52 protein-coding genes (2 of these 52 running past the window's edge) are annotated in these 55,750 nt (G+C 66.4%); 30 read left to right on the plus strand and 22 right to left on the minus strand.

Going from position 1 to position 55,750, the window contains the following annotated elements; genetic code table 11:
- The 9 genes from PIGHUM_RS15590 to PIGHUM_RS15630 form a co-directional block, all read right to left on the minus strand.
- On the minus strand, positions 1–257 hold the beginning of the coding sequence (locus PIGHUM_RS15590; protein WP_124080492.1) for an SDR family NAD(P)-dependent oxidoreductase. It extends 511 nt beyond the left edge of the window; the window shows 257 of its 768 coding nt (coding positions 1–257); its start codon is at positions 255–257; its stop codon lies beyond the left edge, outside the window.
- 11 nt (positions 258–268) lie between these two features.
- Positions 269–1,840 carry a class I adenylate-forming enzyme family protein gene (locus tag PIGHUM_RS15595; RefSeq protein WP_124080493.1) on the minus strand — a complete coding sequence of 524 codons (1,572 nt, stop codon included), beginning with the start codon at positions 1,838–1,840 and terminating at the stop codon, positions 269–271.
- A gap of 7 nt (positions 1,841–1,847) precedes the next feature.
- Positions 1,848–2,321 (minus strand): MaoC family dehydratase, encoded by a 474-nt coding sequence (locus PIGHUM_RS15600; RefSeq protein WP_124080494.1) that lies wholly within the window; start codon positions 2,319–2,321, stop codon positions 1,848–1,850.
- A 40-nt stretch (positions 2,322–2,361) separates the two neighbouring features.
- Positions 2,362–2,853: a MaoC family dehydratase gene (locus tag PIGHUM_RS15605; RefSeq protein ID WP_124080495.1), complete on the minus strand. Its 492-nt coding sequence runs from the start codon at positions 2,851–2,853 to the stop codon at positions 2,362–2,364.
- Entirely contained in the window at positions 2,850–4,262 is a 1,413-nt protein-coding gene (locus tag PIGHUM_RS15610; RefSeq protein ID WP_124080496.1) for an aldehyde dehydrogenase family protein, read from the minus strand. The genes PIGHUM_RS15605 and PIGHUM_RS15610 overlap by 4 nt, the downstream gene beginning before the upstream one ends.
- Before the next feature lie 2 nt (positions 4,263–4,264).
- Positions 4,265–5,245: a Bug family tripartite tricarboxylate transporter substrate binding protein gene (locus PIGHUM_RS15615; protein WP_124080497.1), complete on the minus strand. Its 981-nt coding sequence runs from the start codon at positions 5,243–5,245 to the stop codon at positions 4,265–4,267.
- Between the two features lie 441 nt (positions 5,246–5,686).
- The gene (locus PIGHUM_RS15620; protein WP_124080498.1) at positions 5,687–6,784 is read right to left on the minus strand and encodes a 4-oxalomesaconate tautomerase; all 1,098 of its coding nucleotides are present in this window, start codon (positions 6,782–6,784) and stop codon (positions 5,687–5,689) included.
- Between the two features lie 27 nt (positions 6,785–6,811).
- Positions 6,812–7,777 carry a tripartite tricarboxylate transporter substrate binding protein gene (locus PIGHUM_RS15625; protein WP_124080499.1) on the minus strand — a complete coding sequence of 322 codons (966 nt, stop codon included), beginning with the start codon at positions 7,775–7,777 and terminating at the stop codon, positions 6,812–6,814.
- Between the two features lie 59 nt (positions 7,778–7,836).
- Positions 7,837–8,979 carry a 2-methylaconitate cis-trans isomerase PrpF family protein gene (locus tag PIGHUM_RS15630; protein WP_124080500.1) on the minus strand — a complete coding sequence of 381 codons (1,143 nt, stop codon included), beginning with the start codon at positions 8,977–8,979 and terminating at the stop codon, positions 7,837–7,839.
- 143 nt (positions 8,980–9,122) lie between these two features.
- Here PIGHUM_RS15630 and prpR point away from each other — a divergent pair, with 143 nt between their 5' ends.
- The gene (gene prpR / locus PIGHUM_RS15635) at positions 9,123–11,045 is read left to right on the plus strand and encodes a propionate catabolism operon regulatory protein PrpR (RefSeq protein ID WP_124080501.1); all 1,923 of its coding nucleotides are present in this window, start codon (positions 9,123–9,125) and stop codon (positions 11,043–11,045) included.
- Between the two features lie 39 nt (positions 11,046–11,084).
- Here prpR and PIGHUM_RS15640 read toward each other — a convergent pair whose 3' ends face one another.
- The 3 genes from PIGHUM_RS15640 to PIGHUM_RS15650 all read right to left on the minus strand — a co-directional run bounded on the left by PIGHUM_RS15640 (position 11,085) and on the right by PIGHUM_RS15650 (position 13,702).
- Positions 11,085–11,456, minus strand: coding sequence for an SPFH domain-containing protein (locus PIGHUM_RS15640; RefSeq protein ID WP_246013230.1), 372 nt, complete (start codon positions 11,454–11,456; stop codon positions 11,085–11,087).
- Positions 11,457–11,684: 228 nt separating this feature from the next.
- Complete coding sequence (locus PIGHUM_RS15645) at positions 11,685–12,899, minus strand: VOC family protein (protein ID WP_124080502.1); 1,215 nt, start codon at positions 12,897–12,899, stop codon at positions 11,685–11,687.
- Between the two features lie 26 nt (positions 12,900–12,925).
- A complete protein-coding gene (locus PIGHUM_RS15650) occupies positions 12,926–13,702 on the minus strand; it encodes a GntR family transcriptional regulator (RefSeq protein ID WP_124080503.1) in 777 nt (258 codons plus the stop codon).
- Positions 13,703–14,027: 325 nt separating this feature from the next.
- On the opposite strand from PIGHUM_RS15650, the gene PIGHUM_RS15655 reads away from it, so the two are divergent.
- The 6 genes from PIGHUM_RS15655 to PIGHUM_RS15680 all read left to right on the plus strand — a co-directional run bounded on the left by PIGHUM_RS15655 (position 14,028) and on the right by PIGHUM_RS15680 (position 20,357).
- The gene (locus tag PIGHUM_RS15655; protein WP_124080504.1) at positions 14,028–15,011 is read left to right on the plus strand and encodes a Bug family tripartite tricarboxylate transporter substrate binding protein; all 984 of its coding nucleotides are present in this window, start codon (positions 14,028–14,030) and stop codon (positions 15,009–15,011) included.
- A gap of 31 nt (positions 15,012–15,042) precedes the next feature.
- The gene (locus tag PIGHUM_RS15660; protein WP_124080505.1) at positions 15,043–16,701 is read left to right on the plus strand and encodes a CocE/NonD family hydrolase; all 1,659 of its coding nucleotides are present in this window, start codon (positions 15,043–15,045) and stop codon (positions 16,699–16,701) included.
- 141 nt (positions 16,702–16,842) lie between these two features.
- On the plus strand, positions 16,843–17,787 hold the full coding sequence (locus PIGHUM_RS15665; protein ID WP_124080506.1) for a fumarylacetoacetate hydrolase family protein: 945 nt from the start codon (positions 16,843–16,845) through the stop codon (positions 17,785–17,787).
- A 21-nt stretch (positions 17,788–17,808) separates the two neighbouring features.
- Positions 17,809–18,309 carry a VOC family protein gene (locus tag PIGHUM_RS15670; RefSeq protein WP_124080507.1) on the plus strand — a complete coding sequence of 167 codons (501 nt, stop codon included), beginning with the start codon at positions 17,809–17,811 and terminating at the stop codon, positions 18,307–18,309.
- Between the two features lie 12 nt (positions 18,310–18,321).
- Positions 18,322–19,368: a CDP-6-deoxy-delta-3,4-glucoseen reductase gene (locus tag PIGHUM_RS15675; RefSeq protein ID WP_124080508.1), complete on the plus strand. Its 1,047-nt coding sequence runs from the start codon at positions 18,322–18,324 to the stop codon at positions 19,366–19,368.
- 26 nt (positions 19,369–19,394) lie between these two features.
- Positions 19,395–20,357 carry a tripartite tricarboxylate transporter substrate binding protein gene (locus PIGHUM_RS15680; RefSeq protein ID WP_160142303.1) on the plus strand — a complete coding sequence of 321 codons (963 nt, stop codon included), beginning with the start codon at positions 19,395–19,397 and terminating at the stop codon, positions 20,355–20,357.
- A 53-nt stretch (positions 20,358–20,410) separates the two neighbouring features.
- Here the strand turns inward: PIGHUM_RS15680 and PIGHUM_RS15685 are convergent, their stop codons facing one another.
- Positions 20,411–21,379, minus strand: coding sequence for a Bug family tripartite tricarboxylate transporter substrate binding protein (locus PIGHUM_RS15685; RefSeq protein WP_124080510.1), 969 nt, complete (start codon positions 21,377–21,379; stop codon positions 20,411–20,413).
- Positions 21,380–21,608: 229 nt separating this feature from the next.
- Between PIGHUM_RS15685 and PIGHUM_RS15690 the strand changes: the two genes are divergently transcribed.
- Genes PIGHUM_RS15690 through PIGHUM_RS15720 form a run of 7 tightly spaced genes read left to right on the plus strand, consistent with a single transcriptional unit; the run spans position 21,609 to position 27,050 of the window.
- Complete coding sequence (locus PIGHUM_RS15690; protein WP_160142304.1) at positions 21,609–23,012, plus strand: aromatic ring-hydroxylating dioxygenase subunit alpha; 1,404 nt, start codon at positions 21,609–21,611, stop codon at positions 23,010–23,012.
- The gene (locus PIGHUM_RS15695) at positions 23,009–23,416 is read left to right on the plus strand and encodes a RidA family protein (protein WP_124080512.1); all 408 of its coding nucleotides are present in this window, start codon (positions 23,009–23,011) and stop codon (positions 23,414–23,416) included. Before PIGHUM_RS15690 ends, PIGHUM_RS15695 begins: the two co-directional genes overlap by 4 nt.
- Before the next feature lie 56 nt (positions 23,417–23,472).
- A complete protein-coding gene (locus tag PIGHUM_RS15700) occupies positions 23,473–23,802 on the plus strand; it encodes a putative quinol monooxygenase (protein ID WP_160142305.1) in 330 nt (109 codons plus the stop codon).
- Entirely contained in the window at positions 23,799–24,536 is a 738-nt protein-coding gene (locus PIGHUM_RS15705; RefSeq protein WP_124080514.1) for an RraA family protein, read from the plus strand. The genes PIGHUM_RS15700 and PIGHUM_RS15705 overlap by 4 nt, the downstream gene beginning before the upstream one ends.
- 28 nt (positions 24,537–24,564) lie before the next feature.
- Positions 24,565–25,338, plus strand: a complete 774-nt coding sequence (locus tag PIGHUM_RS15710) for a CerR family C-terminal domain-containing protein (RefSeq protein ID WP_124080515.1) — start codon at positions 24,565–24,567, stop codon at positions 25,336–25,338.
- Between the two features lie 29 nt (positions 25,339–25,367).
- Positions 25,368–26,402 carry a fumarylacetoacetate hydrolase family protein gene (locus tag PIGHUM_RS15715; protein WP_124080516.1) on the plus strand — a complete coding sequence of 345 codons (1,035 nt, stop codon included), beginning with the start codon at positions 25,368–25,370 and terminating at the stop codon, positions 26,400–26,402.
- A 21-nt stretch (positions 26,403–26,423) separates the two neighbouring features.
- The gene (locus tag PIGHUM_RS15720; protein WP_124080517.1) at positions 26,424–27,050 is read left to right on the plus strand and encodes a glutathione S-transferase family protein; all 627 of its coding nucleotides are present in this window, start codon (positions 26,424–26,426) and stop codon (positions 27,048–27,050) included.
- Between the two features lie 50 nt (positions 27,051–27,100).
- Here the strand turns inward: PIGHUM_RS15720 and PIGHUM_RS15725 are convergent, their stop codons facing one another.
- Both PIGHUM_RS15725 and PIGHUM_RS15730 read right to left on the minus strand, forming a co-directional pair.
- Positions 27,101–28,081 carry a Bug family tripartite tricarboxylate transporter substrate binding protein gene (locus PIGHUM_RS15725; RefSeq protein WP_124080518.1) on the minus strand — a complete coding sequence of 327 codons (981 nt, stop codon included), beginning with the start codon at positions 28,079–28,081 and terminating at the stop codon, positions 27,101–27,103.
- A gap of 16 nt (positions 28,082–28,097) precedes the next feature.
- The gene (locus PIGHUM_RS15730; protein WP_124080519.1) at positions 28,098–29,096 is read right to left on the minus strand and encodes a dihydrodipicolinate synthase family protein; all 999 of its coding nucleotides are present in this window, start codon (positions 29,094–29,096) and stop codon (positions 28,098–28,100) included.
- Positions 29,097–29,203: 107 nt separating this feature from the next.
- Between PIGHUM_RS15730 and PIGHUM_RS15735 the strand changes: the two genes are divergently transcribed.
- From PIGHUM_RS15735 to PIGHUM_RS15755, 5 genes are all read left to right on the plus strand, one after another.
- The gene (locus PIGHUM_RS15735) at positions 29,204–30,124 is read left to right on the plus strand and encodes a LysR family transcriptional regulator (protein ID WP_124080520.1); all 921 of its coding nucleotides are present in this window, start codon (positions 29,204–29,206) and stop codon (positions 30,122–30,124) included.
- Positions 30,125–30,231: 107 nt separating this feature from the next.
- Complete coding sequence (locus PIGHUM_RS15740) at positions 30,232–31,581, plus strand: aromatic ring-hydroxylating oxygenase subunit alpha (protein WP_124080521.1); 1,350 nt, start codon at positions 30,232–30,234, stop codon at positions 31,579–31,581.
- A gap of 1 nt (position 31,582) precedes the next feature.
- Positions 31,583–32,143, plus strand: coding sequence for a 3-phenylpropionate/cinnamic acid dioxygenase subunit beta (locus PIGHUM_RS15745; protein WP_124080522.1), 561 nt, complete (start codon positions 31,583–31,585; stop codon positions 32,141–32,143).
- A gap of 8 nt (positions 32,144–32,151) precedes the next feature.
- On the plus strand, positions 32,152–33,426 hold the full coding sequence (gene gabT / locus PIGHUM_RS15750; protein WP_124080523.1) for a 4-aminobutyrate--2-oxoglutarate transaminase: 1,275 nt from the start codon (positions 32,152–32,154) through the stop codon (positions 33,424–33,426).
- A 3-nt stretch (positions 33,427–33,429) separates the two neighbouring features.
- Entirely contained in the window at positions 33,430–35,004 is a 1,575-nt protein-coding gene (locus tag PIGHUM_RS15755; protein ID WP_124080524.1) for an acetolactate synthase large subunit, read from the plus strand.
- 20 nt (positions 35,005–35,024) lie between these two features.
- On the opposite strand, the gene PIGHUM_RS15760 is transcribed toward PIGHUM_RS15755, so the two are convergent.
- A complete protein-coding gene (locus tag PIGHUM_RS15760; RefSeq protein ID WP_124080525.1) occupies positions 35,025–35,456 on the minus strand; it encodes a Rid family hydrolase in 432 nt (143 codons plus the stop codon).
- A gap of 101 nt (positions 35,457–35,557) precedes the next feature.
- Between PIGHUM_RS15760 and PIGHUM_RS15765 the strand changes: the two genes are divergently transcribed.
- The 7 genes from PIGHUM_RS15765 to PIGHUM_RS15795 are packed head-to-tail and all read left to right on the plus strand — an operon-like array spanning position 35,558 to position 42,269.
- On the plus strand, positions 35,558–36,295 hold the full coding sequence (locus PIGHUM_RS15765; RefSeq protein WP_124080526.1) for a nitroreductase family protein: 738 nt from the start codon (positions 35,558–35,560) through the stop codon (positions 36,293–36,295).
- Positions 36,292–37,029, plus strand: coding sequence for a FadR/GntR family transcriptional regulator (locus tag PIGHUM_RS24365; RefSeq protein WP_281279086.1), 738 nt, complete (start codon positions 36,292–36,294; stop codon positions 37,027–37,029). Before PIGHUM_RS15765 ends, PIGHUM_RS24365 begins: the two co-directional genes overlap by 4 nt.
- Before the next feature lie 37 nt (positions 37,030–37,066).
- Positions 37,067–38,053, plus strand: coding sequence for a 2-hydroxyacid dehydrogenase (locus PIGHUM_RS15775; protein ID WP_124080527.1), 987 nt, complete (start codon positions 37,067–37,069; stop codon positions 38,051–38,053).
- Between the two features lie 4 nt (positions 38,054–38,057).
- A complete protein-coding gene (locus PIGHUM_RS15780; RefSeq protein WP_124080528.1) occupies positions 38,058–39,779 on the plus strand; it encodes an IlvD/Edd family dehydratase in 1,722 nt (573 codons plus the stop codon).
- Between the two features lie 10 nt (positions 39,780–39,789).
- The gene (locus PIGHUM_RS15785; protein ID WP_124080529.1) at positions 39,790–40,302 is read left to right on the plus strand and encodes a 2,4'-dihydroxyacetophenone dioxygenase family protein; all 513 of its coding nucleotides are present in this window, start codon (positions 39,790–39,792) and stop codon (positions 40,300–40,302) included.
- Positions 40,303–40,324: 22 nt separating this feature from the next.
- Positions 40,325–41,323 (plus strand): Bug family tripartite tricarboxylate transporter substrate binding protein, encoded by a 999-nt coding sequence (locus PIGHUM_RS15790; protein WP_124080530.1) that lies wholly within the window; start codon positions 40,325–40,327, stop codon positions 41,321–41,323.
- 19 nt (positions 41,324–41,342) lie between these two features.
- Positions 41,343–42,269: a LysR family transcriptional regulator gene (locus PIGHUM_RS15795; protein ID WP_124080531.1), complete on the plus strand. Its 927-nt coding sequence runs from the start codon at positions 41,343–41,345 to the stop codon at positions 42,267–42,269.
- Between the two features lie 9 nt (positions 42,270–42,278).
- On the opposite strand, the gene PIGHUM_RS15800 is transcribed toward PIGHUM_RS15795, so the two are convergent.
- Both PIGHUM_RS15800 and PIGHUM_RS15805 read right to left on the minus strand, forming a co-directional pair.
- Positions 42,279–43,703 (minus strand): aldehyde dehydrogenase family protein, encoded by a 1,425-nt coding sequence (locus PIGHUM_RS15800; RefSeq protein ID WP_425466732.1) that lies wholly within the window; start codon positions 43,701–43,703, stop codon positions 42,279–42,281.
- Between the two features lie 26 nt (positions 43,704–43,729).
- A complete protein-coding gene (locus tag PIGHUM_RS15805) occupies positions 43,730–45,226 on the minus strand; it encodes a UbiD family decarboxylase (protein ID WP_124080533.1) in 1,497 nt (498 codons plus the stop codon).
- Positions 45,227–45,906: 680 nt separating this feature from the next.
- On the opposite strand from PIGHUM_RS15805, the gene nspC reads away from it, so the two are divergent.
- Both nspC and PIGHUM_RS15815 read left to right on the plus strand, forming a co-directional pair.
- Positions 45,907–47,010 (plus strand): carboxynorspermidine decarboxylase, encoded by a 1,104-nt coding sequence (gene nspC, locus PIGHUM_RS15810; RefSeq protein ID WP_124080534.1) that lies wholly within the window; start codon positions 45,907–45,909, stop codon positions 47,008–47,010.
- Between the two features lie 35 nt (positions 47,011–47,045).
- Positions 47,046–48,311 carry a saccharopine dehydrogenase family protein gene (locus PIGHUM_RS15815; protein ID WP_124080535.1) on the plus strand — a complete coding sequence of 422 codons (1,266 nt, stop codon included), beginning with the start codon at positions 47,046–47,048 and terminating at the stop codon, positions 48,309–48,311.
- Between the two features lie 60 nt (positions 48,312–48,371).
- Here PIGHUM_RS15815 and PIGHUM_RS15820 read toward each other — a convergent pair whose 3' ends face one another.
- The 3 genes from PIGHUM_RS15820 to PIGHUM_RS15830 all read right to left on the minus strand — a co-directional run bounded on the left by PIGHUM_RS15820 (position 48,372) and on the right by PIGHUM_RS15830 (position 52,455).
- Positions 48,372–50,444: a TonB-dependent receptor family protein gene (locus PIGHUM_RS15820; RefSeq protein ID WP_187697798.1), complete on the minus strand. Its 2,073-nt coding sequence runs from the start codon at positions 50,442–50,444 to the stop codon at positions 48,372–48,374.
- A 48-nt stretch (positions 50,445–50,492) separates the two neighbouring features.
- Positions 50,493–51,953: a PepSY-associated TM helix domain-containing protein gene (locus tag PIGHUM_RS15825; RefSeq protein ID WP_124080537.1), complete on the minus strand. Its 1,461-nt coding sequence runs from the start codon at positions 51,951–51,953 to the stop codon at positions 50,493–50,495.
- A gap of 106 nt (positions 51,954–52,059) precedes the next feature.
- Positions 52,060–52,455, minus strand: a complete 396-nt coding sequence (locus PIGHUM_RS15830) for a DUF2946 domain-containing protein (RefSeq protein WP_124080538.1) — start codon at positions 52,453–52,455, stop codon at positions 52,060–52,062.
- Between the two features lie 400 nt (positions 52,456–52,855).
- Between PIGHUM_RS15830 and PIGHUM_RS15835 the strand changes: the two genes are divergently transcribed.
- The gene (locus PIGHUM_RS15835; RefSeq protein WP_160142306.1) at positions 52,856–53,884 is read left to right on the plus strand and encodes an amidohydrolase family protein; all 1,029 of its coding nucleotides are present in this window, start codon (positions 52,856–52,858) and stop codon (positions 53,882–53,884) included.
- A 45-nt stretch (positions 53,885–53,929) separates the two neighbouring features.
- Here PIGHUM_RS15835 and PIGHUM_RS15840 read toward each other — a convergent pair whose 3' ends face one another.
- Entirely contained in the window at positions 53,930–54,895 is a 966-nt protein-coding gene (locus PIGHUM_RS15840) for a VOC family protein (protein WP_124080540.1), read from the minus strand.
- 253 nt (positions 54,896–55,148) lie between these two features.
- On the opposite strand from PIGHUM_RS15840, the gene PIGHUM_RS15845 reads away from it, so the two are divergent.
- Positions 55,149–55,750: the 5' portion of an alpha/beta fold hydrolase gene (locus PIGHUM_RS15845; RefSeq protein ID WP_124080541.1), read on the plus strand. 169 nt of this gene lie beyond the right edge of the window; 602 of the gene's 771 nt are visible here — the first part of the coding sequence; the start codon lies at positions 55,149–55,151; its stop codon lies off the right edge, out of view.

A 55,750-nucleotide genomic window follows, 5' to 3' on the forward strand; every position in this document is an offset into this window, starting at 1 on the left:
ACGTCGAGCCGGCCCCAGCGCTGCTCGATGTCGGCCGCCATGGCGCGGCAGGCCTCGTCGCTGGTCACGTCGGCCTGCGCCACCAGCACGTCGGCCGCGCCCAGCGCGCGGCATTCCTCGGCCACCTCTTCCGCCGCCGCGGTATCCCGGGAGTAATTGACGACGACGCGCCAGCCCTGCCTGGCGAAGAATTTGATGGTGGCCGATCCTGCGCCGTTCCTGCCGGTCGCGCCGGTCACCAGGCAGACTTTTTCCATGCTGTCCTCTCTCATTTCCAGTAAGGCTGGCGCAGTTCGCGCTTGAGCAGCTTGCCCAGCGCCGAACGCGGCAACTCGTTCCGATACTCCACGGCGGCCAGCCGCTGGGTGCGGCCGACCTGGCCGTTGACCCATGCGCGCAGCGCCTCCGCGTCCAGCGCACGGCCCGGCTGGAGCACGACCAGCGCCAGCGGCGTCTCGCCCCATTGCTCGCTGGGAATGCCGATGACCGCCACGTCGGCAACGTCGGGATGGGCGGCCGTCACCGCCTCCAGGTCGGTCGCATAGATGTTGAACCCGCCGGAGATGATCAAGTCCTTCTTGCGGTCGAGCAGGATCAGGAAGCCATCCTCGTCGAAGCGGCCGATGTCGCCGCTGCGATGGAACGCGATGCCCGATTCGTCGCGCCAGTAGAACGCCTCGGTAGCCTGCGGCTGCTTGTAGTAGCCGGCCATCATGTAAGGCGACCAGCCCACGATCTCGCCCACTTCGCCCTGGGCCAGCACCCGCCCGTCTTCGTCGACGATGCGCATGTCGTGGTCCGGCGCCGGACGCCCGACCGTGCCGAGCTTGTCCGGAAACTCGTGGGCATCGAGCACGCAGCTGCAACCGCCCTCGGTCATGCCGTAGACCTCCCGCAGCCCGCCCGGCCATTTCTCCAGGATGAGCGACTTGAGCCGCGCGTCGAGCGGCGCGCCGGTGCACTGCTTGAGCACGAAGGAAGACAGGTCGGTGCGCGCGAAGTCTTCGTGCGCCAGCAGCCGCTGGTATTGCACGGGCACCAGCATCGTGTGGGTGACCCGGTGTTCCTGGCACAGCCGAAGATAGCCCGCCGCGTCGAACTTGCGCATCAGCACCGTCAGGCCGCCGTTCGCCGCCGTTGCCAGCATGGGCTGCAGCGTGGTGTTCGAATACAGCGGCGTCGACAACAGCATGGCGCTTTCCGGGCCGAGCCCGAAGCTGCGCCGGTTCGCCTGCCGCGACCGCATGCCGTGCAGGTGCAGGATGCCCTTGGGCTTGCCGGTGGTGCCGGAACTGTAGATCAGGTTGAAAGGCTGGTCCGGCCGGAACTCGACCGCCGGCGGAGCGCCCCCCTGCGCGAGCCAGGCGTCCCAGTCCAGCCAGCCCGGCGCGTGGAAATCGAGCGCGACCAGGCGCTGCGGGAACATCGCCGCCAGCTCCGCCTCGACGCCCTCGAGCGTCTCGCGCGCATCGGCGTCCGCAACCAGCACCTTGGCGTCCGAATCGCCCAGCATGCCCAGCAAGGTCGCCGCCGTGGCGGACGTCGCCAGCGGCACCACGCAGCCCCCGGCACGCACCGTGCCGAAGAAAGCCTGGACTGCACGCAGGCCTGGCGCCGCCAGCAAGGCGACCTTGCCGCCGGGCGCCACGCCCATCGCCGCGCAGGCCGCCGCGACGCGGTCCGCCTGGCGGGCCAGTTCCGACCAGCTCAGCGTATCGCCGCCGCACGCGAAGGCGGGCGCATCCGGCCGCTCGCCCGCGTGGCGGGCGATGATGGACGGGAAATCGACGAAAGGCTGCTGCGCCTGCCGCGCGAGGATGTCGTGAACGTTCTGGCTCATGGCGGGCTCACTCGTCATAGACCAGCATCAGGAATTCCGCGACCAGCGCCGGCCGTTCCTTGCCCTCGATCTCGATCGTGCATTCCGACACCACGCGGGTGGCGCCCTGCTGGCCGCCGCCCTCGCCGCGTTCGACTTCCTTGATGCGCTGGCGCAGCCGGATCCGGTCGCCCACCTGGACCGGATTGACGAAGCGGACCCGGTTCATGCCGTAGTTCAGCCCCCGGCCGCGATGCGTAATGGCATAGACCGACCGGACCAGATAGGGAATGAACGACAGGGTCATGAAGCCGTGCGCGATGGTCTTGCCGTCCGGCATGTCCCGCTTGGCGCGCTCCACGTCCACGTGCAGCCAATGATCGTCCCCCGACAGCCGGGCGAAATCGTCGATGCGAGACTGATCGATGGCCAGCCATTCGCTGACGCCTATTTCCTTGCCTATCCATGCCTGCAGATCGGCTGGACGGTCGAGAACCACCATGACAACTCCCTGGATCGAAAACAATCGGAGAAAAAAAACGTCAGGCCTGCGCCCGCGCCGGCACGCGGCCCAGCGAGACCAGCGACATCACGGCGTCGCCGTGCTGGTTGCGCACCGTGACGCGCGTGCGGATCATGCCCACGCCCGGCCGGCTCTTGGAGCGGACGGTCTCGATGACCTCGCGTTCCACCACCAGCGTGTCGCCGGCCTTGACGGGCTTGGTCCACCGCAGCTCGTCGACGCCCATGCCCACCATCGGCGTCTTGCCGTAGCCGCCCGCCTGCAGGAATACGCGCATGGACAGCGCGGCGATCTGCCAGCCGCTGGCGATCAGCATGCCGAATGGGCCGGCGCGCGCGGCCTCCGGATCCAGGTGCATGGGCTGCGGATCGTTGGCACGCGCGAAGGCGACGATCTCTTCCTCGGTAACCACCGTGGGCGCGCTGGTCCAGCGCTCTCCCACCTGGAAATCCTCGAAACAGCGCGCCTCCCCGCCATTCGCGGCGGGGGAATGGGTAGCGGCACTCGTCATAGGATTGCTTTCACCTCGAGATACTCCTCGAATCCGAAGATGCCGAATTCACGTCCGTTGCCGGACTGCTTGTAGCCGCCGAAAGGCAGGCTGCGGTCGAACAGCGCGCCGTTCAGGTAGACCCGCCCGGCCCGGATCCCGTTGGCCACGCGGCGGGCGCGGTCCAGGTCGGGCGATTGCACGAAGCCCGCCAGTCCGAACGGCGTGTCGTTGGCGATGGCGATGGCCTCCTCTTCATCGTCGTAGCAGAGGATCGACAGCACCGGCCCGAAGATTTCCTCGCGCGCGATGCGCATGTCGGGGGTCACGTCCCCGAACACGGTGGGGCGCACGTAGTAGCCGTGCGCCAGCCCTTCCGGCCGTCCGGTTCCACCGGCCACCAGCGTCGCGCCTTCGTCCAGGCCCGACTGGATCAGGGCCTGCACCTTGTCGTACTGCATCTGGCTCACCAGCGGGCCCATGGTCGTCGCCGGGTCCAGCGGATCGCCCAGGCGAATGGCGGCGATCGCCTCGCGCGCCGCCTCGAAGGCGATATCCCGCTGCGCGCGCGGCACGAGCATGCGCGTGGGCGACTGGCAATTCTGGCCGGCGTTGGTATTGCAGGCGAGCACGCCTGCCTTCACCGCGGCCCGGATGTCCGCGTCCGGCAGGATGATGTTGGCGGATTTTCCGCCCAGCTCCTGCGCGACCCGCTTGACCGTGTCGGCCGCGAGCTTGGCGACCCGGATGCCGGCGGCCGTCGAACCGGTGAACGACACCATGTCGATCTCCGGATGCGCGGCGATCGCCTCCCCCACCGTCGGGCCGTCCCCATTGACGAGGTTGAACACTCCGGCGGGCAGGCCGGCTTCGTGGACGATGTCGGCGAACAGCATGGAACTGAGCGGCGCGATCTCGCTGGGCTTGAGGACCACGGTGCAGCCCGTAGCCAGCGCAGGCGCGACCTTGGAAGCGACCTGGTTGAGCGGCCAGTTCCACGGCGTGATCAGGCCGCACACGCCGATGGGCTCGCGCCGCACGATGCCCACGCCCATGCGCTCCTCGAACGGGAACCCCGCCAGCACGCGCTCGGCTTCCTCGAAATGGAACAGCGCGACGGTGGCCTGGCGCTCGGTCGAAAATGTAATGGGCGCGCCCATCTCCAGCGTCATCATCCGCGCCAGTTCCGGCAGGCGCGCCCGGAAACCGGCGATGATCCGGCGCAGCCATTCAAGGCGCTGCTCCACGCTGGTGGCGGCATAGCCCGGGAAAGCCCGGCGCGCGGCGCCGGCCGCGCGGTCCACGTCCGCGCGCGACCCGAGGCTGATGCGGGCGAACGCCTCCTGGGTCGCCGGGTTGGAGACTTCCAGGGTCCTCGGCGCCGCGGGATCGACCCACGCGCCGTCGATATAGAACTGCAATCTATCCATGTTCACTCGACCGAAATGCGGGCCGCCTTGACGACTTCCTGCCACTTGGCGGCCTCGGTTGACATCAATTTCTGGAGTTCCTGGGGCGTGGCGGCCAGCGGCACCATGCCCAGCGAATTGAGCTTGGCCTTGCCTTCGGGCGAACTGGTGTACTTGTTGATCTCCTGGTTCAGCGAGGTGACGATGGACTGCGGCAGGCCGGCCGGCCCCACCATCGCGCTCCACACCGTGGCCTGCAGATCGACGCCCTGCTCGATGGCGGTGGGCACGTTCGGCAGGGCCGGGAACCGCGTCTTGGCGGTAACCGCCAGCGCCCGCAGCTTGTTGGCCTGGATATTGGGAATCAGCGAAGTCACCGGCACGAGCACCGCGTTCACGGAGCCGCTCATCGCATCCACCATCGCCAGCGAGTCGCCCTTGTACGGCACCGGCTGCAGCTTGGCTCCCGCCTGCATGCTGAGGTATTCGGTGGCCAGGTGGCCGATGGTGCCGTTGCCCGGGTTGGAGACCGTCAGGCCGTTCGCCGACGCCTTGCTCAGCGCTACGAACTCGGCCAGGGTATTGGCCTTCACTGACGGATTGACCGCGAGCACGAGCGGGATCTCGCCCACCAGCGCGATCGGCGTCAGGTCTTTCTCCGCGTCGAACGGCATGGGGTTGTACAGCGATTTGTTGTTGGCCAGCGGCCCGGACGTGCCGATGCCCACGGTGTAGCCGTCCGGCGCCGACTTGGCGACGGCGTCGACGCCGATATTGCCGCCCGCGCCGGCGCGGTTCTCGGCCACGAACTGCTGTCCGTAGTGGGAACTCAGGTGCTGGGCCACCTGCCGTCCGACCAGGTCCGAACTGCCGCCGGGGGCGAAAGGAAGAATCACGCGCACGGGCTTGTTCGGCCAATTGGCCTGAGCCTGCGCCAGGCCGGGCAGCGCCGCTGCCAGTGCGGCCGTGCAGGCCAGGATGCGAAAGCAGGACAAGGGCTTCATCGTCGTCTCCATGTATTTGTATGCCCAGAAAGCCGCGCCGGACGGCGCGGTATTTTTCTGCGCTTCGATGAATGATGGTTCGCGCTCGATCGCTCCCGCCGGCGCAGCAGCCGGCACGCACGTGGAGTTCCAGCCGAGGGGGCGGACCGTGCGCGAGGAGCATCGTTTTGTTGTTGTCTCTCCGCGGAGAAGAATGCGCGTCGCCCCGCTTTGCATCAAGGCGTGTTTTGGTACTTTTCAGTACATGAAAAGTGGGCCCATCCCCTACCCGCTTACGCGGGCCCCCTCAAGGGGGCGGCACTGGCGGACCGGACGGGAAGTCCACCCCGTGCGGCTGCGCCGCTCCCCTCAAGGGGCGGCACTGGCGGACCGGCAAAGCCGGATCCGCTGTGCCCTGGGTCTAAAACAATGCAGGGAACGGGCGTTTCCTGCTGTGGGCCCTCAGGGCCTGTGGCCGGGCCAGGCGGCCTGGGGGACGAGGACGTTGCCTTCGAACAGGCGGCGGGCGGTGCGGATGAGGGCGGCGCGGCGGATGGCGGGGTTGGCTCCCGCCAGGTCGACGTCCAGGTCGATAGCGATGGTGCCCGACGGGTGCTCGATGCTCACGACGCCTTGCGGCGGGGCGGCGGAGAGGCCGGACAGCCGCGCGGCGATGGTGCCCGGCACGGCGCATGCCGAGGCCACGCACAGCGCGCCGGTCACGGCATGGGCGCGGTGGCAGGAATACGGCACGAAATAGCGCGACGAGATGGTGCCGCCGTGTCGCGGTTCGGCCAGCAGGCCGATCTTGGGCACCACCGAGCCCGACACGTCGCCCAGCCCCATCAGTTCGCCCGCCTTGCGCCGGATCGCTTCCATGCGCGCGATCAATGCGGTGTCCGCATCCAGCTCCTCGGCGCTCTCGTGTCCGGTCTTGCCCAGTTGCGTGGCGGAGAACAGCACCATGGGCATGGCGACGTCCACGCAGCTGACCTCGATGCCGTCGATGACGTCCAGCGGGCGCCCGGTCGGCAGCAGCTTGCCGGTGACCGATCCGATCGCGCTCTGGAAGTTGAGCTTGACGGGCGCCGCCGTGCCCGGCACGCCGTCGATGGCGGCATCGCCTTCGTAAGTCACCTGCCCGTCCGGGGTCTGGACGATGGCTTCCACCTGGGCCGAGGTATTGACATTGAAAATGCGTACCACGGTCTCGCCGGCGCTCGGCGCCACCAGTCCGGCCTCGATCGCGAACGGGCCGACCGCGCCCAGGATGTTGCCGCAGTTGGGCTTCGTATCGACCATCCGCTCCTTCACCAGCACCTGCGCAAACAGGTAATCGACGTCGATCCCGGGCCGCTTCGACGGGCTGATGATCGCCACTTTGCTGGTGAAAGGCGTCGCACCGCCTATGCCATCCACCTGGTAGTCATGGGGCGAACCCATGGCTGCGAGCAGCACCTGGTCGCGCGCGGCGGGATCCTCCGGCAGATCCGACGCCAGGAAAAAGGGACCGCGCGACGTGCCGCCGCGCATCATCACGCTGGGAATCTTGATTTGCATACCTGCTCCTGTGGGAAAGCCTGCCTCTCATTCCGCGCGGATGCCGGCTTCGGCCACGACGCGTTTCCAGACGGCGAGTTCTTTCGCGATCTGCGAGGCCAGCTGTTCCGGCTTGCCCGGCGTAGGCTCTTCGCCATTGTTCTTGAGCTGCTCGATCAGTTCGGGCTGCGCCAGCGCGGCGTTCATTTCCTTGTTCAGGCGCTGCTGGATCGCGGGGGGCAGGCCCTTGGGCGCCACCAGGCCGTACCAGATCACCACCTCGTAGCCGGGCAGGCCCGCCTCGTTCACCGTGGGGATGGAGGGCTCGGCCACCAGCCGCTTGGGCAGGGTCTGGGCCAGCACCTTGAGGCGGCCGTTCTTCATGTACGGAAACGCGGCGCCGGCCGTGCTGAAGAACACGTTGGTCTGGCCCGCCACGGTGTCCGTCAGCGCGGGCGCGGTGCCGCGGTACGGCACGTGCGTCATCTCGATGCCCGCGTCCTTCAGGAAGAGCTCGGTGGCCAGATGCGAGATGCCGCCCTGGCCCGACGAGGCATAGGTCATGTCGCCCTTGCGCGACTTGGCCAGCGCGATCAGTTCGCTCAGGTTCTTCACCGGCAGCGAAGCGGGAACCGCGATCAGCAGCGGCCCTTGCGCGATCATGCCGATGGGCGTGATGTCCTTGATCGGATCGAACTTGATCGTATAGAGGCTGGGGTTGACCGCATAGCTGTTGGAGATCAGCGTCAGCGTGTAGCCGTCGGGCTCGGCGTTCACGCCCGCGTCCACTCCCAGACGGCCGCCCGCGCCGGCGCGGTTCTCGATCACGACGGGCTGGCCCAGCGCCTCGCCGATGCGGCGGCCGATGGTGCGCGCGATGGCGTCGTTGCCGCCGCCGGGGGCGAAAGGAACGATCAGCTTGATCGGTTTTTCCGGATACGCCGCCGCGGCGGGAGCGGCCAGGGCGGCTCCCAGCAGCGCTGGCGGCCAGCGTGGGCAGAAGGGGCGGAACAAAGCGGGCAGAACGGGAAAACATAAGGTCTCCTTGAAAAATAATGATTCTGGGCGGCGTGTCAGCGGCGCGGCACGTAGACCTCGCCGCGCATCAGCCGCCTGGCGGTGCGGATCACGCTGGTGCGCGCCACGTGCGGAGGCTCGCCGGCATCCACTTGCGCGCCTATGGGTATGAGGCCGGACGGATGGCCGATGCGCACGTCGCGCTCGGCATTGCCCGCACGCGCCAGTTCGAAGGCCAGCGTGCCCGGCAGCTTCACGCTGGCGGCCAGGCACATCGCTCCGGTCAACGGCGTGGCGCGGTGGAACTGGCCGGCCGACACCATGCGCGCCAGGATGTCCACCTGGTCCTCGTACAGCACCGAGCCGTCGGGCAGGACCGACTCGGCCGGGGCCGCCAGCAGGCCGACCAGCGGCAGGTTGCGCAGCCGGGTGCGGGCCTCTTCCTCGGTGGCCAGGCCCATCGCCACGGCCGCGGCGATGCGCAGCTCCTCGCATTGCTCCGCCAGGCCCGGACGCGCCTCCAGCTGCGCCACCGACTCGGTGCCGGCCAGGCCGAAATCCGCGGCGCGCGCGAACACGACCGGATTGGATACGTCCACGCACGACATCTCGACGGTTCCCAGGCCGGGAATCGCCACGCGGTCCTTGGGCGCGCCGGTGGGGAACATCCTGCCGGTCGCGGCGCCGCCCGGATCGACGAAGGACAGCCGTATCGGCGCGCCGTAGCCGGCCACGCCCTGCAGCGCGAAATCGCCGTCGACCGCCGCCATGCCCTCGCACAGCGCGAAATCCGCGACCAGGATCTTGCCGGTATTGGTGTTGTGGATGCGGATGCCGGCGCGTTCGCCCGATACCGCCACCATTCCCTCATCGACCGCGAACGGGCCGATGGCGGACGAAATATTGCCGCAATTGCCCTTGTACTGGACCAGCGGCGCATCGATGGCCACCTGTCCGAAGGTGTAGTCCACGTCCGCATCCGGGCGCGACGGCGGGCCGACGATCGCGATCTTGGAAAGCGAGGAAATCCCGCCTCCCAGGCCATCCAGTTGGCGGCGGCCGATATCGGGACTGCCCAGCGCGGCCAGGAACACGCGGTCGCGCTCCGCGGGCGTGGGCGGCAGCGCGTCGGATTTGAAAATGATGGCGCGGCTGGTGCCGCCGCGCATATATACGGCTCGATAAGTGTCTTGGGGCATCGCATCAATCTCCTGCCCGCATACACAGCAATCGCCATGCCAACTTGGCCGATGCGTGCCAAGCCCCTGATTCAGCGGGATTTTTTCGATTCCATGCTAGGATTGTTCCACGTTTCATGTTCCATAATCGAAAAGGTGAAACAATGTACGCCCACTCGGCCGATCACAGGCCGCTGATCTGGGCGGTCAGCGCCCATCGCCTGACCGAAGTCTTCCGCGCGGTCGGGCCCGAGGTGGCGCAGCGCGCCCACGTCGAGGTCATCAAGCAGGAATACGAAGAGGCCCTGGCCGAGATCGCGCGCCGCAGCGAACGGCGCGCCTGCGACGTCATCGTCGCCACCGGCGCCCACGGCGCCTACCTGCGGCAGAACCTGTCGCTGCCCGTGGCGCTGGTCAAGGTCGGCGGCTTCGACCTGATCTCCGCCATCTGCAAGGCCAGGCAGCTTTCCGGCCGGGTCGCGATGGTCTTGCACCGCGCCATCCCGCCGGTGCTGCGGCAGTTCGCCGCGCTGTTCTCGCTGCCGCTGGAACTGCGCGCCTACCAGACCGCCGAGGACGCGCGCCACTGCGTGCACGAACTCGCGCGCGCCGGCATGGACGTGATCGTCGGCCCCGGCCTGGTCGCCGACCTGGCCGACGAAGTTGGCCTCACCGGGGTGCTCATCTACTCCCACGACTCCGTGCGCACCGCCTTCGACGACGCCATCGACATCGCCGCTGCCCAGCGCCACGAGAAATCCCGCAGGACGCAGCTCGACGCGGTCCTGCAGCACCTGAACGACGGCGTGGTCGCGGTGGACATGCAAGGGCGCGTCACCACCGCCAACCCGGCCGCGGAAAAGCTCACCGGCCGCGCCCTGCGCGACGGCCTGGGCCTGCCGCTGCGCGACCTCGTCCCCGAGCTCGCGCCCGGCGACACGATCGCGCGCGGCACCAGCGAGCGCGGCACGGTGCAGGAGATCGGCGGCAAATCGCTGGTCGTGGACCGCGCGGCGCTGGTGGACGGCGACGTCCAGACCGGCGCCATCTTCACCCTGCACGGCTCCAATCAGCTGGAACTGGCCGTCGGCAAGCTGCGGGCGCACTCGCACCGGCGCTCGCGCACCGCCAAGTACCGCCTGGACGACATCGTCGCCGCGTCCTCCTCCATGCGCAGCGTCATCGCGCAATGCCGCGTGTTCGCCGAACACAGCGACGCCGCGGTGCTGATACACGGCGAAAGCGGCACCGGCAAGGAATTGCTGGCGCAAGGCATACACAATGCGAGCCGGCGCCGGCGGCACCCCTTCATCGCCATCAACTGCGGCGCCTTCAGCGAATCGCTGCTGGAAAGCGAATTGTTCGGCTACGACGAAGGCGCCTTCACCGGCGCGCGGCGCCACGGCAAGGCCGGACTGTTCGAATCCGCCCACGAAGGCACGCTGTTCCTCGATGAAATCGGCGAAATGCCGCTGCCGCTGCAAACGCGCCTGCTGCGCGCCCTGCAGGAAAAAGAAATCACGCGGGTCGGCAGCGTCGACACGCTGCCGGTAGACGTGCGCATCGTCGCCGCCACCCACCGCGACCTGGCCGCCATGGTCCGCGAAGGCACGCTGCGCGAAGACCTCTACTATCGCCTCAACATCCTGAGCGTGGACGTCCCGCCGCTGCGCGAACGCCCGCAGGACGCCGAAGCCCTGGCGCTGCGCCTGCTGCCGGCCGCGCTGCGCCGCGCGGGGCTGGACGACGATGCGGTCGCCGCGATGCTCGACACCGCCCTTCCGCTGTTCAGGCGCTGCGCCTGGCCGGGCAATGTGCGCGAACTGGAAAACGCCGTCGAACGCCTGACCATGGCCTGCCTGGCCGAAGGCCGGCGCGTCCCGGCCAGGCAGATCCAGGCCCTGCTGCCCGCCGCCCCGCGCCTCGTCCGCGGCGCGCCCTCGCGCAGCCTGCCCGACCAGCGCAACCGCGACGAACTCGCGCACATCCGGCGCGTGCTCCAGGAATGCGGCGGCAACCACCAGGAAGCCGCCCGCCGTCTGGGCATAGGCCGCACGACGCTATGGCGCAAATTAAAAGCGGCGTAGCCGATGGCCACGCCGCCTTCTATGCCCCTCCCAGAGACTTTACTTGCCGAAACGCGCCTTGGCGTCGGTCTCGCACTTGTCCTGGGCATCGCCCTTCAAGGCGTCGCACTTCTCCTTGGCCACCTTGTAGTCCGCATCGCGCTTGTCCTTCTGCGCATCGCGCTGCGCTTCGGCGGTCTTCTTTTCCGCCTTGCTATCGGCCCTCGCCGCCGTACGGTCGGCTTCGGCCTGCTTCATGCAGACATCCTTCTGGTTGCCGCTCAAGGTATCGCAGCGCTGCTTGGCCGCTTCATAGCGCTCCTTGACCTGGTCCGAGGACATCGCCTGTCCGCTCTGGGCGTGTACCGGCTGTATGGCGGCACCGAGGCAAAAAACGATACCACCCAGGGCTTGCGCGACGTTCTTCATCATGTCGATCTCCTTGTCGAAGTGAAAGTCCTTCTGGACGGGTTTCACTCAGCATGGAGCGTGCCCGGGCTCGGCAGGGGCCCGGTTCAGCCAGCATCGATGCGGGGAACGGGGCAATCGGGAAGCGGCCCGACCCTTGCCGCGGGCGCCTTGCAATAAATTCCCCAATCCGGCAGGCAGAGTAAAAAATGCAGCGCCCCCCCTGCCGGCGGCAGGCATCTATCGGCAGACTCAGTTCAACGGACCCAAAAAAACTTCGCCCTGATAGACGTCGCTCGATGCCGGCACGACCTCGGGCCAGCGAGCGGGTTCAGGCGCGGCACCACCGCGCGGCCGTGGCCGGCCGTCCCAGCCGATCTGGTCCATCCGGTAATACAGCTGGATCAGATGACCGTCGGGATCGACCGCAAAAGCCTGATAGTCGATCCCGGGGAATAGCTCGCCCGGCAAGGATCGTATGGCGACTCCTTCGGCAGCCAGGAATTCCAATGACCGCTTGAGCTGCGCATAGCTGCCGAGCTGCAATCCGAACGACATCAGAGAAGAGCCGTCCGCCAGGCCGAGCTCGGCGCGCAAGCCTGCGGGGTACAACGCGATCGAGTGATGTTCGGTGTTCGCGCGCAAAAACACGCAGCGATGCCCGGCGTAGACCACTTCTTCAGTGACCTGCAGCCCCAGCGTGTCGCGGTAGAAAGCCACTGCCTGGGCCAGGTCCTTCACGAAAAGCCGGACGGGCCCGATGCGGACGACTTTGAACGGCCGGGCCAGCAACACGCCGTCCACATCGTGTATCTCAGGCCCGCACTCTTCAGCCCGGACTCCGGCGTCGAGCGGCATGCCGGCGGCCAACGCTTCGTTGATTTCCGCATATTCCGAACGATGCGGCAGGGATGGAGGACGATCATGGCGCAATTGGTGCACCTGCACGGGCTTGGAACGCCCGCTCCAGCCGACCTGCTCGATTCCGTAGAACAGCTCGTTCACGTGCCCATCCGGGTCGGGAGGATAGAAATGCCAATTCGACCCCGGCACATCCCGTCCTGCCCGCAGCACCTTGCGGCCGGTTGCCTTGAACCAGTCGAACCCCTGCACGACCTCCCGGAGGCTGCCCACTTGCCAGGTAATCTGGTTCGTGGGGTTGTCGGGACAACTTCTGTAGTGCGGGTTGAGCACGTCGACGACACGGCGCGGGAACAACACGAAGGAATGGTGCTCGGTGCCGTGCCGCAAAAAGTAGCCATTTCCCGGCCCGTACCGGTCTCGCGTTTCCTGCGGCAGGCGCGCGCCGAAATCGATCTGGTCGGATATGCGGAAACCGAGCAGCCGGCAATAGAAGTCGACCGCCGCGGCCGGATCAAGGACGTTGATGCCGAAGTGGCCCAACCTGCGAATCCTGAACGGACGCGGAAACTGCACGCCGCCCACGTCGAAAAGATCTGCCTGCATTCAACGATCCTCCTGGCCCGGGCACGTCATTGCCCCATGTCCTGCGGCGCCAATTGCGCTCCGAACATTCCGCGCCCACGCCGCGGAGCGGGGTTGCGCGCATCCAGCTTCTTGGCGACACCATCGCCGGTGCGCATCAAGTGTCCGATCAGCATATGGCGCGCACGATCGACATCCCGCGCCAGCGCCGCCTCCATCATTGCCGCGTGCTCGCCGGGCACATCGCGGGCCCCGGTCTCGACCCGCGCCGCAAAACGCCTGTAGCGTTCGCTCTGATCGAACAAGTTCTCGCACATGGCGATGACGCGGGGATACGAGCACGCCGACAGCAAAGCCATGTGAAACGCCTTGTGCAAGACCGTCCAATCCTCGTCGCGCCCGCCTTGGCCTTCGGCGATGCGCCGCTCCTGCTGCTCCAGGCGATGATGCGCCGCCACGATGGACGACTCCCACACGGCATCCCCGCGGGCGATCGAATCCGTCAGGGCGTCCGCCTCCAGCACGGCCCTCAAATGCGTGATGTCGCGCAGGTCGGCCACATTCAGCGGAGCGGTGCGAAAGCCGCGGTTTTCTACCGACACGACCAGGCCTTCCGCGGTCAGTCGAGTAAGGGCCTCGCGCAGCGGCGTGCTGGACAGCGAAAAATCCTTCTGCAGCACTTCGATCTTGAGCCTTTCTCCAGGCGGCAGCTGTCCCAGCAGGATGCGCCTGCGCAGCGCCACATAGGCCATTTCCGACTGAGGCCTTTCCTTCTGCTCTTCGGCAGAAGGCGCGCTTGCATAGGTAATGGGTCGAGAAGTCATCGCCGCCAAAGTCCTTCGAAGTGAGATGTCTTATGCCAGGTAAGACACTTGCCGCACCCGCTCAGCCGGTACAAGCCGAGAAGCACGCCACTCATTATGCATAAAAAACGGCATTTTATGCACGATCTGAGGGTTCTTGCACCGATCACTCGCAAAGAAAACAGATTCGAGCCAATGGGCCGACCCGGCGTTTTACTCGAAAGGCCTTCTCTCACTAAGCGGGAGAAATCCCCATGGTCCTCATTATTTTATGCACAAAGTAATATTTTTATGCATAATTGAAGCACAGCGAGTGCAGCCATAAGCACCGAAAAGAGGAGACAACATGAAAAATCGACGTTCGCAGGCAACCGTTGGAGCGTTGGCGCTGGCATTTGCAGCGGCCGCGCCCGCGAGCGAGGAGTGGCCTTCCAGACCCTTACGGATCATTGTTTCGCAAAGCGCCGGGGGCCAGGGAGACCTGTTCCTGCGGGCGCTCAGCAAGCCGCTGTCGGAGCAGCTCGGCCAGCCGGTCATCATCGAGAACCGGACGGGAGGCAATGGCGTCATTGCGGCGAACGCCTGCAAGACGGCGCGCCCGGACGGCTACACGCTGTGCGCGTTCTACTCGGACCCTATCGTTTCGAATCCCGCGCTGTTCAAAGACCTTCAATACGATCCCAATACCGACTTCCGTCCCGTCATGCCGGTGTTTTTTTCGACACTGGTGCTGGGCACCAATCCCTCTCTGGGCGTGAAGACCGTAAAAGAGCTCGTGGAGTTCTCCAAGCGCAATCCCGGCACGCTCAATTACGCCGCTCCGTCCTATTCGGTGTCCATCACCTTCATGGAGCGGCTCAAGCGCGAGACCGGAGCGAGCATGACCTATATCCCCTACCGCGGGGGAGGCGAGGTCACGCTGTCCATCCTGTCCGGCACGACCCCGGTGGGAATCATCAGCCTGGCAAACCTGACCAGCTACATCAAGGACGGGAAGATCGTCCCGCTGGCGGTCGATAGCGCCAAGCGCGCGCCACTGCTGCCGAACGTTCCCACCATGGCCGAATCGGGCGTCGGCTTCGAACACAGCCGCCCGTTCCGGACGTGGTTCGGCCTGTTCGCGCCGGCCGCCACCCCGGACCTTCCCGTCGATCGCGTCCATGCGAGCGTGCGCCGGGTACTCCAGGATCCCACCTTCATCCACGACGTTCTCGTTCCCAACGGACTGGAAGACATCGATTACACGCCCGCCGCCTTTGCCGCCTACATCAAGGACGACCAGGTACGCGCAAAAGAGACCTTTGCCGCTGCCGGCGTGCAAGCCCAGTAGCGCAGACGAACGAACCACATCGGACATCGCCATGACTTCATCCCGGCCACGCGAGGCCACACTCCGCCCCACGATGACCGTCGAGATCCCCGTCCGCGATGGCGTGCGGATCGCCGCGGCCGTCTACCTGCCCGCAGGCGCGGCGCCGGCACCCGCGCTGCTGGCGGCCTCCCCCTATCGTTTCGACAACAACTCGGTCGCGCCGGCGCCCATCTTCCTGTGGCGCGAAACAGGCCCGATCGACTATTACCTGGATCATGGCTATGCATTCGTCCACATGGACGTGCGCGGCACAGGACGCTCGGGCGGCGAATATCGCTACATGTGCCTGAAGGAACAGCAGGACCTCTACGACGTCATCGAATGGATAGGCCGCCAGGACTGGTGCACGGGCAAGGTGGGGGGCATAGGCCAGTCTTACTACGCGCGCATGCAATGGTTCATGGGAATCCAGAACCCGCCTTCGCTCGCCTGCATCGCCCCCTTCGACGGCAACATCGATACCTATCGCAGCTCCGCCTACACCGGCGGCATTTTCGGGGAGTACCCCCTGCATTGGTACAACTCCGTCGCACGCGCGGTGAACCAATACCCGGCCGAGGGTCCCGAGCGGCTGCTGGATTGGGACTATACGGGCGAAGTGCGGCGCCATCGGCTGTACGACGATTTCTGGCGGGAACGGGCTGCGGCGGAGAACATCGACAAGATCGAGGTGCCGGTCTTCTCGATCGGAGTATGGTCCAAGGTCGACCTCCATCTGAACGGCAATATCGTGGGCTTCCAGCGCACGCGCTCGGCCAGGAAACTGCTGGTGCTGGGATCTTCCGACGTCGCCGCCGCGGTGGCTGACTATTCGAGCGAAGCATTCCACGACAAGTATCTGCGCCGCTTCTACGACCGCTGGCTCAAAGGAATCGATAACGGCGCGGATGCCGATGCCCCCGTGACCTACTTCGTGCCGGGCGCCAACCAGTTCCGGACGGCACAGGACTGGCCGCCGGATGGAATTCATTACCAGGAATATTTCCTGGCACCCGGCCCGACCGGCTCCGTCGCCTCGCTCAACGACGGGGCACTGAGGGAAGCGCCTGCCGGCAACGATGTGCAGCCGACCACGTTCGACTATCCGAACCCGAACTGGCGGCGCGGAACCGTCGGGTTCGACTCCCAAGGGCGTCCGGATCGCGTCCGGTACGCCCTCACCTTTACGACGGAACCGCTCGCGGACGCGCTCGAAGTCACGGGTCCGATCACGCTCGAACTGTACGCCGGCTCATCGAACACCGACACCCAATTCATCGTCAAACTGAGCGAGCAATACGCGCAAACGGAAGCCGAACGCGCAGAAGACGCACAGCCGCGTTCACGCATCGTCAGCAAAGGATGGTTGCGGGCATCGCACCGGGCGATGGACGAAGAGCGCTCTCTGGAGCACGCCCCATGGTATCTCCATACCGATCCCCAGCCCCTCACGCCGGGCAAGGTCGAGAAACTGGTTATCGCGATCATGCCGACGGCCCATCAGTTCAAGAAGGGCAGCCGCATCCGCCTGGAGATTTCCAACGGAGACTCGCCCGTGACCGACGCCCCGTTCCATCATGCCTACGCGCCTTGGCAAATGGGTACCGACACCATCCATCACGACCATGGGCACCCCTCGCGCCTGAGCCTGCCGGTGATGCGCCGCTGATCGCCCTCCCCGTCACCGTTCGCCCGCAAGAAGTCCGGCTGCGTTCGCATCGCTGCCGAAGCGGGCGACGGAACCGCATTCCGCCTGAATCCGGCGGCGCCACACGCCGCTGAAGCCCAACCATTGCCGCGCCGCCAGCCTATGCCAAACCTGTTCAAACTATGCAGCTACTCAGTCGATGAATCGGCGGACGTCCCCGGCGTCATCGTCGAGGACATCGTCTATCCCCTGGCAGACGTTCTTCGTGCATCCAATACGGACCCGGGCCCCCTGACGGCGGTCCAGGCCCTGGCGAACTGGGCGGCTGTCGGCGCCCGCATTCGCGCATGGATGAAAGACGGGATCGAGGCCGCGCCCGGACGGCCGCTGGCGCAGATGCGCCTGACTGCGCCTTTGCTGTACCCAAGAACGATCTACTGCGCCGGCGCGAACTATGCGGACCACATCATCGAGATGGCGCGCGCAAGCGGCGACGCCGTCGACGCCGACCCCCGCGCGGCGCTTGGGCAGCCCTGGCATTTCGTCCGTCCCTCGCGCAGCTGCGTTGTCGGACCGGATGCATCCATAGCCCGTCCACCAGGTTGCGCCAAGCTCGACTGGGAAGTCGAGCTGGCCGTGGTCATGGGCGCAACCGCCAGGAACGTGACCGCGGAGCAGGCGCTGGAAAGCGTGGCCGGCTACACGATCTCCATCGATCTGTCGGCGCGGGACCTGTCCCGCCGGCCGCAGATGGCGAAGGGATCCCCGTTCCATTACGACTGGCTGGCCCACAAAGGATTCGAAGGATCCTGCCCGCTGGGCCCCTGGATGGTTCCCGTCGAAGAGGTGGACGATCCGCAGCGGCTGTCGATCAAGCTGGCGGTCAATGGACGGACCATGCAGGACTCCAACACCTCTCAGATGATCTTTTCGGTGGCGGAGCAGATCGCGCATATCTCGATGTACACGACATTGCACCCGGGCGACCTCGTGCTGACGGGGACGCCGGCCGGCGTCGGCAACGCGCGCGGCAGCTTCCTTCAACCGGGCGACGAGCTCATCGCAAGCATCGAGCGCCTGGGCGCGTTGCGAGTATCCATCAAGTAACCCGACTTCTATGGAAGGACTATGAGCAAGATTCGTGAAATGGTCGAGGACGCATTCGCCGATCCCAAGACCGAGAACTCGATTGTCAAGCCGTATGCGCTCACGCATGGAACCCTGGAGTCCTACAGCTTGAAGAACTCCCGCAGGTTCTACGAAAAATTCCTCGGGCTCGAGTGCGTCCAGCACGGCCCCCGCACCATTGCCGTTCGCTGTGGCTTCAAGTTCCACATCATCGCCGTCGAAGTGGGCAATGAACTGAACCCCGTTGGCTACCTGAACCACTGGGGCGTCGATGTGGCGACACGCGAAGAGGTGGATGCCGCGCATGCGGCCGCCCTGGCGATGCAGGAGGCGTTCGGCATCCGCTCGGTCACCGACGCGGTCGACCAGCACGGCGTGTACTCGTTCTACATCCAGGACCTCGATCACAACTGGTGGGAGATTCAATACTACGAAGCGGGCTACCAGCACACCGACATGTTCGAGTTCGGCGACGTATTCGACTCGTCCAAGAGCGATTGACCGGACTGCGCCATGCGTTTGACCATTACGCTCGAACCATCCGGGCACAGCTTCCAGGCCGAGCCCGGCCAGCCGCTTCTGGCCGCCGGCCTCTCGCAGGGCATTGCATTGCCCCACAGCTGCAAGACGGGAATATGCCGCACGTGCAGGGCCCGGGTGCTGGCGGGCCAGGTGGATCCGGGCCCCGTCGCGGAAGAATATCTCTCGCCCGAGGAACGGGAGCGGGGCGTTGCGCTGCTCTGCCGGGCGACCGCCCAGTCGGATTGCATCATCGAGGTGGCCGAAGCGCCGCGCTCTTTCGACCCCGTCACCCTGCCCGCGCGGATCGCCTCGCTCTCCAGGCCGGCTCCGGACGTTGCCGTCGCCCGCTTACGGCTGCCGATGAACAAGAAGCTGATGCTGCTTCCCGGACAATTCATCGAGATCCTTCTCGGGGACGGCCAGCGCCGCAGCTACTCCGTCGCCAACGCGCCCGGACCACAGGGAACGGGCGAGATCGAGCTGCACATACGGCGAGTGCCGAACGGGTCCTTCACTACCCAGGTCTTCGAGACGCTGAAGGCCCAGGACATGGTCCGGTTCGAAGGACCGTTCGGCAGTTTCTATCTGCGCGAAAGCGACCGCCCGATCATCATGCTGGCGAGCGGGACGGGTTTCGCTCCCATCCAGGCGATTATTCAGTCGCTCCTGCAGCGCCAGGAGCAGGGCAGCGGCGATCTTCCCTCGATTCGAATCTATTGGGGGGGACGGCGCAGGGCCGACCTCTACGCCGCCGACCGCGCCGAGAACTGGGCAGGCCTCCACCCCCGCATCCAGTTCGTTCCGGTCCTGTCGGAACCGGCTGCCGATTGTTCATGGACGGGCCGGACGGGCCTCGTACACGAGGCGGTCATGGCGGACCATCCGGAACTGGCCGGCTTCGACGTCTACGCGTGCGGCGCGCCGATCATGGTCGACGCGGCGCGCCGCGACTTCACCCGGCGATGCGGCCTGCCCGAATCGCAGTTCTATGCGGACAGCTTCTTCACGACAGCAGAGAAATCGGGCATCCCGTCCTGATCGACAAACACGAGAGGAGACATTTCATGAACAAGAAAGGCATGCTCACGACCGCCGTCTTTGCCGTTGCAGCCGTATGGGGTGCGGCCCAAGCCCAGACGGCCGCCGGCGCGCGCGCACTGACGATCGTCGTTCCATATCCGGCGGGCGGAACCGCCGATTTGCTTCCCAGGCTGCTGGCCCCGAAGGTCCAGGCCATCCTGGGCGAGCCGGTCATCGTTCTCAACAAGCCTGGCGCGGCGGGCAATATAGGCGCCGACTATGTAGCCCAATCGCCCTCGGACGGAAAAACGCTGCTCGTGGTGCCGCCGCACTTCTTCGTGGCGGACATGCTCTACAAGCTCAAATTCTCTCCCCGGGAATTCGTGCCGATCAGCATCATGGCCAGCTACCCCAACGTGCTGCTGGTCGGCGCCAAACACGACGCGCTGGACCTCAAGGGGTTCATCGAGTACGCCAAGACGTCGAAGGCACCGCCAACGGCCGGCTCCCCGGGAACGGGCACCAGCCAACACCTCACCGCCGAAATGCTTCGCCTCATGGCGAACTTCGACTACAGCCATATCCCCTACAAGGGATCCAGCCAGGTATTGACCGATCTGGTCGGGGGTCAGCTGGATTTCGCGTTCGACAACCTGCTTGCGGCGCAGCCGATGATCAAGGCAGGCCGCTTGAAACTCCTTGGCGTAGGCTCTGCAACCAGGAACAAGCTGTATCCGGACGTCCCCGCGATTCAAGAACTCGTCCCGGGCTTCGAATCGATCACCTGGATGGGTATCGCCGCGGCGCCAGGCACGCCCGATGCCATCGCGGAACGCCTGAGCCGGGCCTTCCAGCAAGCAGCGCGCTCACCTGAAATAAGCCGTCAGATCGAAGACATGCAGGCGGAAGTGGTCGGCAGTTCGTCTGCGGATATGGCTGCTATCGTGCGTCAGAACATCGAGCTCTGGTCCAAGGTCATCAAGACGGCGAACGTGACGCTCGAATAGCGCAGTAGCGCCGCCCCCAGGGACGAACCCCGCAAGGCGCCGGTACGCGGCAATCAATCGATCTTCAAGTTCGCCTCTTTCGTCATGCGCTGGTACATGGCATAGATTTTTGCCGAAAGCGGACCGAACTCCGAAGCCGGAACCGGTGTCGCTTCATAGCCGGCCGCCTTGAGCGCGGAGCGCACCATGGGTGTTTCCATGGCTTTGCGGGCTTCGGTGTCGATCCGCGACACGACTGGCGCCGGCAGCCCTGCCGGGCCCAGCAGGCCGACCGAGGTATCGGGCATGACCAGCCCCTGGATGCCGCTCTCCCCGAAGGTGGGAATATCGGGATAGGATGCGCTGCGGTGCGAATCGGTTACCGCCAGCGCCTTCAGCTTGCCCGCCTGGATGAAAGGCAGCACGGTCGACAAACCCAGGATCCCCACATTGATCCGGCCGCCTACCAGATCGGTCAAGGCCTGGCTTCCTCCTTTGTAGGCAACGTGCACCAGGTTGGCCTGGGTGCGCAGGGCGATCATTTCGCCGGTCAGGTGCTGCTGCGTGCCGGTGCCGGCCGTGACGTAGTCGAGCCCTTGCGGCGTCTTTTTCGAAAGAGCGACCAACTCGGCCAGATTGCCGACGGGGAGCGATACGTGCACCACGACTACCACGGGCGCCCGCGCGGCCAATACGATAGGCGTGAAGTCCTTGACGGGATCGTAGGTGGGGCTCTTGGTAAGCAGCGGCGTCAGGTAGTGCGAACTGGTGGTGCACAGCAAGGTATAGCCGTCGGCCGGCGCGGCCGCGACGACCGACGCGCCCACCATGCCGGAAGCCCCCGCGCGGTTTTCGATCACGACCTGCTGGCCGAGCTGCTCGGACATCTGCTGCGCCAGCGGACGAGCGAAGTTATCGACGATTCCGCCAGCGCTGTAGGGAACGACCAGGCGGATCGCCTTGGCCGGGTAATCGGACTGCTGGGCGCGCGCCGCCAATGGACAGGCGGCGCCGACGGCAAGAAAAGCACGACGGCTGAACATGATGTCTCCTTTTTAGTGTCTTCTTCCCTCTGGCCAGCACACCAGGTCGCGGCCTCGTCGACCAGCCCGAATCGCAATATCCGACAAACCTTTGAACGCGTCAATCAGTCTTTCAACCATTCGAATGATTTTTTTAAACAACTGATTTACTTCCCTATTCGCCTGATCAATAATGGCCGGGAACGAACATCGCTACATGAGTCGGAAGACCAGGAAAGGAGACTGCAGCGTGACGAGTTCAGGAAAGCCGGACCGCGCGGCGCGCAAACTCGCCTTCTCGGGTTATCACAATCGGCCCGCTGAAGGAGCCGACACGTTTCTGACGGCCGTCGGCCCCGGCACGCCCTGCGGCGAATACATGCGGCGCTTCTGGCATCCGTTCATGCTTGCCTCGGAACTGGACGACCTGCCGGTCCCGGTCCGGCTTCTCGGCGAAGACCTGGTCGTCTTCCGCGACCGGTCCGGACGGCTCGGCCTTCTTCACAGGTACTGCATACACCGCGGGGTTTCCCTGGAATTCGGCATCATTGCCGAGCAAGGCATACGGTGCTGTTACCACGGCTGGCACTTCGACATCGACGGCACCGTCCTCGAAACGCCCGCCGAACCTTCGACCAGCCGCATCAGGCACGATTTCTGTCAGGGCGCCTATCGGGTGGTCGAACGGCACGGCCTGCTGTTTGCCTACATGGGGCCGCCCGGGGAAACGCCCGAGTTCCCGCTCTACGACACGTTCGCCTTCGAAGACGACAAGCTGGCGCCGTTCAAGATGAACGTTCCCTGCAACTGGCTGCAGATCACCGAGAACGCTTGCGATCCCATCCACAACGCGTTTCTGCATGCGATCGTCAGCGGGCAGCAATTCGCTCCGGCCTTCAAGGTCATGCCAGCGCTCGACTTCCTGCGCACGCCGCAGGGCTTCCTGTCGATGGCAACGCGCAAGGTGGGGGAATTCGTATTCCTGCGCGCCGGGGAAATCATCTTCCCCAACGTGGCCCAGTTCCCCACCGGCACCAATCCCGTCCGAGAAGAGTCCGTGCTCGGGCATCCCACGCTGACACGCTGGGCCGTGCCATTGGACGACTACCATTCCCTCTATATCGGCGCCGTGCATATCAATCCATACAGCCGGGCGCGCAGCGAACGGCTCGAGGACTATGGGGTCGACAAGCTGCCCTTCATCGGCCAGACCGCCGATCGGCCCTACCATGAGCGGCAGCTCGAGCCGGGCGACTACGATGCGATGGTCAGCCCGGGCCCCATCGTGAACCGCAGCAACGAGCACCTGGGCACGGCGGACCGCGGCGTGGTCCAGTTCAGGCGCATGCTGGCGGCGGCCATCAAGGCGGTCCAGGCCGGCCAGGCGCCCGAACTGCCCAGGCTCCCGGAGCATGGCAGGCCGGTAGTCACCTATGCCCACGAGACCGTTCTCCGGCTGCCGCATGGGAATGCCCTGGCAGACCAGAAGGCGGTGGCGGAGTTCGGCGCCCGCGCGGCGCAGGTTTTCATCGACCTCGACATGCGCGCTTCGGTCGAGCGGAACGCCCGCGCCGCCGATAAAATACGCAACGCGCTCGACGAGTTCTGTATGCGCGAAGCCGCTTCGCAGGCAGGCCAGGAGGCCGCAACATGACATCGGAGCCGATCCGGCACATCTGTCTCGCCGATGTCGACCACGGCAAATGGCCGGCCCCGCGCGCGAGCGCCGTGGTCGTCGCCGGCGGCCTGGCCCACGTGTCGGGCTTGCGAGCCACCGACCCGCACGATGCGCGCACACCGATCCCCGAGTTCGTCGAGGATCAGGTCGAGCGCATTTTCTCGAATCTCGACCGGCTGCTTCGGCATGCCGACCTGTCCCGGGAACGGCTGGTAGCCGCCCGCTGCTACGTCGTCGACTTCGACCGCCTGTATGCGCGCGTGGCCGGCGCATGGTCGAATTGCATCGGCCCCGGACCCGGCCCCGCGTTCACCTGCGTGGGCGTCGAACGGCTGGCGCGCGGCGCATTGGTCGAAATGGATTTCATCGTTGCCGCCTGACGGCGCGCAAGCCGCAGCGGCGCGTTCCCCATCCCTATTCAAGGATATTGCTCACCATGGCAAACGACGCAGGGCATTTCGGACTCATCGTCGAATTCGAGGTAAAGAAAGAACATCTGGACCGATTCAACGAATTGGTGGCCGAGAACGCGCGGCTATCGGCATCGAACGAACCGGGATGCCGGCAGTTCGACGTCCTGCAGGACACCTCGGATCCCTGCCGCATCGTGCTCTATGAAATCTACGACGACGCCGCGGCATTCAAAGACAGGCACATACCGGCGGAGCATACGCAGCGCTTTCTCGCCGCCGCGCGCGAGCTCGCCACGTCGCAGACCTCCCGCCGCCTGATCCGTATTGCCGCGAACGCAAAGGAAAGGCAATGAGCCTCGATGCGCGGTCCATCCGTGAACGCCTTGCGCAGTACTCGGTCAGCCTGGTCGCGGACGTACTCAAGGAACACGGCTCGGATCGCCTGGTGATGCGTGGCATCGTCCGGCGCACCCCAGCCGGCGCGGCTCCGCTGGTGGGCCAGGCGCGCACTCTGCGCTTCGTGCCGGCGCGCTGCGACTTCAAGGCTCCTGCGGGCAATCTGCGCATGCGGCTGATCGATGACGTCCGCTCCGGCGAAGTCCTCGTATTCGATGCGTCCTGCAATCCGGCATCGTCGGCATTCGGCGACATGGTGGCGGCGCGCGCGGCAACGGCCGGCGCGACGGGCATCGTGATCGATGGCGCATTGCGCGACGTCGATGCCATCGCGGCGCTCGGCTTGTCGGCCTACTCGTCGAACATCGCTCCGGCGCCGAACGCCGCGCCGTCGGTGCCGCAGGAAGCGGACGCTCCGATCCAGTGCGGCGGCGTGCTGGTCTTGCCTGGCGACTGGATCGTCGCCGACGGCGACGGCGTCATCGTCATTCCTGCTTCGCTTGCAGCCGACGTCGTCGAGAAGGGCGACGCCCTGACCCGCAAAGAGGAATTCTGCCGCGGGCTGATCGAACGCGGACATACGCTGGCCGAAGCCTTTCCCATGCCGGCGGGGCTCGCGCCCCATTTCGCCACCTACCTGGAGACGGGCAGGCTTCCCACGGCAGACGAAGTACGCGGCACTGTCCGATAATCCGGTTTCCATCGGCCCAGAATCCACAATGATGCCAGCCTCTTCGTCCTCCCCGGCCTATGAAATGCTGCCAGGCAGCTCCCTGTTCCCCCCCGCTCGCAGCGCACAGGCGCGCCACGCACTCATTGTGGCGGGCATTGCCGAATTCAGCGAACGCGGCGTCGACGGCGCCTCGGCGCGGCGCATCGCCGAGCGCGCGGGCCAGAACGTCGCCGCCATCGCCTATTACTTCGGCAACAAGGAAGGGCTGTATCGGGCCATCGCCACTTATGCGGTCGAGGTCGTCACTCGCCGCACCGGACCGCTTCTCGATGAAATCGAAGCCTATCTGGCCGGCGGAAAAAACTCGCCCGCCCGCTGCCTCGACTATCTGCTGCGCATGCTGTCGAGCACGCTTTCGGGCAACGACGAACTGGTCGCGCTGACGCAACTGATCGTGCGCGAACAGACGCATCCGACGGACGCGTTCGAGATTCTGTTCCGGGGTGCGCTGGAACGGCCCCACCGCGTAGGTACCGCGCTGGTCGCAGCGTATGCAGGCGGCAAGGCCGACGACCCGAGTTTCGTCATCCACTATCACCTGATACTCAGCTCCATGCTGGGCCTGCGCGTGGCGCGCCAGACGCTGCTGCGCCGCACGGAATGGACCGATATCGGCGACGTCGAGCGTCGGCAGATCGCAGAGATCCTGACCGAGCACGTGACCGCCACCCTTCGATCCCTCCGTTCACGGAAGACCCGGGCCGCCGCCGCGAAGCGCACCCGCACGGCTCGCAACGGCAGCCGCGCCAAGCATCCATAGCCGGCCACACTCCATCGCAGAGACGCCAGATGAAACTCGCTACCTATCTTCCCGCGTCAGGCAACGGCGCGCCCCGCATCGGCGCGGTCGACACCGCCTCGGCGTCGATACTGGACCTGCAGGCCGCTTGGCAGCGCGAACACCATGGCGAGCACCCGGCGTTTGCGTCCATGCTGGCGCTGATCGAAGCGGGAGAGGCCGGCCTTCGAGCCGCCCGGGAAACAGAGGCGCATGCCGGCATCGGCCAGCGCACTCCGCTCGGCTCGGTCCGGCTGCTGGCGCCTATCCCGCTGCCTCCGCAGATACGGGACTGCAACAACTTCGAAGAACACATGCGCAACGCGCGCCTCGGCATGACGCGAATGAAGGCTCGCATCGCCGGCCAGCCCGAACCGGCTCCAGGGAGCGTCGACCTCACCCCCCACCCGGTCAACTTCGCGCACATCGTTTTCTACATTTCCAACCGCTTCACCGTGGTGGGCCCGGACGCGGACATCGAGTGGCCGTCCTACGCCGACTATTTCGACTATGAAGGGGAGTTCGCCGCGATCATCGGCAAACCCGGCCGCGACATTCCCGCCGGCCGGGCCGACGAGCACATCTTCGGCTACACCGTCTTCAACGACTTTTCCGCGCGCGACAAACAAGCCGAGGAAATGGAAGGACGCATGGGCCCCACCAAGGGCAAGAGCTTCGACACCGGCAACGCCATGGGCCCCTGGATCGTGACCCGCGACGAAATACCGGACTGCCGCGCCATGGCCATCCAGGTGCGCGTGAACGGCGAGCGGCGCGCCGCCGCGACCACCGCGGGAATGATCCACAGCGTCGGACAGATGATCGCCTACATCTCGCAGCATGAAACCCTGCATTGCGGCGAGGTCATCGGGTCCGGCACGGTCGGCGGCTGCTGCGGCCTGGAAACAGGCCGTTTCCTGGAGGACGGCGACGTCGTCGAAATCGACATCGACCGGATCGGCGTGCTGCGCAACCGCGTCCGCCGCCAGTTGCCGGCGCCGGAGCTCAGAACGGAAGATAATCGGCAGAGAAGTTCCATCGACTGAATTCTCAATGCATCGGCTCACATGACCATCGAACTCCACACATGGGATACCCCCAACGGCCGCAAGATAAGCGTGGCCCTGGAAGAAATGGAATTGCCCTACGACGTGCTGCCCGTCGACATCCGCAACAAGCAGCAGTTCGAGGAATCCTTCCTGCGGATCAGCCCCAACAACAAGATTCCCGCCATCGTCGACCCGGACGGCCCCGACGGCAGGCCGATCAGCGTCTTCGAATCGGGAGCCATACTTTTCTACCTGGCGCGCAAGACCGGAAAATTCCTGCCGGCCGACCTACGCGGCCAGACCCTGGTCATGGAATGGCTGATGTGGCAGATGGGCGGCTTCGGTCCCATGCCGGGCCAGGTCCATCACTTCAGGGCGCTGCCCGACGAATCCGACCGCCGCTATGGGCTGCAGCGCTTCAGCGCCGAAACGCGCCGCCTCTACGGCGTGCTGGACCGCCGCCTGGCCGCGGGCGAGTACGTCGCAGGCGCGGTGTCCATCGCCGACTTCGCGATCCTGGGCTGGGCCTGGCGGCACGAACGCCACCAGGTCGACCTGGCCGACTATCCCAACGTGGCGCGCTGGTACGAGGCCATGATGGCGCGTCCCGCGGTGCAGCGGGGGTTTGCAAGAAAGCTGGACTGAAACAGGGCCGCAGCACGCGGGCACAGCGATTCCACGCGTGCTGCGGCACTTCAATCGATGCGTATCCCCAGATCCCGCACGATCTTTCCGTAACGCTGCACCTCCGAAGCCAGGAACGCCTCCAGGACATCGGGTGTCCCGGGGGCGGCCTCGAGTCCCTGCGCCGCGAACTTCTGCCTGACCTCCGGATCGTTCAGGGCCACGTTCAGCGCGGCGTTCAGACGACCGACGACCTCCGGCGGCGTGCCGGCCGGGGCCAGCATCGCCTGCGCGCTGGGGATGTCGATGCCGGCCAGTTCGGGCACGCCCGCCTCCGCCAGCGACGGCACACCCGGAACCAGGCGCGCCTCTTTCGCGGTGGTCAGCGCAAGCGCCCTGAGCCGGCCTTCGCGCAACTGCGGCACGATGCCGACGTCCGCGATGGTGAAATCGACGTCTCCAGCCATGAGCGCAACGATGGCCGGGCCCGCCCCCTTGTACGGAACGTGCGTGAAGCTGACTCCGGCCGCTCTGGATATCAGCTCGGTGGCCAGGTGCGGGGTCGCGCCGTTGCCGCTCGACCCGTAGGTCAGCTTACCGGGGTTCGCGCGCGCATTGTCTATCAGGTCTTTGAGCGTCTTGAACGGCGACTTCGCATTGACTGCGATAACGAACGGCGAGGTATTGACCAGCCCGATGGAGGCAAAGCTCCGCAAGGCGTCGTAGGACAGGTTCTTGTAGAGCGCCGCCGAACTGGCGTGCGAAATCGGCCCGGTCATATACAGCGTGTGGCCGTCGGGTGCGGACGATGCGACGAAGGCCGCGCCGATCGTCGTGCCCGCGCCCGGGCGGTTCTCGACGAATACGGTCTGCTTCAAGTCCTCCGACATCTTCGCCGCGACGACGCGGGCGCCCACGTCGGTCGAGCCGCCCGGCGGGAACGGGATGACGAGGCGCACCGCCTTCGTCGGAAAGCCCTGGGCCGCCGCCGCTGCGCCGACGGTGAACCCCAGGACCGCGACGAGGGCGTGCCCCAGTTGCGTAATCTTCATTGGGCTCTCCCCGCATTCAAGCAGCGGCGATGTCGCGCGATACCGGCAGGCCGGCGCCGCGCATCAGCTCATCGAGCTTGCGGACCTCTTCCGGACGCGGGGCGGGCATGGGCGGACGCATGCGCGGCGAGGCGATCAGCCCGCGCAGCCACGTGGCGATCTTGTAGCGGATGTGCAGGCGGCCGGGCTCCGAGTAGACGTACTCGTGCAGGCGCGCCATGCCGCCGTCCCAGACCTTGCGGGCCGCGACCAGGTCGTTGTTCCGCATGGCCTCGATGTGATCGAGCATGGGTTCGAGCGCATAGTTCCATGATCCGCTGATGGTGCCGTCGAAGTTTCCGACCGAGAGGAATTCGTGGAAATAGTGCGCGCTCGAGCACAGCAAGGCGACGTCCGGATGCCGTTCGCGCATGGCGCGCGACAGGATGCGGTGGCCCGGATAGTTGTAGGTCATCTTCCAGCCGACGATGTTGGGCACCTCGCGGCAGATCTTCAGCGTCGGCTCCAGCGGAAGGCCAATGCCCCACGGCTGCGACACGTTGGTGACAGGATGGGTGAAGATGGGAAGATCGGCGACGCGGTCCTGCTCCTTGATCTGATCGAGCCACACCTCCGGGTAGCGCGTCGCGTCCCAGGCGATGCTGATATCCATCGAGCCGGCCGGGGGCACGACGAAAATGCCGTCTACGCCCATGGCCTTGGCATCGCGGACGACATCCAGCGTTTCCTCGGTCGTCCAGGCATAGGTGCCGGCCAGGATCGGCAATTTGCCGCCGGCCTCTTCCATGACGATTTCCAGGACGCGCCGCTTCTCCTCGCGCGTCAGGTAGAACACTTCGCCGGCCTCGGGATTGGCGATCAATCCGCCCACCTCGGCGTAGCGGTGGTTCACGTAGTGGCGAACCAGCGCGCGCAGCCCAGGCTCGTCGATCTTCAGGTCGTCCTTCAGCGGCAGGACGAGTGCGGTGTACAGGCGGCGCGCGACGTCGCCCCCGGCGTTCTTGACCAGCTTCATGTCGTCTCCTTACAGTGGACCCGGCGATCCTGCCGGTGCAGACAATTCTAGGAACCCGCATTTAATATGTGAAATATATATTTCAAATTCATTTATTTCATTCACTTATGAATCTATCACTGCGCCATTTCAAGGCATTCCTCGCCTTGGCCGATACCCACAGCTTCACGCGCGCAGCCCAGGCGCTGCATATAAGCCAACCCGGTTTGAGCCTGATGATGCAGGAGATGGAGAACCAGCTCTCATGCAAGCTGCTGGAGCGCACCACGCGCTCGGTCGACCTCACGCCCGCCGGCCGGCGCCTGCTCATCTCGGCGCGCCGCATCGTCGACGAGATGGATGGCGTGACGCCCGTGCTGAGCCAGCTGTCGGTCGAACAGCGGCGCACCCTTCACATTGCGTCGACCCAGATTTTCTGCGCCAACGTCATGTCGCACGTCTACGTGCGGCTGCGCCGGAACCATCCGGCCATAGACCTGCGCATCGTCGACGTGCACAGGCCCGAAGTCGAACGGCTGGTGCGCAGCGGCGAGGTCGATTGCGGCCTGGGCATCTTCTCGCGGCGCTTGCCCGACATGTCCCGCAAGCCGCTCTTCCAGTTCGGCTTCCGCTACGTGGAGGCCCGCGACGCGCCCGTGCTGCTGGGCATGCGGAATCCCCCTGCGCGGCTCGCCTGGAGCGATTTGCCGGACGTGCCCTTCGTCGAACTGAACGCGACCTCCGAACTGCAACAGTTCATCAACCAGCACAAGAGCCGGGCGGGCCGTGCCAGCGCCGCAGTCGGCATACGGTTCAACAATCTGGAATCCCTGGTCGGCATGGTGGCGGCCGGCGTCGGGCCGACCATACTGCCCTCTTTCGCGGCGCCGGAGCCGCGCCGGACCGAGTTCGTATCGGTGCTGCTGACCGACCCGTCGGTGGACCTGGACTTTCACATGATCACCAAGCGCGGACGCGCCCAGCCGGCCGCGCTGCAAGCCTTTACCGATACCCTGTGCGAGGTGATCGCCGAGCGTGGCGGGCACTAGGTATGCAAGCGGCACATACCCAGTATGCCCGGCGTCCGATAGACTCCCGCCCGGCCATTCCTTAACGTTCCTCTGTGCGCGGCGGTGGCCGCGCCGGAGGAATAGCGATGGCACTTTCACTCGACACGCTGGTCGATGCGAGGGCCGGCACCGTCAGCCGGGAACTCTTCGCCAGCCAGGAACTGTTCGATCTCGAACAGGAACACCTGTTTTCCCGGGCCTGGCTGTTCGTCGGCCACGAATCGATGGTTCCCGGCCCCGACGATTATTTCGTCAGCCGGATGGGCACCGATTCGGTCATTCTCACGCGCGATCGCCAGAACCAGATCCAGGTCCTGCTCAATTCATGTGCGCACCGCGGCATGAAGCTGTGCCGCCAGGACCAGGGCAATACCCGCGCCTTTTCCTGTCCCTACCATGGCTGGACGTTCACGACCGACGGCAAGCTGTCGTCCATACCCGGCGCGCTCACGGGCGTACCCGGGCTGAACAGGCATTACTTCGGCGAGCTCGACACCTCGGCCTGGGGCTTGCGCCGGGTGGCCAAGCTGGTCAATTTCAAAGGCACGATCTGGGCGACCTGGGATCCGGACGCTCCCGATTTCGAAGAGTACCTGGGCGACATGAAGCTCTACCTGGACTCCGCCCTCGACCATCGCGACGGCAGCCCCGGCGGCTCGGAAATGATCGCGGGCGTGCAGAAGTGGCGCATCGGCACCAACTGGAAGATCATCGCCGAGAACTTCAACGGCGATCTCTACCACGACATCAGCCACCGCTCGGTGGATTCCATCGGCATCGGGCCGGGCGGCAAGGGCCGGCGCGACGCCACCCCGCAGCGCACGTCGATATCGTTCAGGCATTTCGGCCACGGCGTGATCGGCCGCGCCCCGTACCAGGACGAGGAGCCCTACAAGCCGCTGTTCGCCAACCATCCCGAGGTGGAGGACTATTACCGCGGCCTCTACGACAAGCGCGAGGCGCTCCTGGGCGGCAAGGTGAAGGTCCTGCACAGCGTGGGCGGCGTGTTCCCGAACGTGGCCATCCATGGCCGCCAGCCGCGCACCATCGGCGTCTTCCATCCGATCAGCCCGACCGAAACCGAGATGTGGCGGATTTTCCTGGTCGACAAGGACGCGCCGCAGGCCGTCAAGGACGCCCACCGCCACTACTATCTGCGCTACTCCGGCCCGGGCGGGATGACGGAGTCGGACGATACCGAGAACTGGACCTACGCCACGCAATCGTGCAGGGGCAGCATCGCGCGCCGAACGCCGTTCAACTACCAGATGGGCCTCGGCCACGCGGAGCCCATACCCGGGCTGCGCGGGGCGGTGACCACCGGCGAGTTCACCGAAGAGAACAACCGCAACTACTACAAGCGCTGGGCCCAGTTCGTGCGCGGCCTGTCGTGGGCCGAACTGATGGCCGCCTCGCGGGCCGAGCAAGGGGCGTGACATGTCGACGGTTCTCCAACAAGACGCCGAAGCGCAGCTCGCCGCCCTGCTGCTGCTGAAATCCGTCGAGCAGTTCTACTACCAGCAGTCCGACATGCTCGACGCGCGCGACTACGAAGGCTGGCTGGCCACGCTGGACGAGCGCATCCGTTATTGGATGCCCCTCGCCCGCAACGTGCAGAGCCGCTCGCTGGCCGAGGAATACACCCGGCCCCAGCAGGACGCGGCCTGGTTCGACGAAGGCATGGAGACGCTGCGCCTGCGCGTCGAGCAGTTCCGCACCGGCATGCATTGGGCCGAGGAACCGGTCTCGCGCGTGTCGCACCTGGTCACCAATGTGCGCATCGTCGAAACCCGGGAGGACGGCGAGGGACGGCGCCGCGTCCAGGCCCGCTCGCGCTTCCTCGTCTACCAGAACCGGCTCGAAACCGAAACGGCGCTGTTCGTCGGCAAGCGCGACGACACGCTGATCGAGACCGCCGGCGGCTGGAAAGTACGCCAGCGCTCCATCTTCCTCGACCAGTCCGTGCTGCTCGGCAAGGCGCTCACCGTTTTCTTCTGAGGAAAATCATGTCGAACGATTGGACCAGCCGCCGCGCCGCCGCCATACCGGCGGGCGTGGCATTCGGGACGAACATCTACGCGGCGTCGGCCAGCGGCAGCCGCCTTACCGATGGCGAAGGCCGCACCTACATCGATTTCGCCGGCGGCATAGGGGTGCTCAACGTCGGCCACAACCACCCGCGCGTGGTGGCCGCCGTCAAGGCCCAGGCGGACCGCTTCCTGCACACCTGCGCACAGGTCATTCCGTACGAGTCCTACATCGCGCTGGCCGAGCGCCTGAACCGGCTCGCTCCCGGCGGCCATACGAAGAAGACCGCGTTCTTCTCGACCGGGGTCGAAGCGGTCGAGAACGCCATCAAGATCGCCCGCGCTCATACGCGCCGGCGCGCCGTCATCAGCTTCACCGGCTCGTTCCACGGACGCACCAACCTCGGCCTGGCCCTCACCGGCAAGGTCAGGCCGTACCGGATCGGGGTCGGGCCGTTCGTCGGCGACATCTACAAGGCCATCTTCCCGGATGACGACAGCGAGACGGCGGTGGCCGCTTCCCTCGCATCGCTCGACCGCCTGTTCAAGTACGAAATCGATCCGGCGGAAGTCGCCGCCATCGTCATCGAGCCCGTGCAGGGCGAAGGCGGATTCAATGCCACGCCGCCTGCCTTCATGCAGGCGCTGCGCGCCCTCTGCGACCGCGAGGGCATCGTGCTCCTCGCCGACGAGATCCAGTGCGGCATGGGCCGCACCGGCAAGCTCTTCGCGATGGAACACTTCGGCGTCCAGGCCGACATCACCACCCTGGCCAAGAGCCTGGCGGGGGGCACGCCGCTGTCGGCGGTGGTCGGCCGCACCGAGATCATGGACGCGGTGATCCCCGGCGGCCTGGGCAGCACCTATGCCGGCGCTCCCATGGCCATCGCGGCTGCCCATGCGGTGCTCGACATATTCGAGGACGAGGGCGTGATCGAGCAGGGCGAACGCCTGTCCGCCACCATCCGCGCCTTCCTGGCCGAGGCGGGGAAGAGGTTCGCGTGCATCGGCCGCATCAAGGGCCTGGGTTCGATGGTCGGCGTGGAACTCGTCTCCGCCGCGGGCGAGCCCGACGGCGCCCTGGCCGGCAAGGTCCTGGCCGAGGCCCGTTCGCGCGGCCTCATCCTGCTCGCCTGCGGCGTGCACGGCAACGTCATCCGTTTCCTGTACCCCCTCAATACCGACGATGCCACCTTCCAGGAAGGCCTGGCGATACTCTCCGCCTCGCTAGAGGCCGCCACCCGAGGAAACTGACCGATGGCCCATGTCCCGGCAACGCGCAACGGCGCGTCGTGGCTGTTCGAAAGCGCGGCGGACGCCGGCATCGACGTCTGCTTCGCCAATCCCGGCACCACCGAGCTGCCGATGGTGGCCGCGATGGAAGCGGTCCCCCGGCTGCGGCCCGTGCTGTGCCTGTTCGAAGGCGTCTGCAGCGGCGCCGCCGATGGCTATTACCGCATCGCCCAGCGCCCGGCCATGACGCTTACGCACCTGGGTCCGGGCTTCGCCAATGCGATCGCCAACCTGCACAACGCCCGGCGGGCCGGTTCGAGCATCCTCAACGTCATCGGCGACCACATGACCTGGCACGTCGATGCCGACCCGCCGCTGGCCTCGGACATCGCCTCGCTGGCCGCGCCAGTGTCGCGCGCCTACCATCGCGCCGACTCGGTCGACGCGCTGCAGCGCTCGGTGGCGGCGGCGCTCGATGGCGTGCTGGGCGAGGAAGGCGGCATCCACACCCTCACCATGCCGATGGACATCCAGACGGCGTCCATCGCCTACGCGCCCTATCGCCCGCCGCGCGGCGCATCCTCGCCGCGCCACGACGGCCTCGGCCTGGACATCGCCGCCAAGGCCATCCGGGCCGGCCGCAAGGTGTTGCTGCTGCTGGGCGGCGATGCCTTGTTCGAAGAATCGCTGCGCCATGTGGGCAAGCTCGCCGGACGGACCAACGTCTCCGTCATGGGCGAGACCTTCCCGGCGCGCAGCGAACACGGGAAGGGGCTGCCCGCCATCGGGCGCATGCACCCCGACGCCAGGCACGCGCATGAATGGCTGCACGGCTTCGACCTCGTGGTGCTGGTGGGCGCGGCGCGGCCGGTCGCCTTCTTCGGCACGGAAGGCGTCCCCAGCTTCCTCGGCGACAGCGAGAAGTTCATCACGCTGCATGCTGGAGCCAAAGGCGCGGCGGAGGCGCTGGCCGCGCTCGCGCAAGCGCTGGGGCCCGCCCCGGCCATGCCCCCCGCCGGCGCCGGCCTGCCCGACTGGCGCGCCCTGGACGGCCGCCTCACCCCCGAATCCGCCGCGCTGATCGTTGCCACCCACCTGCCCGAACAGGCCATCATTTCGGCCGAAGGCAAGACGCTGGCCTTCCCTTTCAACCGGCTCGCCCACCTGGCCAACCGGCACAGCACCATCGTGCTCACGGGCGGCGCCATCGGCCAGGGCATTCCTGCGGCATTGGGCGCTGCCATCGCCGCGCCCAGCCGCAAGGTCGTGGGCCTGCAGTCGGACGGCAGCGCCATGTACACGCTGCAGGCGCTGTGGAGCATGGCCCGCACCAAGAGCGACGTCACCATCTGCATTGCGGCCAACCAGCGCTATCAGATCCTCGAGGACGAGATGCGCCGCACGGGCCACGACCTGACGAATCCGGACGTTACCGCGCTGCTCGATCTGTCGGACCCCGGCGTCGATTGGGCCGCCCTCGCAGGCAGCCTGGGCGTGGAGAGCATGCGCGTGCGCACCAACGACGAGATGGACCGGGCCTTCGCGCGGTCCATGCGCGAACGCGGGCCCAGGCTCATCCAGCTCTGCCTGGACGCCTGAGCCTCGCCGCGCTGGCCGCGTCAGCGCGCGGCCACCGCTTCGATCTCCAGCAGCCAGCCCGGATTCACCAGGCCCGCGATCTCCATCACCATGCGCGCCGGATAGCGGCCCGGCGTGGCGGCGAAGGCCTCGGCATAGGCCCGGTTGAAGGCCGGGAAGTCGAGCGCGGGATAGCCGGGTCCCTTGACGATGCTGGCGCGGGTGTACACGAGGTCGCCCAGCCCCAGGCCCTCGGCCTGGAGGATGGCCTCGATGCGCTGCAGGGTGGACAGGGTCTGGTCGTAGAGATTGCCGTAGGCCTCGATGCTGTCGGCCGGCCTGGCCGGATCCAGCACCTGGGGCATCTGGCCGCTGAGGTGGTAGGTGGTCATGCCGGGCGGCACCGCCACCAGCCGGCTCACCGGCGATGTCGAGCCGGCGGCGGCGACGTGTTTCAGCTCAGGTCCTTGCATGGATTTTCACCGTCATTGAGTAGTAATACTGATATACAAGTTTGTACTACAAACTCATACTACACCATGATCGCTCGCACGAAACTCCAGGCAACTTCTCGATGAACGCCCCGTTGAACGTATTCACGAGCCACCGCAGCCAGCGGAATTTCACGTCGCAGCCGGTGGCGGAGTCGCTGCTGGCCGAGGTGTTCGAGGCCACCCGGCGGGCGCCCACCTGGAACAACGCGCAAAACGTATCGTGGGTCACCGTTACCGATCCCGCGGCCAAGGCCGAACTGGCGCATCTGGCGGGCAACCAGGCGCAGATCGAACGCGCGCCGGTCTTTGCCGTGCTGTGCGTCGATTTCCACAAGACCGCCGCCGCGTGCGCGCGGCATGGCGTAGCGCAGCGCGTTCAGGAAAACCTCAACGGCCTGCTCATCGGCGTGCTCGACGCCGGCATCCTGGCCGGGACGATGATGAACGCGGCGCGGGCGGCGGGCCTGGCGGTGTGCCCCGTAGGCGGCGTGCGGCGCGAGCCGCGGAAAGTCATCGACCTGCTGGGCCTGCCGCGCCTGGTCATGCCCATGGTCGGGGTCTGCCTGGGGTATGCGCCCGCGCCCGCCCAGCCGCTCAAGCCCCGGCTGCCGCTGTCCTCGCTCTGGCATCGGGAACGCTACGACGATGCCAGCCTGGAAACCGACATCGCCCGGCTCGACGCGGAAACGCTCGCCTATTCCGAGGCCCTGGGGCGCGCCGATGCTCCATCGTGGTCGGCCGCGACGGCGGCCAAGTACGCCAGCGCAGGCTATCTGCACGTGGCCGACACACTCAGACAACAGGGGTTCGTATTTTGAATCTGCTCAAGCAGGCGGACGCCGCCGATACGCCCGACCTTCTCTCCGACCGCATCGCCAAGCGGCTGCGCGACGAGATCACCGGCGGCAACTACGCCATCGGCGAAGTGCTGCCTTCGGAACAGATCATCGCCGAACGCCTGGGCGTCTCGCGGACGATCCTGCGCGAGGCGCTGTCCCGCCTCAAGGCCGACGGGCTGGTGTCGAGCCGGCCGGGACGCGGGCTGACCGTGGTCTCCAACACGCCGAGTGCGGTGCTGCGCCTGCACGAAGCCGATACCGACAACCGCTCGCAGGTGCTGGCCATCGTGGAGCTGCGGCGCGGCTTCGAGGTAGAGGCCGCGCGGCTGGCGGCGCTGCGCCGCACCGACGAAGATTTGCAAGCCATGCGCACGGCCCTGGCCGACATGGAAGCCGCCAACGCGCAAGGCGAGGTCGAGAAAGGCGTGGAGGCCGACCTGCGCTTCCACGGCGCGATCGCCCGGGCCACGGGCAATCACAACTACCAGTTGTTCTTCACCTTCCTGGCGGAGCTGCTGAACAACGGGCTGAAGGTATCGCGGCGCCGCTCGGCGAAGATCGTCGGCCGGCCGCTCGATGCGCAGCGCGAACACGAGGCCATTTTCAAGGCCATCCGCGACCAGGATGCCGAACGGGCCGTGAGCGCGGCGCGGCACCACATCGACAACACCGAAGTCCGGCTGCACGACCAGTTCGAGTCGCGGCAGGACTGAAACCCTTCCCTTCATCATTCCAATCAAGCGAGGCAGCATGGCCGCATCACGCAAGAAAATCGTCGTCAGCCTGACCGTACCCGCCGACCTGCGCGAGCGGCTGCAGAACGAATTCGACCTGATCGACCTGCCCGTGGGCGGCAATATCGACGACGTGGTTCCCGCCTCCGACCGCGCCGGCATCCACGGCCTGCTGGGCACGCTGCGGCTCAAAGTGGACGACGCGCTGCTGGCCAGGTATCCCGGGGTCGAGGTCGTCTCGAACTACGCCGTGGGCTTCGACAACATCGACGTCGATGCCGCCACGAAGCGCAACGTGCTCGTCTGCAATACGCCGGAAGTGCTCGACAAGGCCGTGGCGGACCTGACCCTGGGGCTCATGCTCTGTGCGATGCGCGACATGGTGCGCGGGGACGGCTTCGTGCGGGGCGGCAAGTGGATGAAAGGCGCCCTGCCCCTGAGCACCGACCTGGCGGGCAAGACGCTGGGGCTGCTCGGCATGGGACGCATCGGCCGCATGGTGGCGGCGCGCGCCAAGGCGTTCGACATGGACGTGATCTATCACAACCGCAAGAAGGACGAGGCGGCCGAAAGCAGCGGCCTGGCCCGCTGGGTCGAACGCGAAGCGCTGTTCAGGCAGTCCGACGTGGTCAGCGTGCACGTTCCGCTCAGCGACGAGACGACGCGGTGCGTGGGCGCGCGCGAACTGGGATGGATGAAGCCTTCGGCTTTCCTCGTCAACACCGCGCGCGGCAAGGTGCTGGACGAAGACGCATTGGTCGAGTTCCTGCGCGAGCGCAAGATCGCCGGCGCCGCCCTGGACGTGATGACGGTGGAGCCCATCGGCGCCGACCACCCCCTGTGCCAGCTCGACAACGTCGTGCTGCAGCCGCACGTGGCCAGCGGCACCGTGGAAACGCGCCGGGCCATGATGGACCTCGCGGTCGAGAACCTCATTCTCGGCCTGCGCGGCGAACGCCCGCGGGCGCTGGTCAACGCCGGCCTCTGGCCGCGCAAGGCCTGACGCCATGGACGACCGCTCGGCGCCCAAGGGTCTGCGCAAAGGCCTCACCCATTACGGGGACACGGCGTTCTCCGAATACCTGCGCATGTCGTTCACCCAGTCGATGGGCTATTCGAAACGCCTGCTCAAGCGCCCGGTGGTCGGCATCGCCAGTTCGCGCAGCGACTTCAACAACTGCCATCGCCACTTCCCCGAGCTGATCGAGGCGGTGAAGCGGGGCGTGCTGGCCGCGGGCGGGCTGCCCATGGAGTTCCCCTCCATCTCGCTGGGCGAGCCCTTCCTCTATCCCACCAGCATGATGTTCCGCAACCTCATGTCCATGGATGTCGAGGAAATGATCCGCGCCCAGCCCATGGACGCCGTCGTGCTGGTGGGGGGCTGCGACAAGACCGTTCCGGCCCAGTTGATGGGCGCGCTGTCGGCCAATCTCCCGGCCATCCAGGTGGTGGGCGGACCGATGATGACGGGCCGCCACCACGGCGAGCGCCTGGGCGCCTGTACGGATTGCCGCAGGCACTGGGGCCGCTATCGCGGCGGCGAGATCGACCAGGCCGAGATCGAGGCCATCGAAGGCAACCTGGCGACCACCGCCGGCAGCTGCGCCGTGATGGGCACGGCCAGCACCATGGCCTGCCTGGCCGAGGCGCTCGGCATGATGCTGCCCGGCAGCGCCGCCATACCCGCCGTGCATGCCGACCGCCTGCGCGCCGCCGAGGCCAGCGGAGCCCGCGCCGTGGCGCTCGCGCACGAAGGCCTGACCCCCGACCGCATCGTGACGCAGGACGCGGTGGACAACGCCCTGCGCGTCCTGCTGGCCATCAGCGGCTCGACCAACGCGGTCATCCACCTCACCGCCATCGCCGGCCGGCTCGGGCTCGACGTGGACGGCGCGCGGCTCAACCGCCTGTCGGCCGAAACGCCGGTGCTGGTCGATCTCAAGCCCACCGGCGCGAACTACATGGAAGACCTCAACGCCGCGGGCGGCGTGCAGGCCGTGATGTACGAACTTCGCGACCTGCTGCACCAGGACGCCTCGACCGTCACCGGCGAGACCATCGGGCAATGGATGCAGGCCCAGGCCCCGCGCTGGGTCGACCACGGCGTCGTGCGCCGGCGCGGGGAGCCGCTGCTGCCCCACGGCGGCCTGCTGGCCCTTAAGGGGTCGCTGGCGCCCAACGGCGCGCTGATCAAGCGCGCTGCCGCCGACGAAAGTCTGTTCGAGCACACCGGACGCGCCGTGGTGTTCGAGAGCCTGGAAGACATGGCCGCGCGCATCGATTCCCCGGACCTGGACGTCGAGGCCGACGACATCCTCGTGCTCAAGCACGCAGGCCCCAAGGCGGCGGCCATGCCCGAAGCAGGCTACATCCCCATTCCCGCCAAGCTGGCGCGCCAGGGCGTGCGCGACATGGTGCGCCTCTCCGACGCCCGCATGAGCGGCACGGCCTACGGCACGGTCGTGCTCCACATTTCTCCCGAGGCCGAAGCGGGCGGACCGCTCGCCTTGGTGCGCAACGGCGACCGCATCGCCCTGTCGGTGTCGCGGCAGGCCATCGACCTGCTGGTCGACGACGCCGAGCTGGACCGCCGCCGCGCGCTGTGGCAGCCGCCCGCGCAAAAGGAAACGCGCGGCTACGGCTGGCTGTACCAGGAGCACGTCACCCAGGCCGAATACGGCTGCGATTTCGATTTCCTGCGCGCCGGCGGCATCGGCGCGCGGCGCTGACGGAGAACCCATGAGCGGCACGCAATTCCATGTTCCCGTGATCCAGCACCCCGGCATCACGCCGGAAGTGGTGGTGGACGGCATTCCCGCCGACGAACGCGTCTGGGTCCCGCAAGCCCCCAACGTCTGGTTCCGGCCCCTGTTCTTCAACCGCGTCGCCGGCGGGTGGTGCAACCTGCTGCGGGTGCGGCGCTCCGGCGTGCTGAGCCGCCACATCCATCCCGCGCCCGTGTATGGCTACGTCATCAAGGGCAGCTGGCGTTACCTCGAACACGACTGGGTCGCCAGCGCGGGCCGCTTCGTGTTCGAACCGCCGGGGGAAATCCACACGCTCACCGTCGAAGCCAGCAGCGCCGAGGACGAGATGATCACGTTCTTCAACGTCGGCGGCGCGATGATTTATCTCGACGAGGCCGGTCGCCAGATCGGCTACGAGGATGTGTTCAGCAAGATAGAAATGTGCCGGCGCCACTACACCGAAGTCGGCCTGGGCGGAGACTACGTCGATCAGTTCATGCGTTAAATCACAATCGCAAGGAAAAGCCATGCATAGTCTGACGGATTTAAAGAAGGTTTCGAAGCACGCCGTGTTCTGCCTTGCCGCCGTTGCAGGCTGTGGCATGGCCCAGGCCGAGTCCAGCTATCCCGACCGCCTCATCATGCTCGTCAGCGCCTATCCTCCCGGCGGCGTGACGGACACCTCGGGCCGCATCGCCGGCGAGATCCTCACCGAGAAACTCGGCCAGCCGACGATGCTGGAGAACAAGCCCGGCGCCTCGGGCATGATAGGCAAGCAATACGTGGCGCGCGCCAAACCCGACGGCTATACGCTGAGCAGCGGCGGCCTGGGCGGCAACGTCATTCCCGCCGTCACGATGAAAGGCCTGCCGATCGACGTCGCCAAAGCCTTCGTGCCGGTAGCGGGCATCTCCGGATTCGCCAATGTCCTGGTGGTCGGCCCCAATTCGCCGGTCAAGAGCGCCAAGGACCTGGCAGCCTACGCGCACAAGAAAGGCACGGTGACGGCCTCCTCGAACGGCGTGGGCACCTCGGCCCACCTCACCACCGAGCTGTTTGCGTTGAAGACGGGCATCAAGTTCGAGCACGTGCCGTACAAGGGCGGCACCGAAGCGCAGATCGGCATCGCCAACGGCGACCTCGACTTCGGCTTCGCCAACATGACCTCCGCCGTCCCGATGATCAAGGCCGGCAAGCTCAAGGCCCTGGCCGTGACCGGCGCCGAACGCGCGGACCAGTTGCCGGACGTTCCCACGATGAAAGAAGCCGGCTTCCCGGATTTCGTGGTGACGAGCTGGCTGGGACTCTACGCTCCGGCCGGCACGCCGCCCGAGGTCGTCAAGAAGATCGGCGACACCGTCGCCGCGGGAATGAAGGAGCAGAAGTATGTCGCCAAGGCCAAGGCCGCCGGCATGGACCCGATGCCGATGAACGCCGAGGAGTTCGCCGCCTTCAACGACGCCGAGCTGCAGCGCTGGGGCGACATCGCCAAGCAGGCCAACATCTCGCTCGATTTCGGCAAATAAGTCCAGCGTGCCGGGTGCCATGAGCCAGCTCCTCGACCATTTCGATCTCAACCTGCTGGTGGTGTTCGAGGCACTCTACCTGGAACGCAACGTCACCCGGGCCGGCGAGCGCATCGGCATGTCCCAGCCTTCCATGAGCCATGCCTTGAACCGGCTCAGGAAGCAGACCGGCGATGCCCTGTTCACGCGCGTCGGCGGCGAGATGTATCCGACGCGCTACGCCCAGCAGATGGCGTCCAACGTGCTGCAGGCGCTGGAACTGCTGCGGGCGGGGATGGACCGCGTCAACGATTTCGACCCGGCCACCTCGCAGCGCACGTTCAAGCTGCTGATGTCGGATTTCGCCCAGTTGCTGGTGATCCCGGCGCTGCTCTCGCGCATCGCCGAGACGGCACCCAACGTCAAACTGGAAGTCAGCAGCATCGGGCGCGAACACTATCGCGACGCGCTCGAATCGGGCGAGGCGGATCTCGCCGTCGGCCACTTGCAGGAATTGCAGAGCGGCTTCTACCAGCTGGGCCTGTTCGTGGACGAGCACGTTTGCGTGCTGGGCCCGAAGTCGGCGTACCGGGGCGACAGCATGTCCCTCGACGCTTATCTGCAGGCCAATCACGTGCTGGTCACCGCCAACAAGACCGACATCAACATCGACAAGGAACTGGCGCGCCAAGGCCTGCACCGGCAGATCCGGCTGCGCGTCCCGAGCTACCTGCTCCTGCCGGCCATCATGGCCGAGACCGACATGTTCGTGACCGTGCCGCGCGTGATCGCGCGCCGCGTCATCGCCCAGGCGGGCGGGGGCAGGCAACTGCCGCTGCCGTTCAAGACGCCGCAGGTCAACCTGCGGGCCTTCTGGCACGTGGGCATGCACAGCGACTCGGGCAACCGCTGGCTGCGCGGCATGGTCGCGGGCCTGCCCTCCCTGCCCCGCCCCGAAGCGCCCTGAGCTCCCGCCCTACATGGCCTGGTAGGCAGTCTTGACGGTGGTGTAGAACTCCACCGCATAGCGGCCCTGCTCGCGCGAGCCGTAGCTGGATGCCTTGCGGCCGCCGAACGCGGCGGTGTAGTCCACGCCCGCGGTCGGACAGTTGACCATTACCATGCCGGCCTCGGCGTGGCGCCGGAAATGCTGCGCATGCTTGAGCGAGGTCGTGCAGATGCCCGCCGACAGCCCGAAGGGCGTGTCGTTGGCCACGGCCAGGGCTTCCTCGTAGTCCTTCACGCGGATCACCGCGGCCACCGGACCGAAGATCTCCTCGCGCGCGATGGTCATGTCGTTGCGCACCTCGGTGAACAGCGCGGGCTGCAGGTAGAACCCCCTGGTCGCGCGCTCGAGCGGCGCGCCGCCCCAGGCCAGATGCGCCTCGCCGCGGCCGATGTCCAGATAGCGCAGGTCCTGCTCGTACTGGCGCTGGTCCACCACCGGGCCGATGGTCGTGCCGGGCTTGCGCGCATCGTCCACCACCTGGGCCGCCAGGGCCTCGGCCAGGCCGGCAACGAACCTGTCGTGAATGGCGTCCTCGACGATGAGGCGCGAGGACGCCGTGCAGCGCTGCCCGGTTCCGTAATAGGCGCCATCGAGCGCCACTTGCACGGCCCGGTCGATATCCGCGTCCGCCAGCACCACCAGCGGATTCTTGCCGCCCATCTCCATCTGCACCTTGGCCCCGCGCGCCGCCGCGCCTTGCAGCACCTTGGCCCCGGTCTCCACGGAGCCCGTGAAGCTGATCGCGTCCACGCCGGGGTTGTCGATGATCTCCGCGCCCACCACGGAACCGCGTCCCATGACCAGGTTGAAGACTCCCGGCGGCGCGCCCGCCTCGTGGATGATGCGGGCCAGTTCCCAGGCGCAGCCGGGCACGAGGTCGGCGGGCTTGAGCACGACGGCATTGCCCCAGGCCAGGGCCGGCGCGATCTTCCAGGTGGGAATGCCGATCGGGAAATTCCACGGCGTGATCAGCCCGACCACGCCGACCGGTTCGCGCGTGACCTGGATCTCGATCCCCGGCCGGCTGCTGTCGTAGCGCTCGCCCGGGCCGCGCAGCGCCTCGCCCGCATAGAAGCGGAAGAGCTGGACCGCGCGCAGCACCTCGCCGGCGGCTTCGCGCAGCGTCTTGCCCTCCTCGCGCGCCAGCAGATCGGCCAGCTTGCCGGCCTCGGCCTCGATGCCGGCAGCCACCTTGTACAGCAGGTCCGCCCGCGCCTGCGGCGGCGTCAGCCCCCAGGCCTTGCCGGCGCCGCGCGCGGCGGCGATGGCGTCGCGGCAGTCCGCGACCGTCGCGCGCGCATACTCGCCGATGACGTCGCCGAGATCGGAAGGATTGATGTTGAGGAACGGCTCGCCCGTCCGCCATTCGCCGCCGATGAGATTGGGATGCAGGGCCATGATGAGGTCGGTCCTTGGAATCAGTCTTCGTGGAAATGCGTGATGGAAGGCGCAGCGCCCGGCAGTCCCAGTTCGGCCCAGCGCGCGGCCACGCGCTCGTAGGTGCCGCGCGACAGGCGCGCCCGCCTGGACTGCGTGGCGCGATACCGGTGCGGCAGGCAGGCGTCGATCAACGCCTTGGAGCCATAGGGACGCGCGTCGGGCGCCAGGCTCGGGTCGGTTCGGTAGGACCACGTCTTGCGCAGGATGTCGATATCGTCGGCCGGGTTGGAATGCACGCTCATCGCCCACATCACCTCGCCGATATTGGTGGGATCCACGTCGTCGTCCACCGCCACGATCCAGCGGATCACGTAGGCCGCGGCCGGACATTGCGCGGCCAGCGCCAGCACCTGCGCCACATGGCCGGCATAGAGCTGCTTCATCGACACCACCATCAGCCCTGCGGCCGACGCGGATGCGGGATAGACGTAGACGCCGGCGATGCCCGGCACGCCCATCGCATCCAGGTTGTCCCAGACGCGGGCCGAACGCATGACGGCGTGGTACTCGCCGATCTCGCACGACGGCCAGGTAGCCATCAGCGCGGCCGTAAGGATGGGGTTGTGGCGGTAGTGCACGCGTTCGACCTGGATCACCGCGCGCAAGTCCGTCTTGCCCGAGTAGTAGCCGTGGAACTCGCCCAGCGGCCCTTCACGCTCGACGTCGTCCGGGTGGATGAAGCCCTCGACCACCATCTCGGCCCGCGCCAGCAGCGGCAGATCCGAAAGATCGGCCGCCGTCACCTGCATGGGCTCGCCCGCCAGCCCGCCGGCCGCGTCGATCTCGCTCTCCCCGTGGGCGTAAACCTGCGTGGCCGCGATGAACATGGCCGGATCCACGCCATAGGTCGTCACGACCGGACACGGCAGGCCCCGCTTCCACCAGGCCTCGCAGTTCTGCGCGCCGTGGCGCCCCGGCACCATGTTCAGCCCCAGGCGGCGCGGGCCGTGCAGCATCTGCCGATACACCCCGCCATTGACCACGCCCGTGTCGGGATTCCGGATGAACGTCACATTGCCCGTGCCGAGATACCGCCCGCCGTCGCCGGGCCAGAACTTGGGCGCGGGAAAGCGGGTTAGATCGATGTCGTCGCCCGCCAGCGTCGTCTCGCGCACCGGCGCGGCCGCGGCAGCCACCTCCACCGGCGCGATGCGGCGGCTGCCTATCCTGCGTGTCTCGGTAACCAGCTCGCGCACCGGCAGCGCGGGATCCAGCCCTACCGCCAGCGCGTACCGCTCCTTCGAAGCCGCCAGCATGTTCGACAACACCCGCGCCCCCATGCCGTCGCCCGTGAGCTTGTCGAACAGGAACGCGGGCGACCCCGGCTGCCGGCTGCCCAGGAAGGTAATGGCGGACAGCTCTTCGACCGGATCGACCTCGGCTCCGATGCGCGCCAGGCCGCCGTGTCGTTCGACGAGGTCGAGCCAGGAACGCAGGTCGCGCGATGACGAAGCGGGAGCGGTATCGGGAGGCATGGCGAGCCTTGGGAAGAGTCTGCGGGAAGAGGTCAATCAAGCTGCGTATCGGCAAACTCTACCGAAGAACCCGGTTGGATCACATGTCCTGGAGTGAATACTGGGTATGGCGGTCGCGCATGGCCCGTCCAGCCCTGTCAACAATGCCGCTGCTCCGAAATCGATTGTGATACGATCGCACGTTGTTGACGGGTCGCCGCCATGCAGGCCCCGTATGACCCGAGCCCGGCGTCGTCCTGCTCGTGGTCCGGCAGCGAACGGGCTGCTCAAGCCGCCTTTGGCGCAATGCTGCAAGAAGTCTTGGCCCAGGCCTTCGCCGGGTCCGTCACTGGTTGGAGAGGACGCTATGAGTCGTGACGCCCTCTTCCAATTGGGGATCGTTCTAGCATCGCTGAACACTACCCAAACGGAAGACAGAACTATTTCGGCCGGAACGCGAACGGCACTCGCGTCGATGCCGCATGAGCCTGCTCTGTCGTTCGGCGAAACCAGCAGGCGCACGCCGGCACCGCCACCTCATTACGGCCGAATGCGCACCTGAGACGCACCCGTCTCAAATACGCCACCGCCCGCCCTCGGCACGGCCGGACTCCGGATCGATCGCCGACTGCGGAAACCACCCCAAACCCGGAATCATGCGCGCATGGCCTCGCGGCCACCATGCGCCACATCGCTTTGCCATGCTGAAGACACCTTATTACCTCATCGACAAGCGCGCTTTGCTCCGCAACCTGGAGATCGTCCGCCGCGTCCGCGAGCAATCGGGAGCGAAAGTCCTGCTTGCGCTGAAGTGCTTCGCGACGTGGAGCGTCTTCGACCTCATGCGCGAGTACATGGACGGGACGACGTCGTCCTCGCTGTTCGAAGTCCGGCTGGGCCGCGAGAAATTCGGCGGCGAGACGCATGCTTACAGCGTGGCCTACGCCGAGCACGAGATCGACGCGGTGATCGCCAGCGCGGACAAGATCATCTTCAATTCGCTCGGCCAGCTCGCACGCTACGCGGAGCGCGCCGCGGCGGCGGGGCTCCCGCGAGGACTGCGCCTGAACCCGGGCATCAGCGTCTCGGGCTATGACCTGGCCAACCCCGCCCGGCCGTTCAGCCGCCTGGGCGAAATGGACAAGGACAGGATCGGCCAGGCCATGCCGATGATCGACGGCTTCATGATCCACAACAACTGCGAGAACCGCGATTTCCCCCGCTTCGATGCGCTGCTTGCCGAGGTCGAGCGCCGTTATGGCGACCTGCTTGGCCAGGTCGATTGGGTCAGCCTGGGGGGAGGGATTCATTTCAGCGGGCCGGATTATCCGCTGGACGCTTTTTGCGATCGGCTGCGCCGGTTCGCCGAGCGCTACGGCGTCCAGGTGTACCTGGAGCCGGGCGAAGCCGTGGTGGCGGACACCGCGACGCTGGAAGTCTCGGTGCTGGACGTCATGCACAACGAGAAAGACCTGGCCATCGTCGATGCGGCGACCGAGGCCCACATGCTCGATCTGCTCATCTATCGGCTCAACGCGCGGGTGGAGCCGGACGCGGGCGCCCACCGCTACGTTGTCTACGGGAACACATGCCTGGCAGGAGACGTGTTCGGCGAGTACGGCTTCGAGGAACCGCTCCGGCCGGGCTCCCGCATCTCGATCCGGGATGCCGCGGGATACACGATGGTGAAGAAGAACTGGTTCAACGGCGTGCGCATGCCCGCCATCGCCATCCGCGAGCTGGATGGCGAAATCCGACTGGTCCGCGAATTCTGCTACCAGGATTACGTAGACAGCCTGTCGTGACGGGCTGGCTCGATTTTGATTGAACGAGGTCGAAGATGAAACGAAACGTCCTGATCATCGGCGCCGGCGGGGTGGCGCACGTGGTTGCGCACAAATGCGCCCAGCACAACGCGGTTCTGGGCGAGGTCCATATCGCCTCGCGAACGCCGGCGAAGGCGCAGAACATCGTTCGTTCGATCCAGGCCCGACACGGCATGAACCACCCGGGCCTCGTCCAGGCCCACGGCCTGAATGCGCTCGATGTCCGGGCGACCGCCGCGCTCATCCGCGCCACCGGCGCCCGCATCGTGATCCAGGCGGGAACGTCGTTCCTGAACATGTCGGTGCTCGCCGCCTGCATCGAGACCGGCGCCGCGTACATCGACACCGCCATCCACGAAGATCCCTCGAAGACCTGCGAAGCCCCGCCGTGGTACGCGAACTACGAATGGAAGCAGGCGCAGGCCTGCGCGGCGGCGGGGGTGACCGCCGTCCTGGGCGCGGGCTTCGACCCCGGTGTGGTCAACGCCTATGCGCGGCTGGCGGTGGATGAGCTGTTCGACGAGGTCCGGTCGATCGACATCATCGACACCAACGCGGGTTCCCATGAAAAATACTTCGCCACCAACTTCGATCCGGAGATCAACTTCCGCGAATTCACCGGGTCGGTCTGGTCATGGCAGCAGGGCCGCTGGCAAGAGAACCGCATGTTCGAGGAACGCCGCGAGTGGGAGCTTCCCGTCGTCGGCCGCCAGACCACCTATCTGACCGGACACGACGAGATCCATTCGCTCTCGACCCACCTGAACGTTCCGGACATCCGGTTCTGGATGGGCTTCAGCGATCACTACATCAACGTGTTCACCGTGCTGAACTCGCTCGGGCTGCTCTCCGAGAAGCCGGTGCGCACGGACGGCGGCCAGGAGGTCGTCCCGCTGAAGGTGGTGAAGGCCGTGCTGCCCGATCCGGCTTCGCTGGCCAGCTCCTACCAGGGCAAGACCTGCATCGGCGACCTGATCCGCGGCGTCAAGGACGGCAAGCCGCATGAAGCGCTCATCTACAACGTCTGCGATCATCAGGCTGCCTACCGCGAGGTAGGCAGCCAGGCCGTCTCCTACACCGCGGGCGTCCCGGCTGCCGCGGCGGCCCTGCTCATCGCCAGTGGGGTCTGGGACACCGGGAGCATGAACAATATCGAACAGCTTCCGCCGCGCCCGTGGCTGCAACTGCTCGAAACGATGGGCCTGCCGACGCGGATCCGCGATGCGTTCGGCGACCGCAAGCTCTTGAGCCCCTGCGGCGCGCTGCTGAAGGCCGCGTGACCACCGCGGGACCGCCCCTCGGGGCGGTCCGTGACCTGGAAGGGCCTTCGTGAAAACCCGTCACCACTTGTACTGCAGGCCGGCATGGACGGAGCGGCCGGAACCCGGGTTGAAAAGCGCCGACGTGGCGGTCGCCGTGCCCGCCACCGCCACGTTGGCGATGTAGCGCCTGTTCGACAGATTGCGTCCTTCGACGTATCCCGACCACCCCGGCTTCGCATTGGCATAGCCGACCCTGACGTTCAGCAGCACGTACGGGTCGACCGTTTCCGTGTTGGCATTGTCCGCATAGTAGGCCTTCGGCATCCATTCCACGTTCGGCCCGGCGTAGAAGCCGCCGGGATGCTTGTACAGCACTTCGGCGCGAATGGCGTGCATCGGCACACCGGGCAGGCGATTGCCGCCGTACTGGGGGTCGCCGTCGAAGTGGAAGTCGCTGTAGGTATAGGCGGCGTTGAACCAGAACCGGTCGCCCCGCTCGAAGGCCGATTCGAGAAAGGCCGCGCCGAACCCCAGTTCGATGCCCTGGTGGACGGTGCGGCCGGCGTTCACCACGGTGCAAGGGCTCCACGGCGCCGTGGTCAGGCACTGCAGTTCGTTCCTGATGCCTGCGCGGTAGAACGAGATGTCCCAGGTGAGGTCCCGGCGCCGCCCGCGCGTGCCGATTTCGTAAGTGGTCGCCGTCTGCGCTTTCAGCTCCGAGCTGGCCGGTGTGGCAAAGGTGTTGGCGTCGAAGGTCGGCGCCTCGGCGCTGCGCGAGACATTGGCGAAGACCTGCCAGGCGGGATCGACGTCCCACAACACGCCGACCTTCGGACTGAAGTTGCCGTAGCTGCGGCGGCCGGACTGGTCGCCATCCGACAGGAAGCGGTCCTCCCGCTCGCGCACGGCGTGCTGGAACTGCGCGCCCGCCACCACGGCAACGCCGCGTCCGACGAAGAAGGTGTTCTCCGCGTAGGCGGAAATGTTCTTCGACGTATCGATCATGGACGCGGCCAGCGCACCCTTCCTGGCGCCCGTCAGATTGACGTACTGGTTCGTGTCGATCGAGCCATTGTGCACATTGAAGCCCGCAACCAGCCGGTTGCGAAAGCCGGCTATCGTCCTGTCGTCGGCCGCGCGCACGAAACCGCCGTAGTCATTGACGCGGTAGTCGAGCCATTGGTAGATCGGGTGCATCACGTGACGGTGAACGCCGAAGACGCCGAACTCCAGCGTGGTGGGCCCGAAGCGGAGCGTGGTCTTGTCGGCGAGACGGATCGAATCGATGTTGCGCTGCTGGTCGAGCCGCTCGAATTCGGCATCCGCGGTCCGCGGATCATGCAGCGCGGCGTCCTTGGTCACCTCGCCCGGCAGCCGCTGGCGTATCCGGTTGACGTTCAGGTAGAGGCGCGTCTCGGCATCCGCCGAAAAGCGGTAGCCGATATTGCCGCTGGCCCGCTGCTGGTCGCCGTCGCTGTGGTCGCGGTAGCCGTCGAAGCGCTGCGCGGATGCGGTGATGAAATAGTCGAACGCTCCATGAGCCGCGCCGGCGCTTGCCTGCGCGCGTCGATAGCCGAAGCTGCCCACATCGATGCGCCCTTCGAACGGTGCGGCGTCCCGGCCCGTCGGCGTAACGAAGTTGATCGCGCCGCCCAGCGAGTTGCTGCCATAGCGCAAGGCATTGGCGCCCTTGTAGACTTCCACATACCGATAGGCGGTCGGATCGATCTCGAAATTGTCCACCAATCCGTCCGAGGTATTGATCGGGATGCCGTCCATGTACAGGTTCAGCCCGCGGTTGCCGTAGTTGCGGGAAAGGCCGGAGCCGCGGATCGACATGCGGGCATCGTCGCCATAGCGAGACTGAACGAAGATGCCCGGCACCCATCCCAGGACATCCTTGACGGTCTGCGCCGGGGCGTTCTTGAACTGAGTGTCGGGCACGACGGCGACGCCGCCGGGCGTGCGTTCGATGTCGGCGATGGCCTGCTCCGTGTCCGGGACGGTCAGGGAGCCTGCGCCATCATCCGGCTGCGAGTCGCCGGTGACGGTCACGGCGGGCAGGACTTGCTGGGCATTCGCCATGCGCGGCGCGGCGATCATGCCCAGGCCCGCAATCATCGCGCACAAGGCGCGGAACAGAAAAGACATGGTTTGCTCCATACGAGAATGTCAGGCTGCGGGGGATCCCCCCACGCGTCAGCGCATCGCGCGCCGCTTCAAGGCCAGGCTGTCCAGCGCCCATACCAGCAGCATCGTCCCGCCCATGAGCGGAAAGACCATGCCGAGGGCGGCCAGGCCGATCTTCCATCGGCGCATCGTCACTGGCGTGGGCAACCTGGCGGGTGCGCCGAGGGCTTTCTGCGGCCGCCGTTTCCACCACATCACGAATCCCGTGATGGCCATGCCGGCCAAGCCCAGAGAGATGAGCGCGCAGACCAGCTGGTTGGCCAGGCCGAAGTAACGGCCCATGTGCAGGGACGTCCCGTACGACACCAAGCGGGAAACCGCGCCGTAGTCGTCGTAGCCGATTTCTTCCAGCACTTCGCCGCTGTACTGGTCGATATGCAGGACGTGCTCGCGCTTCGGGTCGGGAGGGAAATAGGAAACGGTGTAGACGCCGGATGGCGTCGAGGGAAAGGCCACGTCGTATCCGCGGGGGATGCCGTTCGCCCGGACGATGTCGAGTATGCGGTCCAGCGGCAATGCCGCTGCCGAGCCGCCAGCAGGACCGGATCCGGGCACTGTCGTGGCACCGACCGCCCAAGGCGTGCTCGGCAGCGGCAGGTCGTCCATGACCATGGGGGGCATGCCGTCCATGCCCCGCCCGCCGGCGACCGCATCGCCATGCTGCGCGTGGTTGGCCGGCCGGGCAAGCTGCCGTCCGGGAATCGTCGATTGCCGCGTCGAACCGCCCCAGACGCCAGGAGGCGAACCCAGGTTTGCGCGCGTGGCCAGCGACTTGAACTGCTCTCCCCACGAGCCGGACCACGGCAGGCCCGTGAGAATGAAGGCCACCGCGCCGGCGGCCAGCCAGATGCCCATCACGGCGTGCACACTCTTCCAGAATGCCCGGCCGCGCCAATCCAGCCGCGGCCACAGCGTGCCGCGCCAGGTCAAAGCGCCGCGCGGCCACCACAGGGCGATGCCGGTGCCGACCATCACCAGGGTCCAGCAGGCCGCCAGCTCCATCAGCAGCTCGCCCGGCTTGCCGAGCAGCAGCTTGCGATGAATCATCCGGACACGCTGCATGAAGCGTTGCTCCACGCTCAGCGTGCCCAGCATCTCGCCGGTATAGGGGTTCAGGTAGACGCTGTGCTGCCGGCCGTCGGGATAGCGGAAAACGAATTCCGCACTGCGCTCCGGATCGGAGCCGACGGCCGCGGCAGCGGGGCGCGATCCGGGCGGCACCGCGGCTTCGGCCCGCGCGAGCAAGTCATCCTCGGAGAGCCTGGGCGTCGTGGCAGGGGCCACGAGCAGCCGGCCGGGATACAACAGCGGATCGATCTGCGGTTGGAAGCAATACAGCGTGCCCGTGACGGCCAGCACCGTCAGGAAGGGCATGACGAACAGCGCCGCATAGAAGTGCCAGCGCCACAGCGTGCGATAGGCGGCGCTCCGAGCGGCCGCCGGCCGATCGGAAAAGTAAGGGGTGTGCATGAGTCGCCTCGGGCCCGGCCTGGCGGCCGGATTCGGGTTCTTCCTGGCGAATGAGCTCGCCTCGATGCGCCCAGGTAGCGCATCGAGACATCAGAGACTCGAGGGATCAGGAAAAACGCGGCGGGGCGCGGGGCTGGCCGGAGGGAAACGCGCCTATCGGCGTGAAGCGGCGCAGCGGCGGCAGCAACAGCGCCAGCATGACGAGCAACAGCGGAAACGGCATCGCGGGCGGCACGGGCAGCAAGGCCGCATCGTGCGTCAGCAGGCCGCAGTAGCCGCAATCCTCCAGGTCCGCCTGGTGATGCGACGAGTCATGCTGCTTGTCCAGCTTGAGAATGGAAACGATGGCCGATTGCCCCGGCGTATCCGCTTCGGTGCAGATCGGCACCGTGACGCTCCACGTCGCCGCCAGGAAGTGGCTGACCGTCGGCGCGCAGACGAGCAGCAGCATGGCAATGATGCCAAGCCATGCTGTGAATCGCTTGCGGTATGCGGAAACCATCGTCGGAGCATCTGAGAAAAAGCGCTGGCCGGATGGACCGAAAGGGCCGCCGCGCTCGAGGCATTGAATTCTACTGAAAATCCCGGGGAAGGAAAGCCGTGGCAGATACGGACCGGCCGTGCCCGGACTCCATTCTTCCGGGCTCAGGAAAGATGTATTCCAGTTTCGGCGATTTACGCCCGTGGCCTCGACTTCTAACCTACGCGGCAGTCGAGTCCGCCGCCGCCCAGGAGGCGCGAACCCATCGATGAGAAAAACCACTGGAGACAGCTCCATGCCTTATCGCAAACCCACGGTCGCCTCCTCCCCAGGCGCAATGTCTTCGAACGAGCAAGAGCCGGCTTCGGACTCCCCCCATGGGTCCGGCTTGGGATGCCTCTGCTGCTCGCGCCGTCGATTCATGACGCTGGCCGGCGCTGCAATGCTGAGCACGCCCTCGCTGACCCGGGCCGCCACTGCGCCGTCCGAGCCCCGGGCACCGCATCGCATCGATGTCCACCATCACATCTTTCCCCCGAAATACGTCGAGATCGCGCGCGAGCGCATCCTGTCGTTCGCGCCGAACTTCGCCCATGTGCTGAAGTGGACGCCGGCGCAGTCGCTCGAGATGATGGATCGGTCCGGCATCCGCACCGCCATGGTTTCCCTGTCGAACCCCGGCACGTGGTTCGGCGATGTATCGGAAGCGCGCCATCTGGCGCGCCTGGCCAACGATTACGCGGCCGGGATGCGGCGGGACCATCCCGAACGCTTCGGTGTGCTGGCATCGCTGTCGCTGCCTGACGTCGAGGGCAGTCTGAAGGAAATTGCCTACGCCTATGACGTGCTCGAGGTCGATGGAGTCGGCCTGCTCACCAGCTACGAAGACAAGTGGCCCGGCGACGACGCATTCGCACCGGTCTTCCAGGAGCTCAACCGCCGCAAAGCCACCGTATTCTTCCATCCCACCTCCGCGGCTTGCTGTTCGGCGTTGATGGAGGGCGTAGCGCCGCCGCTGATCGAATACATGTTCGATACCACCCGCGCCATCGTCAGTCTTTTGTTGAGCGGCGCGCTCTCGAAGTACCGGGACATCAAGTTCATTTTTTCCCATGCCGGCGGCGCTACGGCCCCGCTGATTCAGCGCATCCTGTTCCACACCACGGTCAACAAGGTCGTCGCCGAGCGTTTGCCCGATGGCGCCCTGGCCGATCTCAAGCGGCTCTATTTCGATGCCGCGACGTCGACCAGCCCCGCGAACCTTGGCGCGATTCTCGATCTTGCCGGTACGGACCGCATCGTTCTAGGGACCGACTTCCCGTACTTGCCGCCACAGACCACGCTGCCCGGCCTGATGAAGTTCGGCTTTGCCAGCGAAGACCTCGAGAAAATCGAACGGACCAATGCGCTGACCCTGTTTCCAAGGCTGAAGACGAGTGCCGCGGGCTAGCGCCCGCACAGGCGGCACGCAGGCGACCCCGGCAGGCATGCCGCCTCAAAGCAGATAGGGGAGGTCTTCCTCGCTGGCCGATGCAATGACTTCCGGGCGCCAATCCCGATCGACGTACAGTTGCATGACCAGCCCATCCGTATCGGCAACGCTGACGGCGCGGCGGGACGCATGGTTCACCTCGCGCACGATGGTCGCGCCCAGGCGTTCGGCGCCGCGCATGGCCGCGTCGAGGTCGCGCTCGGACCAGACCTCGACCCCGACGTGGTGCATGCCTGCCGGGGCCTGGGCCTGCCTGATCAAGGCGATGTCGCCAGTGCTGGCCGATCCGGCCAGCAGCACGCACGGGCCGCTCCTGTCGCCGAAGTAGGTCTTCAGCCCCGCCACCGTCGTATAGAACTCGAACATCGCGTCGAAATCCCGCACGCTCAGCCCGATGTGGGTCACCCGCTTGCCCTGCACCAGCGCGCCCTCCAGCCGCTTGAGCCTGGGATGCGGATTCACCAGGCAACGGGCGTCGGGGACGTTGGTGACACCAGGCTCCCATTTCGGCTTCTGCTTGATGATGATGCCCTTGCGGGCCTCTTCCCAGTCTTCGACCACGTCCGCGTAGAACTCGACGGCGTTGCCATCCGGATCGCGCATGTAGATGGAATGGGCCACGTCGTGATCGGCGGCCCGCATCGGGCCGATCCCGTCCGCCACGGCCCGCTTGTAGCTCTCCACCAGCGCGGCTTCCGATTCGACCTCGAACGCCAGATGGTTGAGTCCGGGCTTCTGGCCCTCGGGGGCGTAATGGCTGCGCAGGTCGATCAGGGCGAAATCGTGATAGGTGTTGCCGTTGCTCAGGAAACTGGCCAGGTTGTCGGGCTGCCGGTACGCTTCGGCAAAGCCGAAGACATCGCGATAGAAGTCGCAAGCCTTGACATAGTCGCTGACGAACTGGTTCGAATGAGCCAGCCTGCGCGGGGAGAAGTACACGGGCCGGTCTTTTGCTTGAATGGGATTCATGGATAAAGGCCTGGGGATTCGGGACGTCGGTTCAGTTCAGGGCGGGCGTCTCGAGCGGGAATCGAGCACGCAATCACCATAAGGCCCGATCGATGGAAGGACAAACGATTTATCGTGCGCGATAGGATGAGCGAGCCTCAACCGTGGCGCATGAGTACGGCTAATCCGACGCGTGATTATTTTTGCGTTGCGCCATACCCGTAGATGGCGGCAAGATCGCCCTTCATCTTTTTCTCCGGCGCCGCGATCTTCCATGCCCTACCTGCCCAGGCAAGACAGCGTTCTGTACTACGAGGTGCACGGCCACGGGGCGCCTGTCGTTCTCTTGCATGGGGTCGGGGGCAACCATGCAAGCTGGTTCTACCAGATCGAGGCCTGGTCCCGGAACTTCCAGCTCATCGCCGTCGATGCGCGCGGGTTCGGCAATTCGTCGGACGTGGAAGGCGCGGGGCGCAGCGCATTCACGGACGACCTCGCCCATCTTCTCGATGAGCTCGGCCTGGCGAGGACCGCGCTCGTCGCGCAATCCATGGGCGGCGGCACCGCCGCCGATTTCGCCTGCCGCCATCCGTCCAGGGTATCGGCGCTGGTGCTGGCCGATACCCTGACCTGGCTCGCTCCGCCGCCGGACCTGGCCGGCGCGCTCGCCGAGGCGCGGCGGGCGGCAGCCGGGCTGAGCCAATCCGAACGAGTGCTGGGCGCCACCTTCCGCCGCACCAGGCCCGCCTTGAGCGAACTCTACCTGCAGATCGCCAGCTTCAACCGCTACACCTTCAAGACCCTGGCCGGCGAACAGGCCCGGCACGCGCCGGACGAGCTCGCCGCCACCGGCATCCCGATCTGCTTCGTGGCGGG

This window comes from Pigmentiphaga humi (assembly GCF_900606115.1).
In the GTDB taxonomy this organism is placed as follows: Bacteria; Pseudomonadota; Gammaproteobacteria; order Burkholderiales; family Burkholderiaceae_B; genus Pigmentiphaga; species Pigmentiphaga humi.

Bases quoted from the DNA above. Each gene is read 5' to 3' on its own strand.
- PIGHUM_RS15595 (WP_124080493.1), bottom strand. From the start codon at position 1,840: ATGAGCCAGAACGTTCACGACATCCTCGCGCGGCAGGCGCAGCAGCCT.
- PIGHUM_RS15600 (WP_124080494.1), bottom strand. From the start codon at position 2,321: ATGGTGGTTCTCGACCGTCCAGCCGATCTGCAGGCATGGATAGGCAAG.
- PIGHUM_RS15605 (WP_124080495.1), bottom strand. From the start codon at position 2,853: ATGACGAGTGCCGCTACCCATTCCCCCGCCGCGAATGGCGGGGAGGCG.
- PIGHUM_RS15610 (WP_124080496.1), bottom strand. From the start codon at position 4,262: ATGGATAGATTGCAGTTCTATATCGACGGCGCGTGGGTCGATCCCGCG.
- PIGHUM_RS15615 (WP_124080497.1), bottom strand. From the start codon at position 5,245: ATGAAGCCCTTGTCCTGCTTTCGCATCCTGGCCTGCACGGCCGCACTG.
- PIGHUM_RS15620 (WP_124080498.1), bottom strand. From the start codon at position 6,784: ATGCAAATCAAGATTCCCAGCGTGATGATGCGCGGCGGCACGTCGCGC.
- PIGHUM_RS15630 (WP_124080500.1), bottom strand. From the start codon at position 8,979: ATGCCCCAAGACACTTATCGAGCCGTATATATGCGCGGCGGCACCAGC.
- prpR (WP_124080501.1), top strand. From the start codon at position 9,123: ATGTACGCCCACTCGGCCGATCACAGGCCGCTGATCTGGGCGGTCAGC.
- PIGHUM_RS15640 (WP_246013230.1), bottom strand. From the start codon at position 11,456: ATGATGAAGAACGTCGCGCAAGCCCTGGGTGGTATCGTTTTTTGCCTC.
- PIGHUM_RS15645 (WP_124080502.1), bottom strand. From the start codon at position 12,899: ATGCAGGCAGATCTTTTCGACGTGGGCGGCGTGCAGTTTCCGCGTCCG.
- PIGHUM_RS15650 (WP_124080503.1), bottom strand. From the start codon at position 13,702: ATGACTTCTCGACCCATTACCTATGCAAGCGCGCCTTCTGCCGAAGAG.
- PIGHUM_RS15655 (WP_124080504.1), top strand. From the start codon at position 14,028: ATGAAAAATCGACGTTCGCAGGCAACCGTTGGAGCGTTGGCGCTGGCA.
- PIGHUM_RS15660 (WP_124080505.1), top strand. From the start codon at position 15,043: ATGACTTCATCCCGGCCACGCGAGGCCACACTCCGCCCCACGATGACC.
- PIGHUM_RS15665 (WP_124080506.1), top strand. From the start codon at position 16,843: ATGCCAAACCTGTTCAAACTATGCAGCTACTCAGTCGATGAATCGGCG.
- PIGHUM_RS15670 (WP_124080507.1), top strand. From the start codon at position 17,809: ATGAGCAAGATTCGTGAAATGGTCGAGGACGCATTCGCCGATCCCAAG.
- PIGHUM_RS15675 (WP_124080508.1), top strand. From the start codon at position 18,322: ATGCGTTTGACCATTACGCTCGAACCATCCGGGCACAGCTTCCAGGCC.
- PIGHUM_RS15680 (WP_160142303.1), top strand. From the start codon at position 19,395: ATGAACAAGAAAGGCATGCTCACGACCGCCGTCTTTGCCGTTGCAGCC.
- PIGHUM_RS15685 (WP_124080510.1), bottom strand. From the start codon at position 21,379: ATGTTCAGCCGTCGTGCTTTTCTTGCCGTCGGCGCCGCCTGTCCATTG.
- PIGHUM_RS15695 (WP_124080512.1), top strand. From the start codon at position 23,009: ATGACATCGGAGCCGATCCGGCACATCTGTCTCGCCGATGTCGACCAC.
- PIGHUM_RS15700 (WP_160142305.1), top strand. From the start codon at position 23,473: ATGGCAAACGACGCAGGGCATTTCGGACTCATCGTCGAATTCGAGGTA.
- PIGHUM_RS15705 (WP_124080514.1), top strand. From the start codon at position 23,799: ATGAGCCTCGATGCGCGGTCCATCCGTGAACGCCTTGCGCAGTACTCG.
- PIGHUM_RS15710 (WP_124080515.1), top strand. From the start codon at position 24,565: ATGATGCCAGCCTCTTCGTCCTCCCCGGCCTATGAAATGCTGCCAGGC.
- PIGHUM_RS15715 (WP_124080516.1), top strand. From the start codon at position 25,368: ATGAAACTCGCTACCTATCTTCCCGCGTCAGGCAACGGCGCGCCCCGC.
- PIGHUM_RS15720 (WP_124080517.1), top strand. From the start codon at position 26,424: ATGACCATCGAACTCCACACATGGGATACCCCCAACGGCCGCAAGATA.
- PIGHUM_RS15725 (WP_124080518.1), bottom strand. From the start codon at position 28,081: ATGAAGATTACGCAACTGGGGCACGCCCTCGTCGCGGTCCTGGGGTTC.
- PIGHUM_RS15730 (WP_124080519.1), bottom strand. From the start codon at position 29,096: ATGAAGCTGGTCAAGAACGCCGGGGGCGACGTCGCGCGCCGCCTGTAC.
- PIGHUM_RS15735 (WP_124080520.1), top strand. From the start codon at position 29,204: ATGAATCTATCACTGCGCCATTTCAAGGCATTCCTCGCCTTGGCCGAT.
- PIGHUM_RS15740 (WP_124080521.1), top strand. From the start codon at position 30,232: ATGGCACTTTCACTCGACACGCTGGTCGATGCGAGGGCCGGCACCGTC.
- PIGHUM_RS15745 (WP_124080522.1), top strand. From the start codon at position 31,583: ATGTCGACGGTTCTCCAACAAGACGCCGAAGCGCAGCTCGCCGCCCTG.
- gabT (WP_124080523.1), top strand. From the start codon at position 32,152: ATGTCGAACGATTGGACCAGCCGCCGCGCCGCCGCCATACCGGCGGGC.
- PIGHUM_RS15755 (WP_124080524.1), top strand. From the start codon at position 33,430: ATGGCCCATGTCCCGGCAACGCGCAACGGCGCGTCGTGGCTGTTCGAA.
- PIGHUM_RS15760 (WP_124080525.1), bottom strand. From the start codon at position 35,456: ATGCAAGGACCTGAGCTGAAACACGTCGCCGCCGCCGGCTCGACATCG.
- PIGHUM_RS15765 (WP_124080526.1), top strand. From the start codon at position 35,558: ATGAACGCCCCGTTGAACGTATTCACGAGCCACCGCAGCCAGCGGAAT.
- PIGHUM_RS15775 (WP_124080527.1), top strand. From the start codon at position 37,067: ATGGCCGCATCACGCAAGAAAATCGTCGTCAGCCTGACCGTACCCGCC.
- PIGHUM_RS15780 (WP_124080528.1), top strand. From the start codon at position 38,058: ATGGACGACCGCTCGGCGCCCAAGGGTCTGCGCAAAGGCCTCACCCAT.
- PIGHUM_RS15785 (WP_124080529.1), top strand. From the start codon at position 39,790: ATGAGCGGCACGCAATTCCATGTTCCCGTGATCCAGCACCCCGGCATC.
- PIGHUM_RS15790 (WP_124080530.1), top strand. From the start codon at position 40,325: ATGCATAGTCTGACGGATTTAAAGAAGGTTTCGAAGCACGCCGTGTTC.
- PIGHUM_RS15795 (WP_124080531.1), top strand. From the start codon at position 41,343: ATGAGCCAGCTCCTCGACCATTTCGATCTCAACCTGCTGGTGGTGTTC.
- PIGHUM_RS15805 (WP_124080533.1), bottom strand. From the start codon at position 45,226: ATGCCTCCCGATACCGCTCCCGCTTCGTCATCGCGCGACCTGCGTTCC.
- nspC (WP_124080534.1), top strand. From the start codon at position 45,907: ATGCTGAAGACACCTTATTACCTCATCGACAAGCGCGCTTTGCTCCGC.
- PIGHUM_RS15815 (WP_124080535.1), top strand. From the start codon at position 47,046: ATGAAACGAAACGTCCTGATCATCGGCGCCGGCGGGGTGGCGCACGTG.
- PIGHUM_RS15820 (WP_187697798.1), bottom strand. From the start codon at position 50,444: ATGTCTTTTCTGTTCCGCGCCTTGTGCGCGATGATTGCGGGCCTGGGC.
- PIGHUM_RS15825 (WP_124080537.1), bottom strand. From the start codon at position 51,953: ATGCACACCCCTTACTTTTCCGATCGGCCGGCGGCCGCTCGGAGCGCC.
- PIGHUM_RS15830 (WP_124080538.1), bottom strand. From the start codon at position 52,455: ATGGTTTCCGCATACCGCAAGCGATTCACAGCATGGCTTGGCATCATT.
- PIGHUM_RS15835 (WP_160142306.1), top strand. From the start codon at position 52,856: ATGACGCTGGCCGGCGCTGCAATGCTGAGCACGCCCTCGCTGACCCGG.
- PIGHUM_RS15840 (WP_124080540.1), bottom strand. From the start codon at position 54,895: ATGAATCCCATTCAAGCAAAAGACCGGCCCGTGTACTTCTCCCCGCGC.